The organism is Sphingomonas canadensis (genome assembly GCF_026013525.1).
In the GTDB taxonomy this organism is placed as follows: Bacteria; Pseudomonadota; Alphaproteobacteria; order Sphingomonadales; family Sphingomonadaceae; genus Sphingomonas; species Sphingomonas canadensis.
Genome location: NZ_JAPDRA010000004.1, coordinates 148,812 through 205,090, shown reverse-complemented (window position 1 = coordinate 205,090; position 56,279 = coordinate 148,812). Strand labels below are relative to the sequence as shown.

The 56,279-nt window shown below is 68.4% G+C and carries 51 protein-coding genes and 1 tRNA gene (2 of these 52 cut by a window edge); 30 read left to right on the top strand and 22 right to left on the bottom strand.

Features of this window, described 5'->3' with window-relative positions; translation table 11 throughout:
* Positions 1–1,318 carry the 3' end of a beta strand repeat-containing protein gene (locus tag OM513_RS10645; RefSeq protein WP_264944195.1) on the top strand. The gene continues 2,294 nt to the left of window position 1, outside the view, so the window shows 1,318 of its 3,612 coding nt (coding positions 2,295–3,612); the start codon falls outside the window, past its left edge; it ends in the stop codon at positions 1,316–1,318.
* A 45-nt stretch (positions 1,319–1,363) separates the two neighbouring features.
* Here OM513_RS10645 and rdgB read toward each other — a convergent pair whose 3' ends face one another.
* Both rdgB and rph read right to left on the bottom strand, forming a co-directional pair.
* Positions 1,364–2,005 carry an RdgB/HAM1 family non-canonical purine NTP pyrophosphatase gene (gene rdgB, locus OM513_RS10640; RefSeq protein ID WP_264944194.1) on the bottom strand — a complete coding sequence of 214 codons (642 nt, stop codon included), beginning with the start codon at positions 2,003–2,005 and terminating at the stop codon, positions 1,364–1,366.
* Positions 2,002–2,715 carry a ribonuclease PH gene (gene rph, locus OM513_RS10635; protein WP_264944193.1) on the bottom strand — a complete coding sequence of 238 codons (714 nt, stop codon included), beginning with the start codon at positions 2,713–2,715 and terminating at the stop codon, positions 2,002–2,004. The genes rdgB and rph overlap by 4 nt, the downstream gene beginning before the upstream one ends.
* Before the next feature lie 98 nt (positions 2,716–2,813).
* Between rph and OM513_RS10630 the strand changes: the two genes are divergently transcribed.
* From OM513_RS10630 to OM513_RS10600, 7 genes are all read left to right on the top strand, one after another.
* A complete protein-coding gene (locus OM513_RS10630; protein ID WP_264944392.1) occupies positions 2,814–3,317 on the top strand; it encodes a DUF6438 domain-containing protein in 504 nt (167 codons plus the stop codon).
* A 74-nt stretch (positions 3,318–3,391) separates the two neighbouring features.
* Positions 3,392–4,192, top strand: coding sequence for a glucodextranase DOMON-like domain-containing protein (locus OM513_RS10625; RefSeq protein ID WP_264944192.1), 801 nt, complete (start codon positions 3,392–3,394; stop codon positions 4,190–4,192).
* Between the two features lie 96 nt (positions 4,193–4,288).
* The gene (gene hrcA, locus OM513_RS10620) at positions 4,289–5,332 is read left to right on the top strand and encodes a heat-inducible transcriptional repressor HrcA (RefSeq protein WP_264944190.1); all 1,044 of its coding nucleotides are present in this window, start codon (positions 4,289–4,291) and stop codon (positions 5,330–5,332) included.
* Between the two features lie 14 nt (positions 5,333–5,346).
* Positions 5,347–5,925, top strand: a complete 579-nt coding sequence (gene grpE / locus OM513_RS10615) for a nucleotide exchange factor GrpE (protein WP_264944391.1) — start codon at positions 5,347–5,349, stop codon at positions 5,923–5,925.
* Between the two features lie 142 nt (positions 5,926–6,067).
* Positions 6,068–8,818 (top strand): [protein-PII] uridylyltransferase, encoded by a 2,751-nt coding sequence (locus tag OM513_RS10610; RefSeq protein WP_264944189.1) that lies wholly within the window; start codon positions 6,068–6,070, stop codon positions 8,816–8,818.
* A 73-nt stretch (positions 8,819–8,891) separates the two neighbouring features.
* Positions 8,892–9,275 (top strand): VOC family protein, encoded by a 384-nt coding sequence (locus tag OM513_RS10605; RefSeq protein WP_264944188.1) that lies wholly within the window; start codon positions 8,892–8,894, stop codon positions 9,273–9,275.
* Entirely contained in the window at positions 9,272–9,463 is a 192-nt protein-coding gene (locus tag OM513_RS10600) for a hypothetical protein (RefSeq protein ID WP_264944187.1), read from the top strand. The genes OM513_RS10605 and OM513_RS10600 overlap by 4 nt, the downstream gene beginning before the upstream one ends.
* Before the next feature lie 71 nt (positions 9,464–9,534).
* Here the strand turns inward: OM513_RS10600 and infC are convergent, their stop codons facing one another.
* The 3 genes from infC to thrS form a co-directional block, all read right to left on the bottom strand.
* Positions 9,535–10,071: a translation initiation factor IF-3 gene (gene infC, locus OM513_RS10595; protein WP_264944186.1), complete on the bottom strand. Its 537-nt coding sequence runs from the start codon at positions 10,069–10,071 to the stop codon at positions 9,535–9,537.
* Between the two features lie 208 nt (positions 10,072–10,279).
* Complete coding sequence (locus OM513_RS10590) at positions 10,280–10,468, bottom strand: TM2 domain-containing protein (protein WP_264944185.1); 189 nt, start codon at positions 10,466–10,468, stop codon at positions 10,280–10,282.
* A gap of 200 nt (positions 10,469–10,668) precedes the next feature.
* Positions 10,669–12,660 (bottom strand): threonine--tRNA ligase, encoded by a 1,992-nt coding sequence (gene thrS, locus OM513_RS10585; RefSeq protein WP_264944389.1) that lies wholly within the window; start codon positions 12,658–12,660, stop codon positions 10,669–10,671.
* A 184-nt stretch (positions 12,661–12,844) separates the two neighbouring features.
* Between thrS and OM513_RS10580 the strand changes: the two genes are divergently transcribed.
* Positions 12,845–13,198: a lysozyme inhibitor LprI family protein gene (locus OM513_RS10580; RefSeq protein WP_264944184.1), complete on the top strand. Its 354-nt coding sequence runs from the start codon at positions 12,845–12,847 to the stop codon at positions 13,196–13,198.
* A gap of 16 nt (positions 13,199–13,214) precedes the next feature.
* On the opposite strand, the gene OM513_RS10575 is transcribed toward OM513_RS10580, so the two are convergent.
* Genes OM513_RS10575 through OM513_RS10565 form a run of 3 tightly spaced genes read right to left on the bottom strand, consistent with a single transcriptional unit; the run spans position 13,215 to position 15,319 of the window.
* A complete protein-coding gene (locus OM513_RS10575) occupies positions 13,215–13,913 on the bottom strand; it encodes a prolyl hydroxylase family protein (RefSeq protein WP_264944182.1) in 699 nt (232 codons plus the stop codon).
* 4 nt (positions 13,914–13,917) lie between these two features.
* The gene (locus tag OM513_RS10570) at positions 13,918–14,481 is read right to left on the bottom strand and encodes a hypothetical protein (RefSeq protein ID WP_264944181.1); all 564 of its coding nucleotides are present in this window, start codon (positions 14,479–14,481) and stop codon (positions 13,918–13,920) included.
* Between the two features lie 22 nt (positions 14,482–14,503).
* Positions 14,504–15,319, bottom strand: a complete 816-nt coding sequence (locus tag OM513_RS10565) for an LD-carboxypeptidase (RefSeq protein ID WP_264944179.1) — start codon at positions 15,317–15,319, stop codon at positions 14,504–14,506.
* A gap of 74 nt (positions 15,320–15,393) precedes the next feature.
* On the opposite strand from OM513_RS10565, the gene OM513_RS10560 reads away from it, so the two are divergent.
* Positions 15,394–16,782 (top strand): glutamate ligase domain-containing protein, encoded by a 1,389-nt coding sequence (locus OM513_RS10560; protein WP_264944177.1) that lies wholly within the window; start codon positions 15,394–15,396, stop codon positions 16,780–16,782.
* Between the two features lie 38 nt (positions 16,783–16,820).
* Here the strand turns inward: OM513_RS10560 and OM513_RS10555 are convergent, their stop codons facing one another.
* Positions 16,821–16,991, bottom strand: coding sequence for a hypothetical protein (locus tag OM513_RS10555; RefSeq protein ID WP_264944176.1), 171 nt, complete (start codon positions 16,989–16,991; stop codon positions 16,821–16,823).
* 294 nt (positions 16,992–17,285) lie between these two features.
* On the opposite strand from OM513_RS10555, the gene OM513_RS10550 reads away from it, so the two are divergent.
* From OM513_RS10550 to OM513_RS10535, 4 genes are all read left to right on the top strand, one after another.
* Positions 17,286–17,708, top strand: a complete 423-nt coding sequence (locus tag OM513_RS10550) for a hypothetical protein (protein ID WP_264944175.1) — start codon at positions 17,286–17,288, stop codon at positions 17,706–17,708.
* Positions 17,705–17,914, top strand: a complete 210-nt coding sequence (locus OM513_RS10545; protein WP_264944173.1) for a helix-turn-helix transcriptional regulator — start codon at positions 17,705–17,707, stop codon at positions 17,912–17,914. The genes OM513_RS10550 and OM513_RS10545 overlap by 4 nt, the downstream gene beginning before the upstream one ends.
* Positions 17,911–18,105, top strand: coding sequence for a hypothetical protein (locus OM513_RS10540; protein ID WP_264944172.1), 195 nt, complete (start codon positions 17,911–17,913; stop codon positions 18,103–18,105). The genes OM513_RS10545 and OM513_RS10540 overlap by 4 nt, the downstream gene beginning before the upstream one ends.
* 155 nt (positions 18,106–18,260) lie before the next feature.
* Positions 18,261–18,336 (top strand) — tRNA-Ala (locus OM513_RS10535).
* Positions 18,337–18,445: 109 nt separating this feature from the next.
* Here the strand turns inward: OM513_RS10535 and OM513_RS10530 are convergent.
* From OM513_RS10530 to OM513_RS10520, 3 genes are read right to left on the bottom strand one after another with little or no spacing between them, the layout of a single operon-like run.
* Positions 18,446–19,993 (bottom strand): alpha-L-fucosidase, encoded by a 1,548-nt coding sequence (locus tag OM513_RS10530; protein ID WP_264944170.1) that lies wholly within the window; start codon positions 19,991–19,993, stop codon positions 18,446–18,448.
* A gap of 48 nt (positions 19,994–20,041) precedes the next feature.
* Complete coding sequence (locus OM513_RS10525) at positions 20,042–20,839, bottom strand: LytR/AlgR family response regulator transcription factor (RefSeq protein WP_264944169.1); 798 nt, start codon at positions 20,837–20,839, stop codon at positions 20,042–20,044.
* On the bottom strand, positions 20,823–21,992 hold the full coding sequence (locus OM513_RS10520; protein ID WP_264944168.1) for a sensor histidine kinase: 1,170 nt from the start codon (positions 21,990–21,992) through the stop codon (positions 20,823–20,825). Before OM513_RS10520 ends, OM513_RS10525 begins: the two co-directional genes overlap by 17 nt.
* Positions 21,993–22,364: 372 nt before the next feature.
* On the opposite strand from OM513_RS10520, the gene OM513_RS10515 reads away from it, so the two are divergent.
* The 5 genes from OM513_RS10515 to OM513_RS10495 are packed head-to-tail and all read left to right on the top strand — an operon-like array spanning position 22,365 to position 31,207.
* Positions 22,365–25,364: a TonB-dependent receptor gene (locus tag OM513_RS10515; protein ID WP_264944167.1), complete on the top strand. Its 3,000-nt coding sequence runs from the start codon at positions 22,365–22,367 to the stop codon at positions 25,362–25,364.
* Between the two features lie 57 nt (positions 25,365–25,421).
* Positions 25,422–26,972, top strand: coding sequence for a tryptophan halogenase family protein (locus tag OM513_RS10510; RefSeq protein ID WP_264944166.1), 1,551 nt, complete (start codon positions 25,422–25,424; stop codon positions 26,970–26,972).
* Complete coding sequence (locus OM513_RS10505; RefSeq protein WP_264944165.1) at positions 26,969–28,510, top strand: tryptophan halogenase family protein; 1,542 nt, start codon at positions 26,969–26,971, stop codon at positions 28,508–28,510. Before OM513_RS10510 ends, OM513_RS10505 begins: the two co-directional genes overlap by 4 nt.
* Positions 28,507–29,583: a LacI family DNA-binding transcriptional regulator gene (locus OM513_RS10500; RefSeq protein WP_264944164.1), complete on the top strand. Its 1,077-nt coding sequence runs from the start codon at positions 28,507–28,509 to the stop codon at positions 29,581–29,583. The genes OM513_RS10505 and OM513_RS10500 overlap by 4 nt, the downstream gene beginning before the upstream one ends.
* Before the next feature lie 13 nt (positions 29,584–29,596).
* On the top strand, positions 29,597–31,207 hold the full coding sequence (locus tag OM513_RS10495; RefSeq protein WP_264944163.1) for a GH39 family glycosyl hydrolase: 1,611 nt from the start codon (positions 29,597–29,599) through the stop codon (positions 31,205–31,207).
* A gap of 7 nt (positions 31,208–31,214) precedes the next feature.
* On the opposite strand, the gene OM513_RS10490 is transcribed toward OM513_RS10495, so the two are convergent.
* The 5 genes from OM513_RS10490 to OM513_RS10470 all read right to left on the bottom strand — a co-directional run bounded on the left by OM513_RS10490 (position 31,215) and on the right by OM513_RS10470 (position 39,330).
* Positions 31,215–31,847 carry a 2-dehydro-3-deoxy-6-phosphogalactonate aldolase gene (locus tag OM513_RS10490; protein WP_264944161.1) on the bottom strand — a complete coding sequence of 211 codons (633 nt, stop codon included), beginning with the start codon at positions 31,845–31,847 and terminating at the stop codon, positions 31,215–31,217.
* Positions 31,844–32,707: a 2-dehydro-3-deoxygalactonokinase gene (locus OM513_RS10485; RefSeq protein WP_264944159.1), complete on the bottom strand. Its 864-nt coding sequence runs from the start codon at positions 32,705–32,707 to the stop codon at positions 31,844–31,846. The genes OM513_RS10490 and OM513_RS10485 overlap by 4 nt, the downstream gene beginning before the upstream one ends.
* Positions 32,708–32,864: 157 nt before the next feature.
* Positions 32,865–35,717, bottom strand: a complete 2,853-nt coding sequence (locus OM513_RS10480) for a glycoside hydrolase family 31 protein (protein WP_264944158.1) — start codon at positions 35,715–35,717, stop codon at positions 32,865–32,867.
* A 25-nt stretch (positions 35,718–35,742) separates the two neighbouring features.
* Positions 35,743–37,386, bottom strand: coding sequence for a DUF5597 domain-containing protein (locus tag OM513_RS10475; RefSeq protein ID WP_264944387.1), 1,644 nt, complete (start codon positions 37,384–37,386; stop codon positions 35,743–35,745).
* Positions 37,387–37,653: 267 nt separating this feature from the next.
* Entirely contained in the window at positions 37,654–39,330 is a 1,677-nt protein-coding gene (locus tag OM513_RS10470; RefSeq protein ID WP_264944156.1) for an FAD-dependent oxidoreductase, read from the bottom strand.
* A gap of 190 nt (positions 39,331–39,520) precedes the next feature.
* Here OM513_RS10470 and OM513_RS10465 point away from each other — a divergent pair, with 190 nt between their 5' ends.
* The 8 genes from OM513_RS10465 to OM513_RS10430 all read left to right on the top strand — a co-directional run bounded on the left by OM513_RS10465 (position 39,521) and on the right by OM513_RS10430 (position 49,231).
* Complete coding sequence (locus OM513_RS10465; RefSeq protein ID WP_264944385.1) at positions 39,521–40,837, top strand: dicarboxylate/amino acid:cation symporter; 1,317 nt, start codon at positions 39,521–39,523, stop codon at positions 40,835–40,837.
* Between the two features lie 127 nt (positions 40,838–40,964).
* Positions 40,965–41,687 (top strand): response regulator, encoded by a 723-nt coding sequence (locus OM513_RS10460; RefSeq protein ID WP_264944154.1) that lies wholly within the window; start codon positions 40,965–40,967, stop codon positions 41,685–41,687.
* On the top strand, positions 41,684–43,027 hold the full coding sequence (locus OM513_RS10455; protein ID WP_264944153.1) for an ATP-binding protein: 1,344 nt from the start codon (positions 41,684–41,686) through the stop codon (positions 43,025–43,027). Before OM513_RS10460 ends, OM513_RS10455 begins: the two co-directional genes overlap by 4 nt.
* A 94-nt stretch (positions 43,028–43,121) precedes the next feature.
* The gene (locus OM513_RS10450) at positions 43,122–44,261 is read left to right on the top strand and encodes a Gfo/Idh/MocA family protein (RefSeq protein WP_380916308.1); all 1,140 of its coding nucleotides are present in this window, start codon (positions 43,122–43,124) and stop codon (positions 44,259–44,261) included.
* Positions 44,258–46,525: a glycoside hydrolase family 3 N-terminal domain-containing protein gene (locus tag OM513_RS10445; RefSeq protein WP_264944152.1), complete on the top strand. Its 2,268-nt coding sequence runs from the start codon at positions 44,258–44,260 to the stop codon at positions 46,523–46,525. Before OM513_RS10450 ends, OM513_RS10445 begins: the two co-directional genes overlap by 4 nt.
* Positions 46,522–47,571 (top strand): SMP-30/gluconolactonase/LRE family protein, encoded by a 1,050-nt coding sequence (locus OM513_RS10440; RefSeq protein WP_264944151.1) that lies wholly within the window; start codon positions 46,522–46,524, stop codon positions 47,569–47,571. The genes OM513_RS10445 and OM513_RS10440 overlap by 4 nt, the downstream gene beginning before the upstream one ends.
* 176 nt (positions 47,572–47,747) lie before the next feature.
* The gene (locus OM513_RS10435; protein ID WP_264944149.1) at positions 47,748–48,497 is read left to right on the top strand and encodes an NUDIX hydrolase; all 750 of its coding nucleotides are present in this window, start codon (positions 47,748–47,750) and stop codon (positions 48,495–48,497) included.
* Positions 48,494–49,231, top strand: a complete 738-nt coding sequence (locus tag OM513_RS10430; protein ID WP_264944148.1) for an extensin-like domain-containing protein — start codon at positions 48,494–48,496, stop codon at positions 49,229–49,231. The genes OM513_RS10435 and OM513_RS10430 overlap by 4 nt, the downstream gene beginning before the upstream one ends.
* Before the next feature lie 60 nt (positions 49,232–49,291).
* On the opposite strand, the gene OM513_RS10425 is transcribed toward OM513_RS10430, so the two are convergent.
* Entirely contained in the window at positions 49,292–49,843 is a 552-nt protein-coding gene (locus OM513_RS10425) for a hypothetical protein (protein ID WP_264944147.1), read from the bottom strand.
* A 481-nt stretch (positions 49,844–50,324) separates the two neighbouring features.
* Between OM513_RS10425 and OM513_RS10420 the strand changes: the two genes are divergently transcribed.
* On the top strand, positions 50,325–50,858 hold the full coding sequence (locus OM513_RS10420; RefSeq protein WP_264944145.1) for a CHAP domain-containing protein: 534 nt from the start codon (positions 50,325–50,327) through the stop codon (positions 50,856–50,858).
* Positions 50,859–50,882: 24 nt separating this feature from the next.
* Here the strand turns inward: OM513_RS10420 and msrB are convergent, their stop codons facing one another.
* From msrB to OM513_RS10400, 4 genes are all read right to left on the bottom strand, one after another.
* A complete protein-coding gene (gene msrB / locus OM513_RS10415; protein ID WP_264944383.1) occupies positions 50,883–51,329 on the bottom strand; it encodes a peptide-methionine (R)-S-oxide reductase MsrB in 447 nt (148 codons plus the stop codon).
* 122 nt (positions 51,330–51,451) lie between these two features.
* Positions 51,452–52,687: a cytochrome P450 gene (locus tag OM513_RS10410; RefSeq protein WP_264944143.1), complete on the bottom strand. Its 1,236-nt coding sequence runs from the start codon at positions 52,685–52,687 to the stop codon at positions 51,452–51,454.
* Positions 52,688–52,749: 62 nt separating this feature from the next.
* Entirely contained in the window at positions 52,750–53,976 is a 1,227-nt protein-coding gene (locus OM513_RS10405) for an ABC transporter permease (RefSeq protein WP_264944142.1), read from the bottom strand.
* Complete coding sequence (locus OM513_RS10400) at positions 53,973–54,893, bottom strand: ABC transporter ATP-binding protein (RefSeq protein WP_264944141.1); 921 nt, start codon at positions 54,891–54,893, stop codon at positions 53,973–53,975. The genes OM513_RS10405 and OM513_RS10400 overlap by 4 nt, the downstream gene beginning before the upstream one ends.
* Before the next feature lie 41 nt (positions 54,894–54,934).
* Here OM513_RS10400 and queG point away from each other — a divergent pair, with 41 nt between their 5' ends.
* Both queG and OM513_RS10390 read left to right on the top strand, forming a co-directional pair.
* A complete protein-coding gene (gene queG / locus OM513_RS10395) occupies positions 54,935–56,065 on the top strand; it encodes a tRNA epoxyqueuosine(34) reductase QueG (RefSeq protein ID WP_264944140.1) in 1,131 nt (376 codons plus the stop codon).
* Between the two features lie 16 nt (positions 56,066–56,081).
* Positions 56,082–56,279, top strand: the 5' portion of a protein-coding gene (locus OM513_RS10390; RefSeq protein ID WP_264944139.1) for an energy transducer TonB. The gene runs 174 nt beyond the window's last position; only the first 198 of its 372 coding nucleotides appear in the window; it begins with the start codon at positions 56,082–56,084; its stop codon lies off the right edge, out of view.

The window sequence follows — 56,279 nt, the reverse complement described above, 5'->3', positions numbered from 1 at the left end:
GCTGAACGGCGTGGTGCAGGGCGACGCGGTCGGCACAAGCGGCACCGTCTTCACCTTCGCCGACAAGAATGCCGGCAACGACAAGACGGTGAGCGTCAGCGGCACGACGCTGACCGGGGCGGACGCGGGCAACTATACGCTCACCGTTCCGGCCAGCGTGCTGGCGGATATCCTGAAGAAGGCGCTCAGCGCCAGCTTCACCGCGGAGAACAAGACCTATGACGGCAACACCTCCGCCACCGGTACGGCGACGATCACCGGCGGTGTGGTGCAGGGTGATCAGGTCACGTTGACCGGCGCGACCTTCGCTTTCGCGGACAAGAATGCGGGCACCGGCAAGACGGTGAACCTGGCCGGCGTTACGCTGACCGGCGCGGATGCGGGCAACTACGCGGTTGCGCCGCCGACCACGCTGGTGGCCGACATCTTCAAGAAGGCGCTGAGCGGTACCGTGACCGCCAACAGCAAGATCTACGACGGGACCACCAGCGGCACCGGCACGGTTACGCTGAGCGGGGTCGTGCAGGGCGACAGCGTGGCGGGATCGGCGGTCTTTACCTTCAGTGACAAGAACGCCGGCACGGGCAAGACGGTCACGGTATCGGGTGCGGCGCTGACGGGTGCGGACGCGGGCAACTACACGATCGCGCTGCCCTCCTCGGCGCTTGCGGATATCCTGAAGAAGGCGCTGACCGCGACGGTGACCATCAACGCTCGCGCCTATGACGGGACGACCAGCGCCAGCGGCAGCGTGGCGCTGAACGGTGTGGTGCAGGGCGACCAGGTCGGCACCTCGGGCAGCATCTTCGCCTTCGCCGACAAGAATGCCGGCACTGGCAAGGCGGTTGCGGTATCCGGCACGGTGCTGACGGGGGCGGACGCGGGCAATTATACGCTCAGCGTTCCGGCCAGCGCGCTGGGCAATATCCTGAAGCGGTCGCTGACGGTTTCGACCGGCGAGATCACCAAGGACCAGGGCCAGCCCGATCCGGCGCTTACCTTCACCATCACCAACGGATCGCTGGTTTCGGGTGATGCGTTGTCCGGGGCGCTGGCCCGCGCGCCGGGCGAACTGCCGGGCAATTACGCGATCCTGCTGGGCACGCTGACCGCCGGTTCGAACTATGAGATCTCGATCGGCCAGGGCAGCGTGTTCGTGATCCTCGCGCGGCTTTCGGACAATGCCGGGGAGATCAACTCGCTGAAGGTGGTGACGCTGCCGGCGCAGATCCAGGATATCGGCACCCCCAGCGCCGGCGTGACGATCGACGAGGATGCGCCGTGCGGGGCCGACGAGAACTGCACGGCGGGTAGCTGACCGGAACGGCCGGACGCGCGAGGTTCGCGCGTCCGGCTGCCCGGCTCAGAGCACGGCGGCGACCAGTTGGGCGAAGGCGCGGGCGCGGTGGCTCATCGCGTGCTTCGCCTCGGGGTCCATCTCGCCGAAGCTGATGTCGTGGCCCAGCGGCACGAATAGGGGATCATAGCCGAAGCCGCGGTCGCCGCGCGGCGGCCAGACTAGCGTGCCGTCCACACGGCCTTCGAACCACTCGACATGGCCATCGGGCCAGGCGAGCGCCAGCGCGCAGACGAAATGGGCGTCGCGCGATGCGTCCGGCCCCTTGGCGGCGATGGCGTCCTCAACCCGGCGCATCGCCACGGCGAAGTCCTTGCCCGGCCCGGCCCAGCGCGCCGAATAGATGCCGGGATCGCCGTTCAGCGCATCGACGCACAGCCCCGAATCGTCGGCCAGCGCGGGCAGGCCGGAAAGGTCCGCGGCCTGCAGCGCCTTCAGCTCGGCGTTGGCGACGAAGGTGGTTCCGGTTTCCTCCGGCTCCGGCAGGTCGAGCGCGGCGGCCGAGACAGGCTGGATGCCGTAAGGCCCCAGCAACGCCTCGATCTCGCGCACCTTGCCGGGATTGTGGCTGGCGATCACCAGCCGGCCGGGAGCCAGTTTGCGGATCGCCTGGCGGCCGGGAGCCTCCTCGTCGCCGCTGCCGCTCATTTGACCGCGACCGCCTGCGCCTCGAAGATGCTGGCGCAGCCGATGCGGGCGAGGCGCAGCAGCCGCAGCAGCCCTTCCTCGTCATAGCAGGCGCCCTCCGCCGTGGCCTGCGCCTCGGCGATCTGGCCGTTGGAGAGCAGCACGAAATTGGCGTCGGCGTCGGCAGCGCTGTCCTCGTCATAATCGAGGTCGAGCACCGGCGTGCCCTGATAGATGCCGCAACTGATCGCCGCGACCTGGTGGCGGATCGGGTCCTGCGCGATCAGGCCCTGTTCCATCAGCTTGTTGACGGCGATGCGCAGCGCCACCCAGGCGCCGGAGATGGAGGCGGTGCGGGTGCCGCCATCGGCCTGGATCACGTCGCAATCGAGCGTGATCTGGCGTTCGCCGAGCAGCTTCAGGTCGGTCACCGCGCGCAGCGAACGGCCGATCAGCCGCTGGATTTCCTGCGTGCGGCCGGATTGCTTGCCCTTGGCCGCCTCGCGGCTGCCGCGGGTGTGGGTGGCGCGGGGCAGCATGCCATATTCGGCGGTGACCCAGCCCTCGCCCTTGCCGCGCAGGAACGGGGGCACGCGCTCTTCGACGCTGGCGGTGACGAGCACGCGGGTGTCGCCGAAGCCGATCAGCACGGAGCCTTCGGCATGTTTGGTGAAGTGGGGCTCGATCGTGATCGTGCGCATTTCGTCGGTGGCGCGGCCGGATGGGCGCATTCGGTCAGACTCCTGCAAGGTTGGACCGGGCAGTTAGACCGAGTGAGGCCGCGGCGCCAGCCGCGCGAGACATATGAAGGAGATTCGCGGTGGCGGTGATGCGGTGGATGGCCGGGCTGGGCGCGCTGGCGCTGGCGGGATGCACCCAGCCGGGGGCCGGCCCCAATCCGGGCATGCCGGTGCCGATCGAGGGCGATTCGATCCGCTATGAAACCGGCCCCTGTTTCGGTGCCTGCCCGGTCTATTCGGTGACGGTGCGGCCGGACGGCAGCGGCGTTTTCAACGGCATCCGCTTCACCGCGGTGACGGGCGAGCGCGCCTTCAAGCTGACGCCGGAGCAATATCGCGCGTTCGAGGCGAAGCTGGCGCCCTATCGCCCAGAAAGCGGCGAGCGCCGCTATACGCACGGCGAGCCCGGCTGCGAGATGGCGGCGACCGACATGCCCAGCGCCAGCGTTACCTGGACGCGGATGATCGGCGACAGCCAGCAGCTCTATTATTATTTCGGCTGCGATGTGGCGCGGAACAGCGCGATCGCCCAGGCCGTGGGCGAGGCGCCCGAGCTGCTGCCGATCGAATCGCTGATCGGCAAGCGGCCCTGAGGCCGGCGCTGTTCAGCCGCGCGGCCGCCCGATAGGAACGGGATCGAATCGGTGCATGTAACGGGAGGGTGCGTATGAAGTGGAAGACTGGGCTGGCCGTGGCGGCGGCGATGGCGGCGATCCTGCCGGGCATGGCCGCGGCGCAGACCGCGAGCTTCCGCGATCCGGCGGGCGACGACAAGGGGCCGGGCACCTACACCTATCCCACCGACATGGCGTACAAGCCGGGCAGCTTTGACCTGACGGGCCTGGACGTCTCGCTGATCGGCGAGAAGGTGGAGTTCGCCGCCACGATGCGCTCCACGCTGGAGGATCCGTGGCGGATGGGCGTTGGCTTTTCGGTGCAGATGCTGATGGTCTTCGTCCGCACCGGCACCGGCCGGCACGTGGACGCCCCGCCGGGGCTGAACGTGAAGTTCGCCGCGCCGGGATGGGACAAGGTGATCATCCTTTCCCCGCAGACGCCCGCGCGCGTCCGGGCGGAGGTCGCCGCCAAGGCCGGCCTGCTCGCCTCCGACATCATCGTGCCGGAACGGACCAAGGGCGCGGGCAACCGGATTTCGGCCGCCGTCCCGCGCGCCGCGCTGGGCGGCGGATCGCCGCGCGACTGGTCGTACCAGGTGGTGGTGCTCGGCAATGAGGGCTTTCCTTCGGGCCGCGATCTGCTCACGCGCCGGGTGAACGAATACAACGGGCAGCACCGTTTCGGCGGCGGCACCGATTCGGATTGCGATCCCAATGTGATGGACATCCTGGCCGGGCTGGCGGTCGGCGGGTCGTCGGAGGTCGCGGCGCAGCGCGCGGCGCTGTCCTACGAATGCGAGGTCGACGGCAGCACGCTGAAGATGGCGACGCTGCCGATGCTCCGGCCCTGAGGTTCGTTGGGGGAGCGCGCGGAAGACTGCGCTCCCCGCCCTCTTCGCCCGATGGTTGGTGTTGAGGCGGCGCGCACATCGCCTAAATAGGGGATCGTGACGACCCCGCCGATCCATGAGCTGACAGACCGCGCGCGCGATGTGTTCCGCATCGTCGTCGAATCCTATCTGGATAGCGGCGTGCCGGTGGGATCCCGCACGATCTCGAAGATATCGGGGCTGAACCTGTCGCCCGCGTCGATCCGCAACGTGATGCAGGACCTGGAGGAGCTGGGCCTGCTCGCCGCGCCGCATACCAGCGCCGGACGGATGCCGACCGAAAGCGGGCTCAGGCTGTTCGTCGACGGGATGATGCAGGCCAGCCAGCCCAGCGCCGAGGAGCGCGCCGCGATCGAGGCGCGCGCGGGCGAGAACGGGCCGGTGGAGGAGGCGCTGGCCGCCACCACGGCCGCGCTGTCCGGCCTGTCCGCCTGCGCGGGCCTGGTGCTGGTGCCCAAGCAGGAGCCGGTGCTGCGCCAGTTCGGCTTCGTCCCGCTTTCGTCCGATCGCGCGCTGGCGGTGCTGGTGGGGGCGGACGGATCGGTGGAGAACCGCGTCGTCGGGCTGCCCCCGGGGATGGACCCGGGGGCGTTGCAGCGCGCGGCCAACTATCTCAGCGCCACGCTGGGCGGGCTGACGCTGAGCGAGGCGCGCGCGCGGGTGGAGCGTGACCTTGCCGCCCAGCGCGAGGCGCTGGACGCCGCGGCGCGCGTGCTGGTGGAGCGCGGACTGGCGGTGTGGAGCCAGGATACCGGCCATCGCCCGGTGCTGATCGTGCGCGGCCAGGCGCGGCTGATCGACGCGGCCGCGACGGAGGACCTGGATCGCGTCCGCCAGCTCCTGGACGAGCTGGAGGGCAAGGAGGAGATCGCGCGCCTGCTCGATTCGGCGCGCGAGGGGGAGGCGACGCGGATCTTCATCGGATCGGAGAACAAGCTGTTCGCGCTTTCCGGTTCCTCGGTGATCGCCAAGCCGGTGCGCGCGCTGGACGGGCGCGTGGTGGGCGTGGTGGGCGTGATCGGCCCGACGAGGTTGAACTATGCGCGCGTAGTTCCCATGGTGGATTTCACGGCCGCTACCTTGGCGCGGCTGCTCGCATGAGTATGAAAACGGACATGGCGAAAGATAAGGCGAAGATGGACACCGCAGAAGTCAAGGAAGGGGAAGCCGCCGTGCAGGACGGAACCGCCGGAGCCCCCGATACCGCCCCGGAGCCCGCGGGCGAGGATCGCGCCGCCGCGCTGGAGACAGAGCTGGCCGAGGTTAAGTCGGCGCTGCTCTATTCGCAGGCCGAGATCCAGAACGTGCGCCGCCGGGCCGAGAAGGAAATGGCTGACGCGCGCACCTATGCCGCGACCGCCTTTGCCCGCGACATCCTGTCGGTGGCCGACAATCTGGGTCGCGCGCTGGCGGTGATCCCGGCGGAGCTGCGCGAGAATGAGGCGGTGAAGGGCGTGGTGACCGGCATCGAAGCGACCGTGCGCGAGCTGGACAGCGTGTTCGCGCGCCACGGCATCTCGAAGATCGGCGCGATCGGCGAGGTGCTGGACCCCAACCGCCACCAGGCGATGCTGGAAATTCCCAGCGCCGATGCCGAGCCGGGCACGGTCGTCCAGGAAATCCAGTCGGGCTATATGATCCGCGACCGGCTGCTCCGCCCCGCGCTGGTGGCGGTGGCGAAGAAGCCGGATTGAGGCGGCTCGCCCGGCCCTTTCCCGCTTTCGCGGGAGAGGGTCGGCGCGCATCGCCGCGAATCCGGATCGTCCCCGTGGCGCTGCAACAGGGCGCGGCCACAGAATGGTGGCATCTTGGGGGCGGCTCCCCTATCTGCGCCACATGCCCGCGCGCTTTGATACGCTCCCGAACCGCCGTGCCATCATCGACCGCCGGACCATCGCGGACCGGCTGGCGGAGCTGGAAGGCGATCCGATCGCGCTTCGCCGCCAGGCGACGGTGCTGCTCAAGGAGGCGCTGGAGGCCGGGCGCGCGGAGATCCGGGAACGGCTGATCGCCTTTCCGGCGCGCGGGTTGGAGACGGCGGCGGCGGGCGCGTTCCTTACCGATCAGCTCCTGCGGCTGCTGTGGGATTTCACCGTCAGCCGGCTGCACCGCAACTCCAATCCCTCCACCGCCGAACGGATGGTGCTGATCGCGGTGGGCGGATACGGCCGCGGCGAGATGGCCGCGCATTCGGACATCGACATCGGCTTCCTGACGCCGTGGAAGGTCACCGGCTGGTGCGAGCAGGTGATCGAGACGATCCTCTATTCGCTGTGGGACATGGGGCTGAAGGTCGGCCATTCGTCGCGATCGCTCGACGAGATGGTGCGCGAGGCGAAGAAGGACGTGACGGTGCGCACCGCGCTGCTGGAGGCGCGCTACGTATGGGGCGATACCGCGCTCTATGACGAGGCCGCGCGCCGCTTCGCCGCCGAGGTGCAGGCCGATACCGCCCGCGCCTTCATCTCCGAAAAGCTCGCCGAGCGCGACGGCCGCCACAAGCGCATGGGCGACAGCCGCTATGTCGTCGAGCCGAACGTCAAGGAGGGCAAGGGCGGGCTGCGCGATCTGCACACGCTCTTCTGGATCGGCAAATACGCCTATAACGTCCGCGAGCCCGCGGAACTGGTGGAGGCGGGGCTGCTGACGGCGGAGGAATATCGCCAGTTCCACCGCGCAGAGAATTTCCTGTGGGCGGTGCGATGCCACCTCCATGTGCTGGCGGGCCGCGCCGAGGACCGGCTGACCTTCGATTTCCAGCGCGAGATCGCGGAGCGCATGCGCTACGCCGACCGGCCGGGGAAGTCGAAGGTCGAGCGCTTCATGCACTTCTACTTCCTCCAGGCGAAGATCGTTGGCGACCTGACCGGCGTGTTCCTGGCGCATCTGGACGAGAAGTTCGCCGCGCGGGGCAGCCGGTTCGGGCGGCTGCCGGGCTTCTTCCGCCGCCCGCGCAAGCTGCACGGCTTTACGATGGAGCGCGGCCGCATCACCATCCCCGCGGACGATTTCTTCCGCGAGGACCCGGTGCGGCTGATCGAGCTGTTCCAGCTATCGGACCTGCACGGGCTGGATATCCACCCCACCGCGATGCGCGCCGCCGCGCGCGACGCCAAGCTGGCCGACGAGGTGCGCAACGATCCGCGCGCAAACGCGCTGTTCCTGGACGTGCTGACCAGCCCGCGCGACCCGGAAACGGTGTTGCGCTGGATGAACGAGGCGGGGGTGTTCGGCCGCTTCGTTCCCGATTTCGGCCGCGTCGTCGCGCAGATGCAGTTCGACATGTACCATCATTATACGGTGGACGAGCATTCGATCCGCGCGATCGGCCTGCTGAGCCAGATCGAGAAGGGCGAGCTGAAGGACGATCATCCGCTCGCCACCGGGATCTGCCAGCAGGTGGTGAGCCGGCGCGCGCTTTATGTCGCGGTGCTGCTGCACGATATCGCCAAGGGCCGGGGCGGCGATCATTCGGTGCTGGGAGCGGAGGTGGCCGAGCGGCTGTGCCCGCGGCTGGGGCTGAGCGCGGCGGAGACCGAGCAGGTCGCCTGGCTGGTGCGCTGGCATCTGCTGATGTCGGCCACGGCGTTCAAGCGCGATCTTTCGGATTTCAAGACGATCCTGGATTTCGCCGAGGCCGTGCAGAGCCCGGAGCGGCTGCGCATGCTGCTGGTGCTGACGATCGTCGATATCCGCGCGGTGGGGCCGGGGGTGTGGAATAGCTGGAAGCGCCAGCTTCTCGCCAACCTGTTCGAAGGCGCCGAGGAGGTGCTGCGGCTGGGCCACAAGCAGAAGGGGCGCAGCGAACGCATCGCCGCCAAGCAGGAGGCGCTGGGGCAGCGGCTGGGCTGGGATGCGGCGCGCTTCGATGCGTTCCGCCAGCGCCTGCCCGAAAGCTATTGGATCGCCGAGCCCGACGACGTGCTCGATCGCAACGCGCGGACGGTGGCCGCGGCCGGCGACGCCAAGCTGTCGGTCGAGGCGCAGGTCTATCCCGATCGCGGCGCGACGCTGGTCACCGTCTATGCCTCGGACCATCCGGGGCTGTTCTATCGCATCGCGGGCGCGATCCATGTCGCGGGCGGCAACATCATCGACGCGCGCATCCACACGACGCGCGACGGCATGGCGCTCGACAATTTCCTGATCCAGGACCCGCTGGGCCGCCCCTTCGACGACGAGATGCGGCTCAAGCGGATCAAGGAAGGCATCGCCGACGCGCTGGCCAACCGCGCCAAGCTGTCCGAACGGCTCAAGACGCGGCCGCTGCCGCGCCCGCGCGCCGACGCCTTCACGATCGAGCCGGTGGTGCTGATCGACAACCGGGCGTCGAACCGCTTCACCGTGGTGGAGGTGAACGCGCGCGACCGGCCGGCGTTGCTCTATGGCCTGGCGCACGCGCTGTTCCAGTCGAAGGTGACGATTCATTCGGCGCATGTCGCCACCTATGGCGAGCGCGCGGTCGACACCTTCTACCTGACCGACCTGATCGGCGACAAGATCGAGTCGCAGGCGCGGCTGAAGGCGATCGAAAAGCGGCTGCTGGAAGCGGCGGAGGCCGATGCCTCGCTGGCGCAGGCGGCCTGAACCGCGCCAGATTCCGTGCAGACGCGGACGCAAGCTGTGATAGTTTCGCGCCCGGCTTGAGAGGGAGGATCGGATGCCGGTGCTTGGATTGGGCGGCTTCTTCTGGCGCGCGAAGGATCCGGAGGGGCTGAAGGCCTGGTATCGCGAGCATCTGAACGTCGGCGGGGGCTGCGGCACCGACGAGCGCGGGCAATCGAACGAATGGTTCTGGCACCCGGAGCCCGGCCCGATCGTGTTCGAGCCGTTCAAGGAAACCACCGACTATTTCGCGGCGGACAAGCAGTTCATGCTCAACCTGCGCGTGCGCGACCTGGACAGCCTGCTGGAGCAGCTCAACGCCGCGGGGATCGCGGTGATCACCAAGGACGAATGGGATTCGCCCGAAACCGGCCGCTTCGCGCGGATCCACGATCCGGAAGGCAACGCGATCGAATTGTGGGAGCCCGCCGAATCATGAAGGCGGCATGGGTCGCGATCGGCGCCGTGTTCCTGGCGTTGATCCCGGTGTTCGTCGCGGCAAACGCGAAGCGGCGCGCGGACGGCGCGAAGGGCGGCGGCGGCGGGGCAATCCATTCCGGCGACAGCGGCAACGCCGATTCGTGCGACGCTGGGGGCGGGTACGGCGGCGGCGCGGGCTGCGACTGACCCTGGCCTGGGGCCAGCAATGGACTGACGCTCCCGGCCGGATCGCGGTCACGCGGCCCGGCCGCGGCGCCTTATTTGGGCGCCAGCACCATCAGCATCTGGCGGCCTTCCATGCGCGGGTAGCTTTCGACCTTCGCATCCTCGGCGCAATCCTCCTGCACGCGGCGGAGCAGGTTCATGCCGAGCTGGCCATGGCTCAGCTCGCGACCGCGGAAGCGCAGGGTGACCTTCACCTTGTCGCCTTCGCCGATGAACTTGTGGATCGCCTTCATCTTCACGTCGTAATCGTGATCGTCGATGTTCGGACGCATTTTGATCTCCTTGATCTCCTGCGTCTTCTGCGTCTTGCGCGCGGCGTTGGCCTTTTTCTGGGCCTCGTACTTGAACTTGCCGACATCGAGGAACTTGGCGACGGGCGGGTCCGCGTTGGGGGACACCTCGACCAGATCGAGCCCGGCCTCCTGGGCCTGCTCCATCGCCTCGCGCGTGTACATCACGCCGAGATTCTCGCCATTTTCGTCGATCACCCGAACCTTGGGCGACTGGATGAACTCATTATACCGCGGGCCATTCATCGGCACGGGCGGCGCCATCGGGCGCCGGGACATGGGAGGACGTATAAGACCTGCTCCTGTAGTTGCGGACGTTCTGACTGCACAGATAACGCAGGACGGCGCGCTGCGGTAGCCCGCGGCGCGCCTCCTGCCGAAATTCCCGCGCGGTGTGGCGCGGGCGTAACGGAATATCGGGCCTTATCGTCCCCAGCGCAAGCAGGACGCGGCGAATCTTCGGCGAGAGGCCGTGCGCGGCAACACTTCAGCCATATTTGGCGTGGAACGCCTCGTCGCTCATGAACACATAGGTCAGCGCCTCGATGAATGCGACGAATGCCGGGATGAACGTCCAGCAGAGCAACAGATAGACGATCCCCCAGCCGATCCGGCCGAGGTAGAATTTGTGGATGCCCAGCCCGCCGACGAGCAGGGCGAGCACGATCGCCAGCACCCGGCTCTTCTCGCCGCCCGCGCCCGCCTGGTGCGCGCCGCATCGGGGGGCAGCTCCGCGCCGAGCTGTGGAGCTGCGCCGCGCAACCTACGCAATATTTGCTGCCGGGCGGCGCATAGCCCCGTCCCCCGGCGAAGCTGCCCTGGTTCATCCCCGGCCTCCATACGCGACGTGCGGGGCAGCGTGCCCCGGCCCGCCGGTCAGGTCAAATCCGGCGCCAGCGCCTCGCGCGAGAGGCGGGTCACGGCCTCGTCCAGCGGCAGCACCTCCTGCCCCTGGCTGCCCAGCACCCGCAGTGCGACGGTGCCTTCCTCCGCCTCGCGCTTGCCCACCACCAGCAGGTTGGGGACCTTCGCCACCGAATGCTCGCGCACCTTGTAGTTGATCTTCTCGTTGCGCAGGTCGGTGTCGGCGCGGATGCCCGCGGCCTTCAGCTTCGCGGCGACCTCGCCGGCATAGCCGTCCGCGTCGGACACGATCGTCGCCACCACCGCCTGGGTGGGCGCCAGCCACGCGGGCAGGCGGCCGGCGAAATGCTCGATCAGGATGCCGATGAAGCGTTCGTAGCTGCCGAAGATCGCGCGGTGGAGCATCACCGGGCGGTGGCGCTCACCGTCCTCGCCGATATAGGTGGCGTCCAGCCGCTCGGGCAGCACGCGGTCCGACTGGATCGTGCCCACCTGCCAGGTGCGGCCGATCGCGTCGGTCAGGTGCCATTCCAGCTTGGGCGCATAGAAGGCGCCTTCGCCCGGCAGCTCCTCCCAGCCATATTCGGGGGTGTTCAGCCCGGCGGCGGCCACCGCGTCGCGCAGCTCCGCCTCGGCCTTGTCCCACATATCGTCGCTGCCGAAGCGCTTGTCGGGGCGCAGCGCCAGCTTGATCGCATAGGTGAAGCCGAAATCGCGGTAGATGCGGTCGGCCAGCTTGCAGAAGGCCTGCACCTCTTCGACGATCTGGTCCTCGCGGCAGAAGATGTGCGCGTCGTCCTGGGTGAACTGGCGCACGCGCATCAGGCCGTGGAGCGCGCCGTGCGGCTCGTTGCGGTGGCAGCAGCCGTTCTCGTAGATGCGCAGCGGCAGATCGCGGTAGCTCTTGATGCCCTGCTTGAAGATCAGCACATGCGCCGGGCAGTTCATCGGCTTCAGCGCCATCCACTCGGCGTTGTCGGAAACCAGCGGTCCCTCATCCTCGGTATTGGGGATCTCGTCGGGGATGACGAACATGTTCTCGCGATACTTGCCCCAATGGCCGCTCTGCTCCCACTGGCGGGCGTCCATCACCTGGGGCGTCTTGACCTCGCGATAGCCGGCGTCGTCGATCGCGCGGCGCATATAGGCCTCCAGCGCGCGCCAGATCAGATAGCCCTTGGGGTGCCAGAAGACGCTGCCGTGCGCCTCCGCCTGCAGGTGGAACAGGTCCATGTCCTGGCCCAGCCGCCGGTGATCGCGCTTGGCGGCTTCCTCCAGCCGCGTCAGATGCTCGTCGAGCTGCTTCTTGTTGAGCCAGCCGGTGCCGTAGATGCGGCTGAGCTGCGGATTGTTCTGGTCGCCGCGCCAATAGGCGCCGGAGACGCGCGTGAGCTTGAACGCATCCGGGCTCACCTTGCCGGTGGAGGCCAGGTGGGGGCCGCGGCACATATCGAGCCAGGCGTCGTCGCCGGTGCCGGCGCGATAGACGGTCAGTTCCTCGCCGCCGGGCAGTTCGGCGGCCCATTCGGCCTTGAAGGTCTCGCCCTGGGCGTTCCAGCGCGCGATCAGGTCCTCGCGGCTCCACACCTCGCGCACCAGCGGCAGATCGGCGCGGATGATGCGGCGCATCTCCTCCTCGATCACCGGCAGGTCCTCTTCGGTGAAGGGGCGGTCCCGCGGCGCGAAGTCGTAGTAGAAACCGTCGTCGGTCGCGGGGCCGAAGGTGATCTGCGTTCCCGGGAACAGCCGCTGCACAGCTTCGGCCAGGATGTGCGCATAATCGTGGCGGACGAGCTCCAGCGCGTCCTTCTCGTCCTTCGCCGTCACCAGCGCCAGGCTGGCGTCGCCGTCGAACGGGCGGGCGATGTCGCGCAGCTCGCCATCGACGCGCGCGGCCAGCGCGGCCTTCGCCAGCCCCGGGCCGATCGCCGCGGCGATGTCCGCCGGGGTAGTCCCCGGAGCTACCTCGCGGACGGAACCGTCGGGCAGCGTTATGCGGAACATCTCGGACACGGGGGGATCTTTCTTTGCTGGAAGGAGCGCGGCTTATGCCGTCGCGGGCGCGATATAGGCAAGAATGCCGCCGAGGGCCATGGGGGCTGTACACCCGTCCAGGTGACGCGGCGGCCGATGCGCGTTAGCTCTGCCGCCATGGGGCCAAGAACGCCCCGATCTGCGGAGAGAGACCATGGTGCGGACCGTCCTGACCAGCCTGACCCTTGCCGCCGCGGCATGTTTCGCGTTGCCCGCCAGCGCCGCCAGCTTCGATTGCGCCAAGGCCAGCGCACCCGACGAAAAGGTGATCTGCAAGACGCTGTCGCTGAACGACAAGGACGTGAAGATGGCCGTGCTGTTCGGCCTGGTGAAGTCGGTGCTGCCGATGGGCGGCCGCGGCGAGGAGCAGGACATGCAGATGGCCTGGCTGAAGGAGCGCCGCGCATGCGGCGCCAACGCGGCGTGCATCGGCAAGGCCTATGACCGGCGCATCGCCCATCTCCAGTCGGTGATCGACGAGCGCGTGATCTCCAACGGGCCGTTCTGAGCCCGCCCCGGGGCGGTCAGTTGCGGTAGTGCTGCGCCGCGCCGGGCGTCCAGGTCCGCTCGCGGAACCATTTGGTGAGGACGTACTTCACCCCGGCTTCCACCGGCAGCCCGGCGTGGTGCGAACGGGGGTTGGGGTGCCCCGCGCGATCCAGATTGTCCCAGGCCAGCAGCACCCCCGCGCGCGGCCGGAACGCCAGCGGTATCGCGGGGAAATGGGTGAAGCCCCCGGCCTCCGGCTCGTTGAGGAACAGCATCGCGGTCCAGCTCCGCTGGCCGCCCTCCGCCGCCACCGCCTCCGAATAGGGCTGGCCGGCGGCGAAATAGTCGTTGTGCTCGCGGAACTGCTGGCCGGGGTGATAGCGCTGGCCCTGCACCGTCTCGCTGCACGCCGGATCGAGGCCGAGCAGCGCCGCCAGCCGCGCGTCCACCGCCGCCACCAGCGGATGCGCCGCGGGCAGGCGGCAGGTGTGGCTGGTGCGCATCCCGCCGTCGCCGCCGGCGCGGAACACGCCGGATGGGCGCGCGTCGGCGTCGATCAGAGCGATCAGCGCGGCCCGCTCCTCCGGGGGCAGCACATCGCGGATCGCGAAGACGTCGAACCCCTCGGCGGGCACCCGGGCCGCGCGCGAATCGCTCTCCAGCCGGGCGCGCACGCGGGCGCCCGTGGCGGCCAGCGCGGCGGGGTCCGATCCCGGCAGGTCCGGCAGCCGCATGGGATCAGAGGAAGGCCACGATCAGGTATCGCAGGCTGAGCGCCGCCAGCAGCAGCGCGTTCCACAGCCGCCCGCGCACCAGGATCGCCGCCGCGAACAGCGCGACGAAGAAGCCGATCTGCCACCCCACGCCGGGAACCGAATAAAGCCGCGCAAGCTGGGGCACCCACGCCCAATAGGCGAGCTGGAGCAGCAGCAGCACGAACAGCGGCACCATCACCGGCAGCTTGATGCGATCGAAATGCGCGTCGAGATCGTCGATCCCGTCAAGGTCGCCGGGGAAGACGAGGTGTGCGGCCAGATAATAGGCGCCGGCGAAGAACAGCGATCCGATCAGCGTGGCCGAACTGACCGTCAGCACCTCGCGCGCGGCCCAGGCCGATCCCCAGAAGGAAATCAGGTCCAGCAGCACGAACAGCCCCAGCAGCGGGGTCAGCCAGCCGATGCGCAGCGCCGATCCCGGCCGGATGCGCCGTTCCACCACCCGCGCCAGCCCGCCCAGCACCTCGACCAGGCTGAAGCCCAGCAGCAGCCCGAACAGGGTGAAGACGAATTCGAACGCGCTCATCCCGGCCTCATACGCTTCCGCCTCAGGCGACGCCGAAGGGTACCACCATGTTCTCCGTCACATGCCCCACCTGGGCGCGGCCCAGATAGGGCACGCCCATCTCGCGGCACCAGCGCGACACGATCGCCTCCGGCTCTTCGGCGAAGGGCGGCTCGTTGGGCTGGATATCGGTGACATGGCCCAGGCGGATGCCGGCGATGCCCTTCAACTGGGTGGCATGGGCGAGCTGGAACATCATCCGGTCGATCCGGTAGAGCGGTTCCGACACCTCCTCGATGATCAGCACGTGATCGGCCAGGTCGGGCAGCCAGGGCGTGCCGATCAGCGCGGTGAGGATCGCCAGGTTGAACGCGGCTGCGGGGCGGCCGTCCAGCCCGGGCTCCAGCGCGCTGCGATCCTTGCGGACCAGCCAGTTGAGCGCGCGCGCCACCTCAGGCCCAGGATCGTTGGTGCCCAGGTTGACCGGCATCGATCCATGCACCGGATGGCCGATCCGCCGGGCATAGAGCGCGCCGAGCAGGAACCCCATGTCGGAAAAGCCCATATAGGTCTTGCGCGACGCCGCCGGGCCGAGGCGCGGGATCGCGCTGGCCAGGATGCGGTTCGATCCATATCCGCCGCGCGCGAACCAGATCGCGTCGATCGCGGGATCGTTCGCCACCTCCAGGAAGGCCGCGGCGCGCGCGTCGTCCGGGCCGGCGAAATGGCCCGAGGTGAGGTAGCATTGCGGGTGGAAGACGATCTCCACCTCCGGATACCAGAGCGCGACATAGGCGGAAACGCGCGCTGCCACGGTTTCGCTGATCGCCTTGGCAGGTGCCACCACTCCGATGCGCATGCTGTCTCCCCGGTCCCAGGCGGGGATCAGGAGGCGCTTGCCCCACCCGCCGATTCCGCCGATAGCGCGCCGCGATGGATCACCGCAAACCTTACTTCTTCGTCGGCATCGGCGGATCGGGAATGATGCCGCTGGCGATGATCCTGGCGGGGCAGGGCGCCGTGGTGGCGGGATCGGACCGCAGCCTGGACCAGGCCACGCTGCCCGCCAAGTTCGATTGGCTGCGCAGGCGCGGCATCGCGTTGTTCCCGCAGGACGGCAGCGGCGTGGCATCGCCGGAGCAGATCGTCGTCGCCTCGGCTGCGGTGGAGGCGAGCGTGCCCGACATGGTCCGCGCGGCCGAGCTGGGCAATCCGCGGATGAGCCGTGCCGAGCTGCTCGCCGGGCTGTTCAACGCGGCGCCGCTCTCGGTTGGCGTCGCGGGCACCAGCGGAAAGTCCACCGTCACCGGCATGACCGGCTGGATTCTCCACGCCGCCGGGATGGACCCCACGGTGATGAACGGCGCGGTGATGAAGAATTTCGCCACGCCCGATGCGCCCTTCGCCAGCGCGCTGGTGGGCGGCGGTCACGCCTTCGTCAGCGAGGTGGACGAGAGCGACGGATCGATCGAACTCTATTCGCCGTCGGTGGCAGTGCTGAACAACGTCAGCCTCGACCATAAGTCGATGGAGGAGCTGCGCGTGCTGTTCGGCGATTTCGTCGCCAAGGCACGGATCGCGGTGATCAACGCGGCCGACGCCGAAGCGGCAGCGCTGATCGGGCGCGCGCGCGAGGCGATCACTTTCGCGGTGGAGCAGCCGGCCGATTTCGTCGCCGAAAACCTGGCGCCCGAGCCTTTCGCCATCGCGTTCGACCTGGTTCATGCCGGCGTGCGCGATCGCATCCGGCTGGCCGTGCCCGGCCGGCACAATGTCGCCAACGCGCTCGCCGCCATCGCGGCGGCCATCGCCGCGGGCGTGCCGCGCGCCACCGTGATCGCCGCGATCCAGGGCTTCTCCGGCCTCAAGCGCCGGTTCGAGCTGGTGGGGGAGGGCGGCGGCGTCGCGGTGATCGACGATTTCGGGCACAATCCGGAGAAGATCGCCGCGACGGTGGATACGCTGCACGAATTCCCCGGCCGCCTGCTGCTGATGTTCCAGCCGCACGGCTTCGGCCCGTTGAAGGTGATGCGGCGCGAACTGGTGGCGATGTTCGTGCAGCGGCTGGCGGACGGCGATCTGCTGGTGATGCCCGATCCGGTCTATCACGGCGGGACGGTGAACCGCGAGGTGAGCAGCGCCGACATCATCGCCGATATCGCCGCGGCGGGCGGCAATGCACTCCACATCGCCGATCGCGCGGAGGCGGCGGCGCACCTGGTTTCGGTGGCGCGGCCGGGCGACCGCATCGTGCTGATGGGCGCGCGCGACGACACGCTGAGCCACCTGGCGGCGGACATGGCGGCGAAGCTGAGGGGCTGAAGCGGCCGGGGCTTGTACCGGCGCCGCCGGGAAGCGGCCTAGGACTGCCCCGCGGCGTCCTCGTCCAGCCGCCATTCGGAAAATCCGCGCACCATCTGCTTGCCGCATCCCGCGCAGACCGAATGATGACGGCTGCCTACCTGCCACAGGCGCTTGCGATCACGGCGATGGAATCCCAGAAGACAGGCCAGTCTCCACAAGAGGTTCATGCCGATTCTCCCTTACGACCTGCCCTATCTATACAAATTATCTTGCAAGGCAACGCTGCTAATATTCGAGAGAATCTGGAGAATATTCCGGGATAAACCTGATCTGTTCGGACAACGTCCCTTAGAATTATGCTGCAGTGCGACATGAACTAAGCGAATTCGCTGCCATGTTCTCGAGCCCGGTTCGCCGACCGCCGGCGCATGAAAAGGTAACGCGACGAAATGTAACGCACGCTTGACATCGCGCGCCCGAATACGTAAAGCTCACTTTACTGAATAGCAAAGGAGCTTGATATGAGGTCTGCCACTCCCGCCGCGCGGCGTTACCTGCGCCGCTTCTTTCCCGTGATGCTCGCCTATTGCGGCGCGCTGTTCTTCTCCACCTGGGCGATCCGGGCATGGGAGCCGCAGGGCGCGACGCTGGTGGCGCTCGCCGTCCTGCCCGCGCTGCCGATCCTGGGGGTGCTGCTGGTGATCGGCCTCTATATCCATGAGGAGGCCGACGAGTATCTGCGCCGGCGCGCCGTATCGGGCATGATGGTGGGGCTGGGGACGATGCTGTCCTTCTTCACCGTCTGGGGTTTCCTGGAGGATGCCGGCGTGGTCGGGCATATCCCGGCCTATTGGACCTTCGTGGTCTGGTGCGTCGGCTGGGGCGTGGCGGAGATCGCGCAATCGCTGCGCGACCGGCGCGAGCTGGCCGGGGGCGGGCGGTGAAGAACCGGCTGCGCGTGCTGCGCGCCGAGCGCGCCTGGAGCCAGCAGGACCTGGCCGAACGGCTGGGCGTATCCCGCCAGAGCGTCAACGCCATCGAGACCGGCCGCTATGATCCGTCGCTGCCGCTGGCATTCAGGATCGCCGACGTTTTCGGGCTGAAGATCGAGGATGTCTTCGCCAACCCTTCCAGGGAGGACGCACAATGATCCGCATCCTGCTCGTCGCGCTCGCCTTCGCGGCGGTTGCGGGCCAGCTCGGCGGCGTCACCGGCGGCGGGACGACCGTGCGCATCGATGCCGCAGCCGCCCAGGCGCTGGCCCGCGGCGCGCCGGTGGTGCTGGTGCCGGTGCCGGTGCCGGTGCGGTCTCAGCCCGCCGCCCGGCTGTTCGACCGGTGACCGCCGGCGCGGCGGAAGACCGTCGAAATCACCCGCGAATTCAGGCCGTTCCCGGCGGGCCGAGAAGGAATGGCATTCCCCTGCGCAAGCAGGTTGCATCGGCGGATATGTCCCGCTAAGGGGAGCGCCTTCCGGGCCAGCCCGGGAATGGTGGCGGGGCCGTAGCTCAGATGGGAGAGCGCTGCAATCGCACTGCAGAGGTCAGGGGTTCGATTCCCCTCGGCTCCACCAGTCACCCGAAAAAGCGTTGAATATCACCCCCTTGGGGGGCTCCGAATCCATCCCGCATGGTTCATCGGCGCCCCGGCTTTGGCGGGTTCATTGCGCTGGAATTTGCTGCTCAGGCGAAGTCGATCCGGAATGCGCTGGCGTGGCGCGCCGGGGTGGCCGGGGGCAGGTCTATCACCAGCGCCTGTCCGGTGTGGCGAAACGCCAGCCCGGCGCGGCTGCCCAGCAGGCGCACGCGGCGCACCCTGCGCTTCTCGTGCGGATTGCCCAGCGCCAGCGCGCCGATCGCGACCTTTCCTTCGGGTACGCCCAGCGTCAGGGCATAGAGCGTGTCCCCCCTAGTCGTGAAGCGGATGTCGCGGGCGGTATATTCCGCCTTCTCCTGGAACATTCCCGCCGCCGCCTCGGTCGGCCCCTCGCCGAAGATCTTCCACGGTCGGGTGCCGTGGATCGCCTCGCCGTTGATCTTCATCCAGGCGGCCAGCTCGCTCAGCAGCAACTGCGATTGCGGGGGCAGGTCTCCCTCGGGATATTGGACGATGTTGAGCAGCATGTTGCCGTTCTTGCTGACGATGTCGGCAAGCATGGTGACCACCTGATCGGCCGTCTTGTACCCGTAGTTGTCGTTGTAGAACCAGTCCGCGTTGGATGTGCAGGTCTGCCAGGGAAGCGGGTTGATGCCCTTGAGCACGCCCCGCTCGACATCCTGCACCGCCCATTCGCGGTGGAATTCACCAGCGCCCCAATCCTTGTTGGTGAACACCGCATCGACGGCGCCGTCGCGCATGCTGGCGTTGTACAGATGCGCCACCAGCGCGCGGCCTACCTGCCCGAACGGGAGCCCCCCGTCCGAATAGAGCAGGTCGGGCTGGTAGGAATCGACCAGATCGCGGATGCGGGCATGCCACCGCGCGTGGAACGCGGGGTTGGTGGAATACCAGCTTGCCGGCGTGTTGACGTAGGGCTCATCGAAATTGCCGTGGTACAGGTCATGGAACTTCGGGTCCGCGCCGTCGTAGCGAAGGCCCAGCTTCGGCCAGAACTGGTCGTAGAGATGGCTCGGATGCCACCAGGTGTAGCTGGCCCCCAGATGCTCCGACACGCCGAAGCGCAGGCCGCGCCGCTTCGCCGCCGCCTTCCACAGCCCGACGATGTCGCGTCTAGGCCCCATCTTCGCCGCGTTCCAGCGATGATGCTTCGAATCCCACAGGTCGAAATTGTCGTGGTGGACACCCATTGAGACGAAATACTTCGCCCCGGCCCGGGCAAAGCTGTCCATCAGCGCCTCGGGGTCGAACTTCTCGGCCTTCCACAGCGGGATGATGTCCTTGTAGCCGAACTCGGAAGGGTGGCCGTAGGTACGGACATGGTGATCATAGTGCGGATGCCCGGGGACATACATGAACCGGGCGTACCAATCGCCCTGTCGCGGAACCGCCTGCGGCCCCCAGTGCGACCAGATGCCCAGCTTCGCGTCGCGGAACCATTCGGGCGTTCGATAGGATTTTAGCGATTCGACCGAGGAATCGAACGGCCCCTTCGCGATCGGCAGGTCCTGCAGGAACGAAGCATCGTCCCGCTTTCGCGCGCTGGCCGGGGCCGCCGCAATTCCCAGGCCTGCGGCGAGCGGCCCCAGAAGCATGTCACGCCTGTCCAGCATTCGTTTACTCCCCCAATATCTGTTATCAGCCGCCCGGCCGCCCTGCGATCACAGGGGCTGGCCCAGCACAGCTTCCACCGTGTCGCGGTACGTCCGGCTCATCGGCAGCCGCTTGCCGCAGTGGAGTATGACGTCGAACTCGCCATGCGACCGGCGCTCCAGGAGCGCGATCGACTTCACGTTCACGATGCTCGTGCGATGAATCCGGACAAAGCGGAACGGGTCGAGCCTGCTCGCCACCGCGGTCAGGCCGGCCCGGTAGAGGAATTCCTCGCCCTTGGCGTGGATGGAGACATATACGCCGGCGGCCTCCACCCAGTCGATGTCGTCGGTCATCAACAGCCGGGTCGTGTCGCGGGACTTGATCGCGATCCATTCCCAGATCCCGCCCGGCGTCGATCGTTTCTCTATCAGCTTGAGCAGCTCGGGGCCGATCGTGCTGCCGCCCTCCTCCCCGCGCGAGCGCAGGTCCGCCAGCCGCTCCTTCACCCGGCACATCATCTGTTCGTATCGGCGATCGCTGAACGGCTTCAGCAGATAATCCACCGCGTCCCTTTCGAACGCATGGATCGCGAACCGGTCATAGGCGGTGACGAACACCGTCAGCGGCATCTTGCCGCCCATCGCATCGGCCACGCCCAGGCCGTCGAGCCCCGGCATCTGCACGTCGAGGAACACGATGTCCGGCGCGGCTTCGCGAATCTTCGTGAGCGCGTCCACGCCGTTTTCGGCGAGCACCACCTTGCCGATGGACCGGTCTCTGGCGAGCAGGTCGGCGATCCGGCGGCGCGCGGGCGCCTCGTCGTCGGCCACCAGCGCGCAGATCGGTTCAGTGCGCGTTGCCATCTGCCCCTCCCTCCCTTTCGTGCAGGGGGATCCGGATCGTCACCTCGGTCCCGCCGCGTTTCCGGCGGGCGATCGAGAAGAAATCCCCGCCCGCCATGCCATACATCATGCTCAGCCGCTCGCGCGTTACGCGGAGGCCGACCCCGGCGCAGGTTTCCATCCGCCATCGCCGGGGCAGGCCGACGCCGTCGTCCGCTATGGTGATCCGCAACGCGCCTTCCTCCAACCGTGCGCACACGGCCACGGCGCCGCCGGACATGCGCCTTTCCAGCCCATGCCGGACGGCGTTCTCGACGAGCGGCTGCAGCAGCATCGAAGGCACCAGCGCGGAATGGGTGGCGGGATCTGCCTCTATGCCGATCCGGATGCGCTCTCCGAACCGCAGCTTCTGGATCGCGACATAATGGTCCAGCAGGGCCAGTTCCTGCGCCAGCGTTATCTCTGTGTGGTCCTGGCAATCGAGCGATCTGCGCAGCAAAGCCCCCAGGTCCTCGATCATCTCGCGCGCGAGTTCCGGATGCGCGGCCAGCTCGGACGATATGGCGTTGAGCGTATTGAACAAAAAATGTGGCTCAAGCTGCAGCCGCAGGGCGTTGAGGCGGAGTTCGGCGACGCGCTTTTCAGCGCGTTCCAGCTCGAACTGGCTGTTGATGAAGCGGCGGTGGAACTTGAACGCCTGGAGCACGGCGATGATGCCGCAGTAGGTGACCCATCCGCCGATGTAGAAATAGACGACGAACTCGACGTTGATCAGCGGATTCCACCAGATGTACGGGATCGGGTACAGGATCAGCCCGGCAAGATAGGTGTGGGCGATGCTGAACGGCACGCTCAGCAGCAGGTGCGAAGCCACCAGCCGCGATATCCTGGGGTCCGCCGCGGTCACGATCTGGTCCATCTTCAGGATCGCCGGCGTCAACAGCGCCCAGGCCCAGGATTCGACCAGCTTCGCCAGGAACTCGTTGCCGCGGATGCCGTCCACCATGTCGGGCACCGCTTGGAACAGCCCGATGACCGTCCATGCCGCGAGGATCGTCAGCGCGGCTCGCAGCCTGCGCCCGCCGCTCCACGACATCGGCCGGGCGCCGAAATCGCTCCCCGCCGCACGCAAATCCGCTGACACCGGTGTCGCCGGGCCGGGGAAATTGTTCATGGCCGCAGCGTCCGGGCCGGGACCGGAAAGCGGCTCCGAACGCCGTCTCTCGCGTGAAAATCAGACAATTGGCGGACCTCCGATTTCGAGAAATGTTACGAAACGGATCATGCGTTTGCAGAACGGTACTATAGGTTCCGAACCGGTAGTAGCCGGAAACAATACTCCGTAAAACCAAGCTCTTAAGCGCCCATCTCCGACAGCATTTAGTGGACTCGTCAACAACTTTGTGGCCTCTTCCAAGGCCAGACAACGTTGCCATAAATTTATCGGCCGCACGACGCAATCGCGGGCGTGCGGCTACATACAGGAGGGGGTAGCCAAATGGCGGGAATCCGAATCAGAGCTATGCGTGAAGGCGGGCGAAGGGGCGTGCGCGCGGGCGCATCGTTCCTGGCAATCGCGGCGATGGGGCTGTCCGCGGCGGCATGGGCGCAGGACGCGCCGCAGCAGGGCGTCGAGGCGGCGCCGGACGGCGAGGGCGAAACGATCGTCGTCACCGGCCGCCGTGCCGCGCTTGAGGCCGCCGACGCGCGCAAGCAGAAGAGCGAGAGCATCATCAACTCCGTCGTGGCGGACGAGGCGGGCAAGCTCCCCGACAACTCCATCACCGAGGTGCTCCAGCGCGTTTCGGGCGTCAGCATCGTGCGCTTCGCCGCGCTCAACGATCCGGACCATTATTCGGTCGAGGGGTCGGGCATCCAGGTCCGCGGCCTGAGCGGGGTCGCGTCGCGCCTGAACGGCCGCGAGATCTTCAGCGCCAACGGCGGCCGGGGCCTGATCTGGGGCGACGTTACGCCCGAACTGATGCAGGCGGTGGACGTCTACAAGTCGGCGACGGCCGATCTGATCGAGGGCGGCACCGGCGGGCAGGTGGACCTGCGCACCAAGCTGCCGTTCGATTTCTCGTCGGGCCTGCATTTCGCCGCCAGCGGCGAAGTGAGCTACGGCGACCTCGCCAAGGGCAAGGACTATGCCTTCTCCGGGCTGGTGGCCGGGCGCTGGGATACCGGTATCGGCGATATCGGCGTGCTGGTGGACCTGGCGCATAGCCGATTGACGTCGTTGTCAAATTTCTTCCGGGCGGAGCCCTATTTTGCCAGGCGGCTGCCGGGCGAAACATCGGACGTGTTCATCCCGGGCGGCTTCGATTTCGGTGACGAGGAGTTCAAGCGCGATCGCACGGGCATTTATGCCGCGCTGCAATGGGCGCCGAGCCAGGACCTGGAACTGACGGGCATCTTCTTCCAGTCGCGCTACAAGAACACCAACCAGTCGCATTTCTCGATGGTGGCGCAGCAGGATCTGGCGGTTTCGCGCGCGGGCAGCCAGTTCGACGCGAACGGGGGCCTGCTCTCCACCAGCGCGATGTTCATGCGCGATCCGAACACCTTCGTTGCTACCGGCGGCGGCATCAGCAGCGGCGGCGGAACCGAGGGGACGCGATCCAAATCGCTGACACGCGATCTTTCGGGCGAATTCGCCTGGCAGCCGGGGCAGGGGCCGTTCAGGCTCTCCGGCTCGTACCAGCATGTGCTGTCCACCTCGAAGCTGGATCGCCTCGCGATCTTCCGCGACGTGGCCTATCCTTCCTCGTTCGGGCTGGATCTGTCGGGTGATTTCCCGGTGGTCAGCCTAGCGCCGGGGGCCGCGGGCCAGTTCACCGATCCGGCGAACTATTTCTGGGCGGCGGCCATGCCGCACAACGAAGACAATCGCGGCACGATGAATTCCGCGGATCTCGACGCGGAATATACGTTCGACGACAGCTTCTTCCGATCGGTCAAGATCGGCGGGCGCTGGTCGGATCGCAAGGAACGCGACTACAACAACGGCTATACCTGGACCGCGCTGGGCCGCGGCTGGACCGGCGTTCCGACGCCTTATTCGCCGCAGTTGACCTTTGCCAACGCGGCGGCAGGCGATGTCGATGCCTATGCGTTCGACAATTTCTTCCACGGCCAGATCGCCGTTCCCGCGCAGATGCTGTGGCCGACGATCGATCTGGTCCGCAACGTCGACGTCGATGATCTGCACCGCGCGCCGCCCACCAATTTCTGCGGGCCGGCGGACTGGGGCAACGCCACCTATTTCAACTGCTCCTCGGCGGGCGCCCTGCCGTCCAGCACCTATGGCAACCCGCGGTCGCGGACGAACGAGTTCATCAACGCGGATCTGGGCACGTGGCGGACACAGACCTGGGCCGCCTATGCCCAGGTTCGCTTCGGCCGCGATTATGAGCCGGGCGCGATGGGATTCTCCGGCAATGTCGGCGCGCGCGTGGTGCGCGTGAAGAACGAATCGCAGGGCTTCATCGTCCAGAACGCCTTCACCTATATCCGCAACGGTACGCAGGTGGATCTGGCGGGCCGGGTTGATCCGCGCGGCGGCACGGCGACGTTCACGCGCTTCCTGCCTGCGGTCAATCTCCAGCTTCAGCCGGCGGAGGACGTGAAGCTGCGCTTTGCCTACAACGTCACGATGGACCTGCCGACCTTCAACGCGACGCGGGGCGGCGGATCGACCGGCGTGGCCACCACGGCCAACCCCGTCGCGGGTCAGCCGGGCATCTTCACCAACTTCACGGCCACCACCGGCAATCCGTTCCTGAAGCCGGCGATGTCCACCAACCTGGATCTTTCGCTGGAATGGTATGCCAAGCCGGGCACGCTGTTCCACCTCAATGCCTTCTACAAGCACATCAAGGACTTGCCGATCTATGCGCTGACCCAGCGCGATATCACCGTCTATTATTCCAACGGCACGACCGAGACGGCCAGCGCCTCGGCCTCGGACGTCGCGTCCGCGACGTCGCCGGCCAAGGTCAAGGGCATCGAGATCGGCGGGCGCGCGTTCCTCGACATGCTGCCCGGCGTGCTTGGCGGTTTCGGCGTGGAGGCCAACTACACCTATATCGACAGCAAGAACCCCGGGGACCTCTATCGCGACATCTTCGGCACGATCCGCAACGATGCCCCGCTCCAGGGCCTTTCCACCAACAACTACAACGTCGCGCTGCTTTATGAGCGTGGCAAGCTCTCGGCGCGCGTGGCCTATTCTTGGCGGTCGAAATATCTCCAGTCGACCAACTCGAACGGGACGACGCCGACCTACACCTATGTGTCGGCGCCGGGCGCGGCCGGGCAAAGCATCCAGATCGCGTTGCCGGTCTATGGCGATGCCTATGGCCAGGTGGATGCGGGCGTGACCTTCAAGGCGACCGACTTCCTGTCGTTCTCGCTTCAGGGCACCAACCTGCTCAACGCCACCCAGCGCACGCTGATGGGCGGATACAAGAATGGCGCCATCTACACCCGAAGCTGGTTCCAGAGCGACAGGCGGGTAAGCTTCGGGGCGAACCTGGCCTTTTGATGCGGGACCGGGCGGCCGCGGGCATTTTCCCGCGCCGCCCGGCTTCGTGGAGACGAGATGCCGAAGCGTGTTCTGATCGTTGGAGGGGGTACCGCGGGCTGGCTGACGGCCGGATATCTGGCCCGCATGCTCGGCGCGGACCGGCCGGGCGGGGCGGCGATTACCCTGGTCGAATCGCGCGACATCGGCATTCTGGGCGTGGGAGAGGGCACCTTCCCCACGATCCGCCGGACGCTGGCGCGGATCGGGATCGGCGAGGCCGATCTGGTCCGGCGTTGCGGCGCGACGTTCAAGCAGGGTGCCAGGTTCGTCCACTGGCGCCACGCTCCCGGACAGGGCGCGCGCGACCATTATCTCCATGCCTTCCAGCAGGCGGAGACGAACGGGCCGGAACTGCTGCCCTATTGGCTGATGGGCATGGCGGGCGACATGCCCTGGGACGAGGCAAGCACGCCCCAGAAGCGCGCCGTGGACACGCATCGCGCGCCAAAGCTGCCCTCGCATCCCGATTATGTCGGCCCGCTCAACTATGCCTTTCACTTCGATGCGGCGGCGCTCGCGGATCTGTTGCGCGATCAGGGCATCGCGAACGGCGTCACCCATATCGTCGATACCGTGCGCGAGGTGCGGCTGGGCGAGGATGGCGCGATTTCGGCGGTGGTGCTGGCCGGGGGCGGCGCGATCGACGCCGACCTGTATATCGACTGCACCGGTTTTCGCGCCGAGCTTATCGGCCGGGCGCTGGGGCGGCCCTGGAAGCCGGTCGGCGATACGCTGTTCTGCGATTCCGCAATCGCGATCCCGGTGTCCTATCCCCGCCCGGACGATCCGATCGCATCATGCACCATTTCCACCGCCCAGAGCGCCGGATGGATCTGGGACATCGGCCTCGATGCGCGCCGGGGCACGGGCTATGTCTATTCGTCCGGCCATATCGGCGCTGAGGAGGCCGAGCGTGCGCTGCGTGCCTACGCCGGTCCGGGCGCGGCCGGGGCGGAGGCGCGGCGCTTCCGGTTCACCGCCGGCTATCGCGAGGTGAGCTGGCACAAGAACTGCGTCGCCGTGGGGCTTTCGAGCGGCTTCTTCGAACCGCTGGAGGCGACCGGGATCGTCTTTTCGGAGGTGGCGGCGGGGCTGATCGCCAACCTGTTCCCCTGGGCGGGCGATTTCGAGACCTCCGCACGGCAGTTCAACCGCAATATGCGCCGCCGCTACGAGCGGACGCTGGATTTCCTGAAGATGCACTATTGCCTCACCAGCCGCACCGACAGCGCCTTCTGGAGGGACAATGTCGCGCCCGCTTCGGTGCCGGACAGCCTTAAGGAACTGCTCGACCGCTGGCGCTTCCGCCCGCCCAACGAGCTGGACGTCGATGCCAATGTCGACATCTTTCCCGAGGCGAGCTGGCAATATGTGCTCTACGGCATGGGCTGGCACACCGATCTTTCGGCCAAGCGGGCGGTGTTCCGCTATCAGGACGAGGCGCGGCAGGCTTTCGCCCGGGTGCGGGCGCAGGCGGCCCATGCGGAAAGCAACCTGCCGTCCAACCGCGAACTCGTCCGCTTCGCCCAGCGCGCCCGGTTCGGCATGGGAGCCAACGCGGCATGATCGCGCGTGCGCCCGGCGAGCCCGTATCCCGTATCGTGATCCTGGGCGGCGGCTCCGCCGGCTGGATGGCAGCGGCGGCGCTATCCCGCCTCGTGAGCGCGGGGGCCAGCGTTACGCTGGTCGAATCTGACGCGATCGGCACCGTCGGCGTGGGCGAGGCGACGATACCGCCGCTCCTGGATTTCAACGCCGCGCTCGGCATCGACGAGCATGAATTCGTCGCCGCGACCCAGGGCAGCTTCAAGCTGGGGATCGAGTTCGTAGACTGGGGCAGGCTGGGCGATCGCTACATCCACCCGTTCGGCAAATACGGGCCATCGACCCACGGCATCAACTTCCACCAGCTCTGGCTGCGCCAGCACCTGCTGGGGACCGCCGAAACCGATCCGGGCCGGATCGACGACTATGCCATCGCGATCGCCGCGGCGGTGCGGGGGCGGTTTTCCAGGCCCTCCGGCAATCCGAAGGCGGTTCTGTCGAGCCTGGGTTATGCCTATCATTTCGATGCGGGGCTCTATGCCCGTTTCCTGCGCGGCTATGCCGAAAGACACGGCGTCGTGCGGATCGAGGGCAAGGTCGGCCGGGTCGAGCAGGCGCCCGAAGATGGCTTTCTCACCGCCCTGGTGCTTGAGGACGGGCGCCGCGTCGAGGGGGATTTCTTCGTCGATTGCAGCGGGTTTCGCGCGGTCCTGCTGGGCGAGGCGCTGGGCGTCCCTTATCGAAGCTGGAAACATTGGCTGCCGTGCGACAGCGCCGTCGCGGTGCCGACGGAGGGCGCGGGGCCGCCGCTGCCCTACACCCGATCGACGGCCGGAGCCGCCGGGTGGCGCTGGCGCATCCCGCTGCAGCATCGCGTGGGCAACGGCCATGTCTATTCGAGCGATCACATCAGCGACGCGGCGGCGCAGCAGGCGCTGATCGAAGGGCTCGATGCGCGGCCCATCGCCGATCCCCGCGTGCTGCGCTTCACCGCCGGGCGGCGGGAGAAGCTGTGGGAAAAGAACTGCGTCGCGATCGGCCTTGCCGGCGGCTTCATCGAACCGCTGGAATCGACCAGCATCCACCTGATCCAGTCGGGCATCTTCCGGCTGCTGGGCCTGTTCCCCGACCGGGGCTTCAGCCCGGCCGAGACCGGCGAATATAATGATTGGCTGATCGAGGAATATGAGCACATCCGCGATTTCATCATCCTGCACTATCATGCCACCACGCGCGACGATTCCGATTTCTGGAACCACTGCCGCAGCATGAAGCTTCCGGACAGCCTGGCCGCGCGGCTGGAGCTGTGGCGCGGCAAGGGGCGCCTCCTCCCCAGGCACAACCTGCTGTTCAAGGAAGAGAGCTGGCTGGCGGTGCTGCTCGGGCAGAATATCGTGCCGGCCGCATCCGATCCGCTGGCGGCCATGCTGCCGGTGGACGAGACGGCGCGCTTCCTGGCGCACATGCGCGACATGGTGGCGCGAACTGCGGAGGCGATGCCCAGGCACGAGGACTATATCGCGCAGCATTGCCCCGCCGCACCGGCCGTGTTCCAATGAAGAAGGAGCCGGCGCCCGGCAGCCGGCGCGCGACGCTGAAGGATGTCGCCGAACGCGCCGGCGTCTCGATGATGACGGTCTCCCGGATTCTCAACGGCACATCCCAGGGCCGCCCCGAAACCCGGGCCGCGGTGGAACGCGCCGCGCGCGAACTCGATTACCATCCCAATATCGCGGCGAAGGCGCTGGTGCTGACGCAGAAGATCCACCGGATCGCCCTTCTGTTCGACAGGCCCAACGCGGCGGCGATGGGCGAGATCATGGCGGCGATATATGCCGAAGCCGGGCCGCCGGACGTCAGGCTGATCGCAATGCGCATCTGCCGCGATGATGATCCGCGGGCGGCCTTGCGCATGCTGAGAAGGCGGCATGTGGACGGCGTGATCCTGCCGCCGCCGCTGTGCGAGGATGCGCGCCTCCGGATCGTGCTGGGCGATGGCGGTATCCGCATTGCCGGCATCGGCTGCGGTGACGGCGACACCGGCTTCTCCAGCATCGGTATCGACGATACGCGCGCCGCTTTTGAGCTGACCAGCTATCTGCTGCGGCTCGGGCATCGCCGTATCGGCTTCCTGTCCGGCCACGCGCGCCATCGTTCGGCGGCGCGGCGGCGCTTCGGCTTCGAAAGCGCGCTCAACGGCTTCGGCATCCAGCCCGATCCCGCGCTGCAATGGGAAGGCGACGGCAGCTTCGCGACCGCGATGCGGATCGCCGGACAGGCGCTGTCCGCCGATCCGCCGCCTACGGCGATCCTGGCGTCGGACGACGATCTTGCCGCGGCGGCGCTCCAGTCTGCGCGCGAGCGGGGGATCGCGGTTCCCCGCTCGCTGTCGGTCTGCGGCTTCGATGACGGCGAGGTGGCCCGGACGCTGTTCCCCGAGCTGACCCGGATCGACCAATGGATGGGCGAAATGGCCGGATGGGGCCTTCGCCAGCTTGCCGGGGAACTGGCGGCCGTCGCACGGGGCGAGGTTCCGGCGGTGCGCCGCGCGACGCTCGATTACCGCATTCTCTTCGGCGGCACCGATGCCCCGCCGGTTTCCGCGGGCCAGCCGTTCCGGATGGTTTCATGACAAGGGGTGAACGATGACGCATTCCCGGGTCCGTGCCTTGGTGCGGCGCGTGCTGGCGGCGGCGATGGCGGCGGTGCTGGTTGCGATCGGGGCGATGTCGCCGGCGGCAGGCGCCGAACCCGCGCGCGGCATTTCCGTGGATCTGCGCAAGGCGGGCGGGCCGCTCGATCGCGCGTTCAACTTCTCGGTCGGCGCGGACTATCCCGGCACGCTGATCCGTCCGGAAAGCCTGGCGCAGCTCCGCATGGCGGTGGACGAGCTGGGCTTTCGCTACATCCGCTTCCACGCGATCTTCCATGACGTGCTGGGCACGGTGAAGCGGGTGGACGGCAAGACCGTCTATGATTGGACGCGGATCGACCAGCTCTACGACGCGCTGCTCGCGGCCGGGATCAAGCCCTTCGTGGAGCTGGGCTTCACGCCCGATGCGATGAAGACCTCGAACCAGACCATCTTCTACTGGAAGGGCAACACCTCTCACCCCGATCCCGCGCAGTGGGTCGCACTCGTCGACGCCTTCGTCCGTCATCTGCGCGCCCGTTACGGGGTGGATGAGGTGCGAAGCTGGTATTTCGAGGTGTGGAACGAACCCAATCTCGACGGTTTCTGGGAGCGCGCCGATCAGGGTGCCTATCTTGCGCTCTATGAAGCCAGCGCACGCACGATCAAGGCGATCGATCCCATGCTGCGCGTCGGCGGCCCGGCGACCGCGGGCGCCGCCTGGGTGCCCGAGCTGCTTGCCTATGCCGCCCGGCGCGGCATTCCGGTCGATTTCATCGCCACGCACACCTATGGCGTCGACGGCGGCTTTCTCGACGAGAAGGGACAGGACGACAACAGGCTCTCGACCGATCCGGACGCGGTGACGCGCGACGTGCGGCGGGTGCGTCAGCAGATCGACGCAGCGGGCAAGCCGGGGCTGCCCCTGTTCTTCACCGAATGGAGCGCGAGCTACAATCCGCGCGATCCGGTACACGACAGCTATGTCAGCGCCGCCTATATCCTCAGCAGGCTGCGTGCCGCGCGCGAATATACGCAGGGCATGAGCTATTGGACCTATAGCGATCTCTTCGAAGAGGCCGGTCCGCCGCCGACGCCGTTCCATGGCGGATTCGGGCTGATCAACCGCGAAGGGATCCGCAAGCCGGCGTTCTTCGCATATAAATATCTCAACCAGCTCCGCGGCCGCGAGGTGCCGACCGGCGACGGACAGGCGATCGCGGCGACGGAGGAAGGGCGCACCTCCGTCCTCGTGTGGAACTGGCGGCAGCCGGAACAGCATGTCAGCAACCGGCCGTTCTTCACGCGGGCGCTGCCGGCCGCGGACGACGGCGCCATCGCGCTTCGCTTCGCCGGGCTTGCCCCCGGGCGCTACCGGGTCACCGTCCGGCGGACAGGCTATAAGGCCAATGACGCGCACACCCGCTATCTGGAGATGGGCTCGCCCGCGGCGCTTTCGCCCGAACAACTGGACGAGTTGCAGCGGCTGACCCGCGACCTGCCCGAGCAGGATATCGCCATCCGGGTGGGGCGGGATGGCGCCTATGTGCTGCGGGTGCCGGTGCGCAGCAACGATGTAATGCTGGTGCTGGTCGAGCCCTGGCGGCGGCGCGGGGGCCGGTAGCGCCGCGTCAGCGCGCGCCCAGCGCGGTGACGAAGGCCGCGGCCCGGGTGGCGCAGTCGGCCGGGGAGCGGCCGGGCGCGTAGAGCGCGGTGCCCACGCCGAAACCCGAAGCCCCGGCCGCGCGCCACGGCGCCATCCCTTCCGGCGTGATCCCGCCAACGGCCAGCACGCGCATCCCGGGGGGCAGCACGGCACGGATCGCCTTCAACACCCCGGGGCTGGCGCCTTCGGCCGGGAACAGCTTGAGCGCGGTCGCGCCGGCGGCGATCGCGGCGAACGCCTCGCTGGGCGTGAAGAAGCCGGGAATGGAGGCGAGGCCCAGGCTTGCACTGGCGGCGATCACCGCCGGATCGGTGTTGGGCGAAACGATCATCCGTCCCCCCGCCGCCGCGACCGCACCTACCTGGGCCGTGTCGAGCACCGTGCCCGCGCCGACGAGGGCGTGGCCCTCCAGCGCACGGGCAAGGCGGGCGATGCTCTCCAGCGGATCGGGCGAGTTGAGCGGCACCTCTACCAGCGTGATCCCCGCCGCCGCGATCGCATCTCCCACCGCGACCGCCTCATCGGGGGCGATCCCGCGCAGGATCGCCACCAGCGGGCAGCGCGCGAAGGCGGCATCGAATGCGGCAACATGGGTCATGCTATCTCCGTGGCGAGCGCGGCGGCCCCCGATATGAACGCGGTCCGGCTGTCGAGCAGTATCGCGCGGGCGCCCTGGGCCTCGATCGCTGCGGCGTATAGCCCGCCCAGCGGCGAGTCCGTGAGGATATGGACGGCGTCCGCCCGGCTTTCCGCCAGCCGCGCGGCGACCTCTGCGCCGATCAACAGGCCGGAGGCATGGGAGGCGGCGTCCGCATCGTCGCGAAGGCCGAGCAGCCCCGACGCGCGGATGCCGAACAGCGATGCGGCCAGATCGCGCCGCCGCCCCTCCGCCTCGCCTTCCAGGAACGCCGCGCCCGCCACGGCGGGTGCGCCGAGCTGGGCCGCCAGCAAGCCGTGCGAGCGGATCAGCGCGAACAGCTCGCCGGTCATGGCGGTGGTGAAACCGGCGATGCGGCCCGCCTCCATCCGTGCCCATTTGGAGTGGGTTCCGGGCTGGCAGAGCAGCGCATCGGGAGGCGCCATCCCGGCGATGGCGGCGCCAAGCAGTTGCAACTCCTCGCCCCGCATCACGTCGCGCGCGGTGGCGACACCGGGGACGATCACCGTGCGCGCGTCGATCCAGGTAAGCGCGGCGGCCAGCGCGGGGATGCCGGCCGGGGCCGGGGCATAGGGCGCGGTGCGCCAGCCGATGCTGGATCCCACCATCCCCGCGAGCAGCATCGGCAGGTCGCCCAGCCGCGCACGCAGCCCGGCCGCCTCCGCGGCGAAATCGGTGACCGCGGCGGCGCCGCGATCATCGCTCGCGCTGTCCGTCACCCGGCCCGCCTCTATCCGGAAGCAGCGGCGGTTGGTGGTGCCCCAGTCGACGGCTAGGAAGGGTCCGGCGAAGCGCATCATCCTCCTGCGATCCCCGGCGGAAGCTGCCGGGACGGACGTGGTATAGAGGGTTGTCGCGCCCCGCCGAAACCCGGGAAGGGGCGCTGGTCTGCGGCTGGCCGGCGGGTCCGCTGCCTCACCGCCGGCCAGCCGCTCCCGCGGCCGCAGGTTCCCCCTGTTACGGCCGGCGGATCACGATCTCCTCGCCCTGATAGTCAAAGCGCAGCGCGGCGTTCTCCGTGAAATCGGGCGCCTGCGCCGTGTCGGGCGTGTGGAACCGGACGGAGATGGATCGCCGCGCCGCCATGCCGGGGAAGCTGCCCTGGCGTGCGCCGATGGTCAGCGTGCCCGCCTTCTCGTCCCAGCGCACCGGCACGCGGGCGAACGCGCCGCTTTTGTATCCGGGGCTGAGGCCGTCGTCCTCGTAGAGCGCGAATCCTCCGTCCGCGCCGGTGAAGACATGGAGGACGATCGCGCCGCCAGGCTGCTCGCCGGTCCACTGGACCTCCGGCCCGCTGGGCACGATCGATCCGGCACGCACGAACAGCGGCATGCGTTCGCGCGGGGCCTCCGCGGTGACGGTGGTACCGCCCTTGAACCAGGCGCCGGTCGCGAAATCATACCAGCCGGTGCCGGCGGGCAGATAGACTTGGCGGCTGCGCGCCTTGTAGGCGGTCACCGGCGCGACCAGGAAGGCGGGGCCGAGCAGATATTGGTCGTCGATGTTCCAGGTCTTGCGATCGGCGGCGAAGTCCATAGCCAGGCCGCGCATCATCGTGCCGTCGCGGTGCCAGGTGTCGGCGGCGATCGCATAGATATAGGGCAACAGGCGATAGCGCAGGCGATTATAGCCCACCATCGCATCGTACATCGCCTTGTCGTCGCCCGCGATCTCATAAACCTCGCGGCGCGGGAACTCGCCGTGGCTGCGGAACAGCGGGGTGAAAGCGCCGAACTGATACCAGCGCAGGTTCAGCTCGCGCCATTCGTCGAGATGGGCGGGGTCCTGCTGCGAATACCGGTCTTCCACCGCGAAGCCGCCGATGTCGTGCGTCCAGTTGGGAATGCCCGACATCGACAGGTTCACCCCGGCCGATATCTGGTCGCGCAGATCGTCCCAGCGCGCGGCGACGTCGCCGGACCACAGCGCCGAACTGGTCCGCTGGATGCCCGCATAGCCCGACCGGGTGAGGATGAACGGCCGCTGCTCCGGCTGCGCTTTGCGCAGGTTGCCGGCGAACCCGTCCGCATGGACGAGCGGATAGCTGTTGAAGATCGCGGCGCCCGGCCCGCCCTCGGCGGACTTCATCTGATAGGCACGTTCCTCGATCGAGAGGTTCGAATGCCAGTCCGGCTCGACCGAATCGAGCCACCAGGCGTCGAAATCCTTGGATACCAGCGTGTCCTTCACCTGATCGAAGAACAGCGCGCGCGCGCCGGGCGCATAGGGATCGTAGAAGCTATTGTAATAGCCCGGCCCCACCCAATCCTTCTGCTTCGCCTCAAGCGGGCGGCGGTAGAGCCAGCCCTTGGCGTCCAGTTCCTTGGCGTGATCGGTGGTGGGATAGAATTTCGCCCAGACCGAGATCATGATCCGCGCGTTCTGCGCATGCACGGCGTCCACCATCCCCTTCGGATCGGGGAAGCGCGCGGGATCGAAGCAATGGCAGCCCCAGCTATCCTCGGGCCAGTAGAACCAGTCCTGGACGATATTGTCGAACGGGATGCGCCGCTTGCGATACTCGCTGACGACCGAGAGGAGCTGTTCCTGCGTCTCGTAGCGCTGGCGGCTCTGCCAGAAGCCATAGGCCCAGAGCGGCAGCATCTCCGCCTTGCCGGTAAGGCCGCGATAGCCGGCGATCACGCCGTCCATGTCCGCCCCGGCGACGAAATAATAGTCGATCGCGCGCGCCGCTTCGGACGACATCCACAGCGAATGCCGGTCCGCAGCGGGCATCGGATCATTGTGGTAGAGCGCGATATAGCCCGCGTTGGGCTCCCATTCGACGCGGATGTCCACGGGCTTGCCGGCCTTCATGGGCAGATCGAAGTTGTGGAACCAGGGGTTCCAGTTCTGGCGCCAGCGGCTAAGCACCTCCTTGCCGTCGGCGAAGACCTTCACATAGCTGGAGGAATAGAGGCGGAAGCGGTGGACGCCGCTCTTGTCCGGCGTAACGGAGCCTGTCCACACCACATGCTGCTTGCCCACCACGACGCCCGCGGTGTTCTGGCCAGTGTTGGGATCGGGCCGGGTCTGCGCCTTGGCCTCCGCGGGCCACTTCGCCTGATCGCGGATGAACTGATAGTTGATCGTGGGTTCCTGCTGGGTGACCACCAGCTTGTCGCCCAGATAATATTCGGCCTTCCACCCGGGCTTGCCGCCGCTCGCCACCTTCAGCTTCTCGCCCGCCAGCGCATAGGGGACCGGATTGCCGAAGCGGGTGATGCCGTTGTTGTCCCACAACAGCCCATAGTTGCGCGTGGAGACAAGGAAGGGGACGGCGATGTCCATGTTGTGCTGGGCCAGCTCAACGTCTTCGCCATTATAGTTCATCTGGCGGTTCTGGTGCTGGCCCAGGCCGAAAAAACCCTCGTCGGTGCCGGGATTGAACTTCTGCTGGATCGCGAGGAAGCCCTGACCCTCGATCGCACGCGGGCGGAAGCCGGGCGCGCCCTCGGTGCCCAGCACTTCGCGCCCCGCCGCATCGAAGAAGCGGACGCCCCCGTCGGCCAGCCGGATCTCGGCGCGCGCGCGGGGCAGCGTGAGCGTCACAACGCCCTTGGCCTCGCTGATCGCCGGATCGCCGTGGGGCTGGGCGGTGACCATCAGGCTGGGCGGCAGATCGATCGTGTCGCCCGGGACGGCGGTGACGCGGAAGGCCGCGTCGCCATAGGCCAGGACGCGCACGCGCTTGGCCGGCCCCGCCGCGGGCGTGACCGTGACGCCATGGCCAATGCGCTCATAGCTCTGCGCGGCGGCCGGACATGCCGTGGTGGCGGTAATCGCAAGCGCGATCAGCAGGTGTCTCACCCAGTCTCTCCCTTTTCGTTGCGCTTCAGCGATAGCTTCCCATCGTCACGCGCAGCAGCACGGGCTGTGCGGTGAAGTTGAAGCCGTAATCGGTCTGATCCCCGTTCCAGCGGCGCACGGGCACCCAGCGCCCGTCCTTGAAGCTGCCCTCCTCGGCGGCGAGGATCTGGCCGCTCTCGCCCGCGGCCGGACGGGCCAGCGACAGGCGGACGCGGACGTGCGTTCCGCTGATCAGAAAGGTGTCCGGGCCGATCTGGGCGGCGACCATGCCGCCCGCGGGCGTGCCGGCCAGCGGGTGCGGATCGGTCTTGAGCCAAGTCCAGTCCGGCTCGCCCATCTGCCACTGGCCATAGGCCGCGCTGATCTGCCAGCGGCCCATCACCGTCGATTGATCGGGCGCCCCCTTGGCGGTGCCCCAGGTGGGGTTCTCGAACGCGACCCGCGCCCAATCGCGCGCGATCGGCCGCAGCATGGCATAGGGGGCGGCGAAGGCGCGCATCGTGTCGGCGTCCAGCGCCTTGGCGCCCAGCGGATAGTTGAAATAGCCGGTGTCATCCATGCCGAACGGCGCGAAGCCGATCGCAGCTCGGCCAAGGGCGGGCCACAGGAAACGGGCATATTCGGCGGCGTTGCCGATCTCGGGCACCATCAGCGCGTTGTCGGCCCGCGCGTAATGATCGAGGAAGGCGATCACGGCGCGCGGATCGCGGTTGTAGATGTCGGGCGCCAGTAGATCGATATTCGGCGCCGCCGCCTTCCACACCGCGATAACGTTCCAGTTCGGCCCGCCGGAAGGCCCCACCTCGCCGGTTTCGTCGCTGAACGCATTGCCCAGCGCGGCGTTGACGTACATCGGCAGCGGCTTTTCCGCCTTGCCCGCGGCGGCCACCGCATCGACGTATCGCGCCAGGTGCCAGGTCTGGAAGAACTGCTCTGCGCGCGGGCCGAACAGTTCGGTCCAGGTGCCGGGACGTTTGCCCAGGGCGTGGACCAGCTCCGCGGGAACGGGGCCGCGGAACAGCCGGTCCGCCTCCGGCGAATGATCGCGCATCAGTTCATAGCTTCCCGCCTCATTCTCCGGCTGGACCATGATCACGCGATGATCCCGATCGATCGCCGCGATATGGCGCATCAGTGCCGTGAACGCCTTCTTGTCCGCCTCCAGCGTGTTGCGGCCATGGGGGCTGAGCGCATAATGGGCCGAGCCGTCCGGCCTGCGCATGCGGGGGAAGCGGCGTCCGTCGCGCTTCACCCATTCGGGCGCATATTTGGCGGCGGTGTTCTTCCAGGTGGCGAACCACAGGATCACAAGGCGCATGTCCCGCTCGCGCGCCTGTGCGATCAGCGCGTCGACGAAGCTGAAGTCGAACCGGCCCTCCTCGGGCTCGATCTGTTCCCAGGCGACGGGCATCTCCAGGGTGTTGGCATGGAGCGCGGCGAGCACCGGCCAGACGCCGGGGAGCTGCGAGGGATAGTTGCTGGAGTTGTTGGCCTGGGCGCCGAGCATCAGAAAGGGCGCGCCATCGACGAACAGGGCGTGCCGGCCCTGTTTTGAAACCAGGCGGGGAAGCTCCGGCGCAGGCTGGGCGACGGCGGAGAGGGCCAGGGCAGGTATCACGGCGGCCGCGAGCGCGGCGGCGCGGCCCAGCCGACGGAAAAGGCGATGCATCACGGCTGGCTGGTTCCCTCTCCCGTTTTTGATTCGCCAGCGCCCCGCCGGTCCGCTCGGCGAGGACTTTATGACATCGTTGTCACTCCTTGGCTAGCGCCTAATGCACGGGCGGCGGCAGGTGGCGTATCGTGCCAGCCGGGGGTGCGGCCGCCGGTATCACGGTCAGTCGCGGCGTTCTTCGATCATGGCGCGATACGGCCGGACCCAGGCGCCCCGATCTGCCCCGGGGCTTCAAGGCTATCGATCCCGGCTTCGCGGCCGCTTTCAGGCGGGTGCGGGCGCGGCTGGTGCCGGCTCCTCGCCGGGGATGTGGAGCAGCGCGCCCTGGCCGGAAAGCAGTTGCTGGAGCGCCGCGATATCGACTTCCCGGGGAGTGGTGCCTTCGCGGACCGCGATCGCCGCGGCGGCGCCGGCTGCCTCGCCCATCGTCATACAGGTCGCCTGATCGCGCACCGCGCCCAGCGCGGCGAAGGTCGTCGATACGCAGCGCCCCGCGACCAGCAGCCCCTCCAGCCCGCGCGGCAGCAGGATGCGGTAGGGGATGTCGTAAGGCCGTTGCAGCGCCGCATCGACGCCATCGCCCCACAGCCCGGTGACGGCGTGCAGGCCGGGGCCGCGCGGACCGCCCTTGGCGATCACGTCGTGGAAGCGCCGCCCCTCCATCACGTCATGCTCGGTCAGCACATAATCGCCCAGGATGCGCCGCCCCTCGCGAGTACCGCCGGTGGGCGTTTCCATGACGATATAGGCTTGCTCGAACCCCGGGATGCGTTCGCGCAGGAAATTCAGATAGACCCGGTTGAGCTTGCGCCGGTAGATCAGCGATCTGCTTACGGCCTCTTCGTCGGTATGGTCGTACCATACCTCATAGACCCCCGACATCATCTGGCCGTCGCGCATCTTGCCATGGCGGAAGATGCCGATGTTGCCGAAACGGGGCGGGGGATAGACCGGCTCGGCCGCGCCATAGAGCAGCGGCACCTTGCCCGCCTTGATATAATCCACCCATTCGCGGTCGATCCCGGCGGGAAGCGGCACATATTTGCCGTCGATCCGCGGTGCGCTGGACTTGCCCGGGATCGGGCCGCCGCCGCCTGAGGACAAGTGCAGGCGCGGGATGCCGCCTGCGGCGCGGATGCGGTCCACCTCGTCCCAGTCGGTCTGATTGGCCACGGGCTCGCGCGATCGGGTCTCGCCGTCGAGCGTCTTATAGGTGTTGGGCGCACGGCCGGCGCCCATCAGTTCCGAACGCTCGCGCTCCAGCTCGGCGCGCTCCTCCTCGGTCATCAGCGGCTGGGCGCGGAGCCAGGCGATCAGCCGGTCCACGTCGATCCCACCGATCTGCATGTCCATCGATCCGCCGTGGTGGCGCCCGTCCTCGTCGCGGCCGTGGTGGAAGGGGGCGCCCGCGCGCGCGGCGATGTCGCCATCGGCCGAGGCGTCGATCACGACATCGGCCAGAACGACCTGGCCGCCCGACTTGTTGGCGATGGCGACGCCCTTGACCCGCCCGTCCTCGACCAGCGTGTCGAACACCACGGTGTTGAACAGAAGCTGGACCCCGGCTTCCTCCATCATCTCGTCGAGCAGGCTGGTCATCATCACCGAATCGGTGGGATGGCGCGCGATCGGCGGGCCTTCGGGTGCCGCGTCGATCGCCTGGGCACGATGCAGGATTTCCAGCGGAATGCCCTTGGCCACCTCGGTCCCGACGCCGCGCTCGATGATATAGCCGTTGATGCCGATGCCGCCGATCCCGCCGCCGGTCATCATCCCGCCCAGATAGGCGGCGCGCTCGATCAGCATCACATCGGCGCCGTTGCGGGCCGCGCTGAGCGCCGCGGCGCAGCCGGCGGGGCCGCCACCGACCACCACGACATCCTTCTTCCGCGCCAGCTTCAGCGCGGCTTCGAACCCGTCCGGTGACCCCTTTACCGCCATCGGTCCCTCTCCATCGGCATAGCGTGATTGCGCCGGAGGTTAGCGCGGCTTCTGTATAAGTGATAGAGTGTAATATACTTCGAGGGGCTTTGCGGCGGCAATGGCGCGTGGATGACAGCCGGGGCGGCGGCGCTATAACCTGCACCCGGCTGGAGACCGGGGGAGAGAGCGGGTGGCATTCGCGCATGGAATGGAAGGGCAGGCGCCGGCGCGGCGGCGGACCTTCGGCCAGCTTTATTTCTGGGTGCTCGCCGCGATCGCCGCGGGCGTCCTGACCGGTATCTTCCTGCCCGATCTGGGCAAGTCGCTCGAACCGCTGGGCACCGGCTTCATCAAGCTGGTGAAGATGATCATCGGGCCGGTGATCTTCCTGACGATCGTCACCGGAATCGCCGGGATGCGCGAGCTGAGCGCGGTGGGGCGCGTGGCGGGCAAGGCCTTCGCCTATTTCCTGTTCTTCTCCACGCTGGCGCTGGTGGTGGGGCTGGTGATCGGCAACCTGGTTCAGCCGGGCGCGGGGATGCACGTGAACCCCGCCACGCTCGATGCCAGCAAGATCCACGGCTATGAAGAAAAGGCGCACGCGCAGACCATCTCCGGCTTCGTGCTCGACATCATCCCGGTGACGCTGGTTTCGGCGCTGACCGGCGGATCGATCCTGCAGGTGCTGTTCGTCGCGATCCTGTTCGGCATCACGCTGGCGATGGTTGGGGAGCCCGCGCGGCCGGTGACCGACCTGCTGGAGCGGCTGGGGCTGGTGGTGTTCCGGCTGGTGGGCGTGCTGATGCTGGCGGCGCCGGTGGGCGCGTTCGGCGCGATGGCGTTCGTGGTGGGGAGCCAGGGGGCGAAATCGCTGATCAGCCTGGGCGCGCTGGTGGCGACATTCTACCTCACCTCGCTCGTCTTCGTGCTGGTGGTGCTGGGCACGGTGGCGCGGCTGGCGGGATTCTCGATCCTGCGGCTTATCCGCTATCTGAAGGCGGAGCTGCTGCTGGTGCTGGGCACCTCCTCGTCCGAAAGCGCGCTGCCTGCGCTGATGGACAAGATGGAGCGCGCCGGGTGCGCGCGGCCGGTGGTGGGGCTGGTGGTGCCGACCGGCTATTCGTTCAACCTGGATGGCACGAACATCTACATGACGCTCGCCGCGCTGTTCATCGCGCAGGCGACGGGGACGCCCCTGAGCCTGGAGCAGCAGGTGTCGCTGCTGCTGGTGGCGATGCTGACGTCGAAGGGGGCGGCCGGCGTGACCGGCGCGGGCTTCGTGACGCTGGCGGCGACGCTGTCGGTCGTGCCCTCGCTGCCGGTGGCGGGAATGGCGCTGATCCTGGGCGTCGACCGGTTCATGAGCGAATGCCGCAGCCTGACCAACTTCATCGGCAACGCGGTGGCGACGGTGGTGGTGGCGCGATGGGAAGGCGCGCTGGACCGCGACGCCCTGGATCGCGCGCTGCGCGCGGCGCCCGATCCGGGGCCGGCGCGCATGGGATTGGAGGCGGATCCTGACTAGCCTGGCCAAGCTTTCGATCCGTTCCGCGGCCGGGGCCGTGCGGCGCGTTTTTCCGATCCGCCTGCGTCCGGACACGACTGGACGGATCAGACAAACGCGGAACACATTTGCGCGTAATGCCGGACATATGAACCGTGAGTCCGTATCCGCAGATCCCGCCGCCACGCTGTTGGTGGTCGACGACGATCGCGACATCCGCCACCTGCTCGCCAACAGCCTTGGCGCGCGGGGTTACCGCGTCGAAACCGCCGCCAGCGCGCGCGACATGGACCAGATACTGGCGCGAACGCCCGTGGACCTGGTGATCCTGGACGTGATGATGCCGGGCGAGGACGGGCTTTCGGCCTGCCGCCGGATCGCGCGTCCGGGCGGGCCGGAGATCATCTTCCTGAGCGCGCTGGGCGAGGAGCATGACCGCGTGCTGGGGCTGGAGGTTGGCGGCAGCCACTATCTGCCCAAGCCGTGCAGCCCGCGCGAGATACTGGCGACGGTGCGCGCCGCGCTGCGCCGCCGCGACGTCGCCGCGCCCGCCGAGGCGAGCGAGTTCACCTTCGACGGCTGGCGCATCGACCTGGGCAGCCATGAGCTGTTCGATCCCGAAGGCGTGCTGGTGGGGCTGACCGACGGCGAGTTCGCGGTGCTGCGCGTGTTCATCGAACGGCCGCGCCGCGTGCTGACCCGCGAAGCGCTGCTCGCCGCCGCGCGCGGACCCAATTCCGACGCCTATGACCGGGCGATCGACGTGCAGGTCAGCCGCCTGCGCCGCAAGCTGCGGTCTGGCGGCGACGAGATCATCCGCACCGTCCGCAACGAAGGCTATCTGTTCGTGCCGCGGGTCGTGCGCGCGTGAAGCAGGCGGGGGCGCAGGGACCGGCGACTCCGCTGTTCCTGCGCATCTTCCTGCTGATGCTGGCCTGTGTGGCCGTGGTGCAGACGCTCAACCTGGCGCTGCTGGTCGCGGTCCAGCCGCCGCCGCCGCGGCTCTACCTGGTCGGCGATATCGCCCGCGCGCTGGAGGAAGGGCGAGACGCGACCGGCGAGCTGCGCTTCACCGGGCGCGAGAAGACCGATCCGAGCATCTGGGCGCCGCGCGCAGACCGTATCCGTCCGGCGCTGGCGATGGTGCTGGGCGTGCCCGAGGATCGCGTCGAGTTCGGCTTCGCCAGCCCGCCGTTCCCGCAGCGCGCGCCGGCCTATGACAGGCGTGCGCTGCCGCCGCCCGCCATTCCGCGCGACCTGATCTCGGCGCGCAACTATCTGGTGCTCGACGACTTCGTCGCCTCGCTGCGGCGTGATGACGGCACCTGGGTCACGGTGCGGCCGGCGCGGCATGCGTTCGAGCTGTGGCGCTGGTTCGGGCTGCTGTGGCTGTTGTTCACCGCGATCGCGGTGGTGCCGTTCGCCTGGTGGCTCGCGCGGCGGCTGGCCAAGCCGATCGGGGCATTCGCCGCGGCGGCGGAGCGGCTGGGCCGCGACCCCCGCGCCGCGCCGCTGGAAGTCTCCGGTCCGCCCGAGATCGCCGACGCGGCGGTGGCGTTCAACCAGATGCAGGCGCGGCTCAACCGCTATGTCGACGATCGCGCGATGGTGGTGGGGGCGATCGCGCATGACCTGCGCACCCCGCTGATGCGGCTGGAGCTGCGGCTGGAGGGCGCGCCGGCAAAGCTCCGCAAGGCGTGCGAGGCCGACATCCATGACATGGAATCGATGATCGCCGCCGCGCTCGCCTATGTGCGCGACACCAGCCAGGCGGTGGGCCGCCGCCCGCTGGACCTGCGCACGCTGATCGAAAGCGTCACCGACGATTATGCCGATCGCGGCGCCGAGGTCAGCTTCGCGCCGGGCGGGCCGCTGGTGATCGACGGCAATTCCGCCGGGCTGAAGGCGATGCTGAGCAACCTGGTGGGCAACGCGCTAAAATATGCCGGCAGCGCCGAGGTGAAGCTGAGCAGCGGCGCCGGGCAGGCCGTGATCGAGGTGTGCGATCACGGGCCGGGCATTCCGCCCGACGAGCTGGACCGGATGTTCGAACCCTTCTTCCGCGGCGAGCGATCGCGCAGCCGCGATACCGGCGGCTTTGGGCTGGGGCTTGCCAGCGCCCGGGCAGTGGCGCGGGGGCATGGCGGCGACGTGACGCTGGAGAACCGGCCGCAGGGCGGGCTGCGCGCGGTGGTGACGCTGCCCGCCTGATCCATGGGCGTGGCCGGCTGACGCTTGGCGTCCGCGCCCGCAGGTGATAGCGCTAACAGATCGGGCACGGCCGCCGAAGGGCCGGAAGGAGAGGATGGCGATGGATTGGAACCGGATGAGCCGGCGCGGCGTGCTGACGGGTGCCGGCGCGGGAATCGTGGCGGGATCGACGCTTTCGCAGACAGCGCTGTCGGAGCCGCGCGCGCGGCCGGACGGGCGCAAGCTGGGCTATGCCGTCGTCGGACTGGGCAGCTATGCCACGCGCCAGATCATGCCGCGGATCGCCCAGTGCGAGCATGCGAAGCTGGTGGCGCTGGTGAGCGGAACCCCGGCCAAGCTGGAACAATATGGCGCCGAATACGGCATCCCGAAGACGCATCGCTACAGCTATGCCGATTACGACCGGATCAGGGACAATCCGGACATCGACCTGGTCTATGTCGTGTTGCCGGTGTTCCTGCACGCCGAATATACGATCCGCGCCTTCCAGGCGGGCAAGCATGTGCTGTGCGAAAAGCCGATGGCGATGAATTCGGCCGAATGCGAGGCGATGATCGCCGCCGGGCGCAAGGCGAAGCGCAAGCTGATGATCGGCTATCGCTGCCATTTCGAGCAGTACAACCTGCACGTCCGCAAGTTGATCGCGGAGGGCGCGATCGGCAAGCTGACGGCGATCAGCGCCGAAAGCGGCTTCTATGCCCAGCCCGGCCAGTGGCGGCTGGAGAAGGACAAGGCGGGCGGCGGATCGCTGTTCGACATCGGCATCTACAGCATCCAGGCCGCGCGCTACCTGGCGGGCGAGGAGCCCGAATGGGTGAGCGCGGTGGAATCGACCGACCGCAGCGACCCGCGCTTCGCCACGGTGGAGGATCGCGTCGCCTTCTCGTTCCGCTTCCCGTCGGGCGTGGTAGCCAATTGCCTGTCGAGCTACAGTTCCGGCCACAATCATTATCGCGCCACCGGGCGGGACGGCTATCTCGATATGGAACCGGCCACCGCCTATGAGGGCAACCGGCTGTTCAAGGGCCGCGCCTATGCCGGATCGGAGGCGGTGGTGCTGCCGCCGCCCGCCAAGCTGCAATGGGTGGGGCAGATGGACCACCTGGCCGAATGCGCGATGCGCGGCGCCGAGCCGATCGTGGGGGGCGAGGAGGGGCTGCGCGACATCCGGCTGATCGAGGCGATCCTGCAATCCGCGCGCGAGGGGCGGGCGATCCGCACGGCCGGGGCGTGAGGCTGGACCGCAGGCGCGCGCTGGCCGCCGCCGCGCTGCTCGCCGCGTCGGTGCGCGTGCCTGTGCTGGCCGCCGCCCCGGGGCAGGAGCGGCACGCGGCGCGCATCCGTGGCCTGATCGCGCGGATGACGCTGGCCGAGAAGCTGGGGCAGATGACGCAGATCCCCGGCGGGCGGCAGAAGGCGCTGAACTCGCGGCTGGACGCGGCGATGCTGGATCGCGTGCGGCGCGGCGAGGTGGGATCGTTCCTCCATGTCGCGGGCGCGGCGGCGCTGAAGGATCTGCAGCGGGTGGCGGTGGAGGAGTCGCGGCTCGGCATCCCGTTGCTCTTCGCGATGGACGTGATCCACGGATACCGCACGATCCTGCCGGTGCCGCTGGCGCTGGCGGCGAGCTGGGACCCGGCGGTGGCGGAGGCGGCGGCGCGGCTGGCGGCGGAGGAGGCCTGGGCGGCCGGGCTGCACTGGACCTTCGCGCCGATGGTGGACATCGCCCGCGACGCGCGCTGGGGCCGCGTGGTGGAGGGCGCGGGCGAGGACCCCTATCTGGGTTCGCGCATGGCCGAGGCGCAGGTGCGCGGTTTCCAGGGGCCGGACCTTGGCTCCGGCCGCCGCATGCTGGCCTGCGCCAAGCATTTCGCCGGCTATGGCGCGGCGGCGGGCGGGCGCGACTATGACAGCGCGGACCTGTCGGACCGCACGCTGAACGAGGTCTATCTGCCGCCCTTCCACGCGGCGATGCAGGCGGGCGCAGGCAGCTTCATGACCGCGTTCAACGACATCGCCGGGGTGCCCATGACCGCGCATGCCGGGCTGCTGCGCGGCCAGTTGCGCCGGGACTGGGGCTATCGGGGGCTGGTCGTCAGCGACTGGAACGCGATCAACGAGCTGATCGCCCATGGCGTGGCCGAAACGCCCGCCCTGGCCGCTGCGCTGGCGCTGCGCGCGGGGGTGGACATGGACATGGCGAGCAACGCCTATGCCACGCATCTGGCCGCGGCGGTGGCGGCCGAGCCCGATCTGCTGCCGCTGGTGGACGAGGCGGCGGGGCGCGTTCTGGCGGCCAAGGCGGCGCTGGGGCTGTTCGACGATCCCTATGGCTTCGGCGATCCGGCGCGCGAGGGCGGGCCGACGCCCGCCAGCCGCGCCATCGCGCGCGACCTGGCCCGCCGCTCGATCGTCCTGCTGCGCAACGACGGCGGGTTGCTGCCGATCGCGAAGGGGCGGCGGATCGCGCTGATCGGCGCGCTGGCGGACGATGCCTCGTCCACGCTGGGATCGTGGCGCGCGCGCGGGCAGGCCGGCGACGCGGTGACGCTGCGCCAGGCGCTGGAGGCATCGGGCGCGAGCGTGGAATATCAGCGCGGCGTGGGGACGCGGCCGGAGGGGCTGGAGGGCATCGCCCCGGCGGTGGCCGCGGCGAACCGCGCCGATCTCGTCCTGCTCGTGATCGGCGAGGATTACGACCTGACCGGCGAGGCGCGCAGCCAGGCGGATATCGGCCTGCCCGATCCCCAGACCGCGCTGGCGGACGCAATCCGCGAGACCGGCAAGCCGGTGGCGGTGGTGCTGATGAACGGACGGCCGCTGGCGCTGGAAGCCGCGCTGGCGGGCTTCCCGGCGGTGCTGGAGACCTGGTTCCTGGGGGTGGAAAGCGGCCCCGCGATCGTCGATGTGCTGACCGGCGCGGTATCGCCGGGGGGCAGGCTGCCTGTATCGATGCCGCGCCATGGCGGCCAGGCGCCGCTGACCTATGCCCATGCCGCCACCGGCCGCCCGGCCAACCCGGATCTGGCGGTGGACAGCGCGCGCTACCGCGACGTGGCGATCGGGCCGCTGTTCCCGTTCGGCCATGGGCTGGGCTACACCCGCTTCGACTATGCCGGGCTGGCGATCGAGCAGGCGGGCGGCGCGATCCGGATCGCGGCATCGGTGACCAACGCGGGCGCGGCGGCGGGGGACGAGGTGGTCCAGCTCTATCTGCGCGATCCGGTGGCGAGCGTGGCCCGGCCGGTGAAGGAACTGCGCGGCTTCGCCCGCGTGACGCTGAAGCCCGGCGAGACGCGGCGCGTGACCTTCACCATCTCGCCCGATCAGATGGCGATCTGGCACGCGGGGAAATGGCTGGTCGAGCCGGGGACCATCGAGGTGATGCTGGGCGCCTCGTCCGACGATATCCGGCTGCGCGGCAGCTTTGCGATCGCGAAGCGCGGCGAGGGCCGTTTTCCCGCCGCGGCAATCGCGGCCAAGGTACAGATCGCATGACAGGGAGGGGAGAGACGATGGCGGACGGATTCTCGCGCCGCGCGGTGATCGCGGCGATGGCGGCGGCGCCCTTCGCACCCGGGCTGGCGCGCGCGGCCGGCGGCGCGGCGGCGGTGGGATCGATCACGCGGCTGAATCCCGGCTTCGACGCGGTGGCGGACGTGGCGTCGCCGGTCCTGGTGCTGGGCAGCGGCTATCGCTGGGCCGAAGGGCCGGTGTGGGTGAAAAAGGGCCGCTATCTGCTGTTCAACGATGTGCCCGCCAACACCTGTTACCAATGGCGCAAGGGCAAGGGCGTGACGAAGTTCCTGGAGCCCTCCGGCCTGGCCGGGCCGGTTCCGCCGGAAATCCGCGAGGCGGGCGCCAACGGCATGGCGATCGACGCGCAGGGCATGGTGGTGATGGCCGACAGCGGCACCCGCGCGATCGCCCGCATGGACCCGAAGTCGAAGAAGAAGACCATCCTGGCCGATCGTTTCGAGGGCGCGCGGTTCAATAGCTGCAACGATGTGGCGATCCACCGCAACGGCACCATCTATTTCACTGATCCGCCCTATGGCCTGCGCGACGGCGACGAATCGACGCTGAAGGAGACCGGCTTCAACGGCGTCTACCGGATCGATCGCGAAGGCCGGGTGAACCTGATCGATCGCGACCTGAAGCGCCCCAACGGCGTGGCGGTATCGCCCGATCAGCAGACGCTCTATGTCGCCATGTCGGACGAGGCGCGGCCGCAGATCCTGGCCTATCCGCTCGATATCGAGGGCGGGGTTTCCGGCTATCCCAGGGTCTTCGCCGATTTCTCGGAAGAGCTGGCGAAGAAGATGCCGGGCCTGCCCGACGGGCTGAAGGTCGATACCGCGGGCCGCGTCTACGCCACCGGGCCGGGCGGCGTGCATGTGCTGTCGCCCGAGGGAAAGCGGCTGGGGCTGATCGCCACCGGCAAGGCGATCGCGAACTGCGCGTTCGGCGAGGACGGGCGGACGCTGTTCCTGACCTCCAGCGACATGCTGGCGGCGGTGCGGCTGAAGGCTTCGGGCTGGTAACGGCGCGCCGCACGGGTTGCGCGCCCCGCCGCCGCGCCTAGAGTATGCCCGCTTTTGGTGGAATCGGCACCAGCCCGCTCCCCCACCCGGCCACCCAACGCCAGTCTATTCCATGGGTGGCCGGGTGGGGGAGCGGGCTGGTGCCGCCTGAACAGGACAGACTCCAGACCATCGTCATGGCCGAAGAACCCGAGGCGATTCCCGCCGCCACGCTGATCGTGATGCGCCCCGCGCCCGCGGGGCCGCCCGAGCTGCTGATGGTCGAGCGCGCGGCGGCGATGCGCTTCGCCGGCGGGATGCTGGTGTTTCCCGGCGGGCGGGTGGACCCCGGCGATCATGCGCTCGCGACGCTCCATTCGCATGCGCCCGAGGAGGGCGCCGCGCGCATCGCCGCGATCCGCGAGACGCTGGAGGAGGCGGGCATCGCGGTGGGCCTCGATCCCGGCGGCGCGGAGCTGCTGGCGTTGCGCGAGGCGTTGCACGCGGGCGAGCCGATGGGCGAGCTGCTCGCGGTGGCGGGCGGCGCGATCGATCCCGATGCGCTGGTGCCCTTCGCGCGCTGGCTGCCCCATGGCCTGCGCCACCGGGTGTTCGACACGCGCTTCTACCTGGCCCGCGCGCCGGAAGGGGCGGAGGCGGTGGTGGACGGCAACGAGAATGTCCGCGCCTTCTGGGCCAGCGCGCGCGACGTGCTGGCGATGGCCGATGCCGGTGAGGCTGGCGTGATCTTCCCCACCCGCCGCAACCTGGAGCGGCTGGCGCGCTTCGCAAGCTTCGAGGAGGCGGTAGCGGACGCGATCGCCCATCCGGTGCGCGCCGTGACGCCATGGATCGAGCAGCGCGGGGATGGGCGCTATCTCTGCATCCCGGACGACCTGGGCTATCCCGTCACCGCGGAGGCGCTGGACACGGCGGTACGGGGATGAGGATGGCGCGGCGCGCGGTGCTGTGGGCCGTGGCGGCGCTAGCGCTGTTGCTGCTCGCCTTCGCGGCCTATGCCCTGCTGCGCAACCGGCCCGAGGACCTGCCGTGGACCGCGCTGGACCTGAACCGGCCGGTGGGACTGTTCACCGCGCGAAAGATCGCCGGGCTGGGCGATGATCCCGCGCGCTGCCGGGCACTGCTGGAAAGGGCGGGCGTGCGTTTCGATGCGATGGCGCCGGTGGAGGGCGCGCAGCCCCTATGCGGCTATGCCGATGGCGTGCGCTTCGCGGGAGGCGGCACGCGATCGATCGACTATCTGCCCGGCGCGGTGACGGTCGCCTGCCCCGTGGCGGCCGCGCTGGCGCTGTGGGAATGGCATGTCGTCCAGCCGGCGGCGCAGCGGCATTTCGGCGTGCGGGTGAGCGCGATCGAGCATTTCGGCAGCTATTCGTGCCGCCGCATCGCGGGCGGGGGCGGTGAGGGCTGGAGCCAGCATGCCACCGCCGACGCGATCGATATCCGCGCCTTCCGCCTGGCCGACGCGCGGCGGATCGCGGTGAAACAGGAGTGGAAGGGCGGGGACGGCGCGCGCGAGGCGTTTCTGCGCGAGGTGCGCGACGGCGCGTGCGGGGTGTTCGGCACGGTGCTCTCGCCCGACTATAATGCGGCGCACGCCGATCATTTTCATTTCGATACGGCCGCCGCGGGGAGGTTCGGCTGGCGGGCGTGCCGTTAAGGCGGCGCGCGGGCCGCTACCCTCCCCGCCGGTACGGGGAGGGTCTTTGAGCAGGTCCGCTCAGTGCGAGAGCGAGGCGCCGTCCACCTTCTCCACCCACTGGGGGTAGAAGGCCGGCTGGCGGTTCGACCAGCCCGATGCGGTGGCCGCGGCTTCGCTGATCGACTGGAGCAGCTTGCGGCGCAGATCCGGGTGCAGGTTGGGCAGCGCCGCGGCCGAGCAGAAGGCCGAAGGGAGCCATGGCCGCACCTCGGCGCCGATCAGCCGCTCGTACAGGAAGCGATAGGCCGAGAAGCTGGTGAGCCGGCCCTGGCCCAGATCGAAGGCGGTGACCGAGATCAGCGGCGCCATGAACGGCTCCACTGCGTCAAGGCCGCTGTCGTCCGGCACGAGCGCGCGGATTTCGGGGAGGCGTTCGTAGATACGGGCCTGGGCGCGGATGCTGGCGGCCTCGACCACGTCGCGCGACCAGCGCGAAAGCGCGTCGTCGCGCTCCAGTCCGATGTCGAGCGAGCGGCGGACATAGCGCTGCGTCGCGGCGGCAAATCCAGCGAATTCCTTCATCTCGGCCAGCGTCATCGCACCTTCGGCCGGTTTCATTCTCGCGCCCATTGTATCAACTCCCCACCGGTAAACTTCACTCCTCCTGATCCGATCATGCGCGCGAATGGTTAACGCACACCTTAACCGGATCGTCGTGCCCCGTTCACAAATGAGCACGATAGGCTTTTGCGTTGCAACATGGATGCGACGAACCGATTCCGGCTGCACGAAAAGCCGCGGACTGATGCGCTTGGGCAACAACCCTGTCAGTTACGGCATCTTCCGGTACGGGTTCGTCACGAGGCGGATGTTGCGCTGCAAGATGGCTCCGCGAGGACCCGGCGCGCACCGCCCGTGACGATTCGCGGCAGTGCGGCACGGCGAATCGAACGGTTCCGGCCCTTCATCCCCCGCGAGCAACGGTTCATCCCATATCGCCGGAGCGAGGCTAGGAATTGTTAACCGGGGACGGCAAGGAACAGCCTCACCAACGCAATCGCATCGGGGGGCTCCCGTGACGTTCCGTTCTCTTGCAGCGCGTTTTGCGCTGATGGCCGCGCTTTGCCTTGCGACCGTGCTTCCGGCACAGGCGCGCTCCGGCGTTCTCCAGTGCGTGCCCTATGCCCGGGCGGTTTCGGGCGTCGAGATCTACGGCAACGCCCACACCTGGTGGAACCAGGCCGCCGGCAAATATGCCCGCGGTGCCGAGCCCCGCGTCGGCGCGGTGATGTCGTTCCGCGCGATCGCCAGCATGCCGCTGGGCCATGTCGCGATGGTTTCCAAGATCGTCAGCGATCGTGAGGTGCTGCTGCGCCACGCCAACTGGTCGCGCCCCGGCGGGATCGAGATCGACGTGCGCGCGGTGGACGTGTCGCCTGCGGGCGACTGGAGTCAGGTGCGCGTATGGTACGGCCCGATCGGCGGGCTGGGCCGCACCGCCTATCCGCTCAACGGCTTCATCTATCCGGACGGCGACAATGGCGCGGATAGCTGGCAGGGCCAGATCGCCGGCGGCAAGCGCCAGGTCGTCGCCTCGCTCGAGCTCGACCTCAGCGACCTGGTTCCCGAGAAGCTCGACCTCTGATTTTTCGCGCGCCTCCGGCCCTGCCTAGGCGGGCCGGAACGTGAGCGCCACGCCGTTCATGCAATAGCGCTTGCCGGTGGGCTGCGGTCCATCGTCGAACACATGGCCCAGGTGGCCGCCGCAGCGGCGGCACAGCACCTCGGTCCGCCGCATCCCCAGGCTGCCGTCGGTCCGCGTGACCACCGCGTTGGCCAGCGGCTGCCAGAAGCTGGGCCAGCCGGTGCCGCTGTCGAACTTCGTCCGCGAGGAATAGAGCGGCAGCGCGCAGCCAGCGCACAGGAAGGTGCCGGCGCGATGCTCCTTGTTGAGCGGGCTGGTGTAGGGCCGTTCGGTCCCCGCCTGACGCAGCACGCGATAGGCCTCGGGCGAAAGGCGGCTGCGCCATTCCGCATCGGTCAGCTTGAAGGCGAAGGTCTGCGCGGCCTGGCTCTCGCCCGCCGAGCAGCCGATGGTGACCGTCAGCGCGCCCATCGCGCCCAGATTCAGGATGCCGCGTCGATCGTAGCGCATGCCGCCATTATGCTCCCATGGTGCGGGCCGGAAAAGGCCTGCGCCATGGGTTCGCACGGGCGATGCCGCCGGTTACGGCGCGATCAGTAGCGGCTCAGTTCCGCCGGCATCTTGCGATAGCCGTGGACGAAGCAGGCGGCGACGCGATCGGGCTCGCGCAGCACGTTCACGCGCAGGCGGCGCTTGGCCATCTCCTCCATCAGCACGCTGATCTGCAGCTCGGCCAGCCGCGCGCCCACGCAACGGTGGATGCCGTGGCCGAAGGCCAGGTGGCGCCGCGCATTCTCACGCTCGATGATGATCTTGTCCGCGTCGGGGAACACGCTCTCGTCGCGATTGGCGGAGAGATACCAGAGCGCCAGCTTGTCGCCCGCCTTGATCTCCTGGCCCTCCAGGATCGTGTCCTCGGTCGCGGTGCGGCGCATGTGCGCCAGCGGCGTCTGCCAGCGGATGATCTCCTGCACGGCATTGGGGATCAGCCCGGGATCAGCCTCCAGCTTGGCGCGCTGGTCCGGGAACTGCTCCAGCCCCCAGGCAAAGGCGCTCATCGAGTTGCGGGTGGTGTCGTTCCCGCCAACGATCAGCAGGATCAGGTTCCCCAGGAACTCCATGTCGTCCATCTCGGACATGGCGTCCGAATGGATCATCATGGAGATCAGGTCGGGCGTCGGATCCTTGCCGACCTTCGACTTCCACAGGTTGGTGAAATAGGCGGCGCACTGGAACAGGATCTGGCGCCGTTCCTCCTTGCGCTCGGGATTGTGCGCGATCTCGATATCGCCCGCCCAGTCGGACCAATAGGTCAGCAGGCGGCGGTCCTCCCAGGGGAAGTCGAACAGGATCGCCAGCATCTGGGTGGTCAGCTCGATCGATACGCGGTCGACCCAGTCGAACTCCTCGCCCACCGGCAGCGAATCGAGGATTTCGGTGGTGCGGCGGCGGATGTCGCCGGTCATGCGCACCATCTCGCTGGGGGTGAAGGCGGGGGCGATGGTGCGCCGCTGGCCGGTGTGCTTGGGCCGGTCCATCGCGATGAACATCGGCATCTTGATGTCGCCTTCCTGCAGGTCGGCGATCACGATCCCGCCCATTTCGGACGAGAAGATCTCCGGCAGCGATTCGGCATGGACGATCGGCTTGTAGGTGGAGACCGACCAATAGGGGCCGAACGCGCTGTTCTCGCAGCGATAGACCGGGGCGTTGGCGCGCAGCCAGCGGAACGGCTCCTGCCACGTGTCGTCGCGGTACAGTTCGGGACGGGTCACGTCATAGGGATCGGCGGCGCTGTTCGCGGCCGGCTGGGGGGCAAGCGTTGCCATCGGCGGTCTCTCCTTTTGCGCGCAGGAGAACCGCAACTGACATGAATGTCAATAGCGCGCGGTCATCGCCCCCGCAGCCGTATCCGCGGGCTGCCGGACTTGAGCACGCCGCGGCGGAACACGCGCGCGCCGATGGTCACGGTGATGCCCACCCACAGCGCCTGCCAGATCAGCGCGGCGACATGCGGCCATATCTCCGGCGAATTGGCCGCCCGCGCCGCCATCGCGGAGGGCGAGCTGAACGGGAACACCTGCGCCGCGATCGCCACCCAACTGTTCGGCGCGATCGCGCCATAGGAGGCGAAGCCCAGCATCACGACCTGGATGATCGTGATCGGCAGCGACAGCATCTGGATCTCGCGCTGGGTGGAAGCGAGCGCGCCCACGCCCAGGAACACCGCGCTCAACAGCATATAGGCCATGGTGAAATAGGCGACGAACAGCAGCGGGAACAGCGGATATCCCACCGCCGCCCCCAGCTCCGAAAAGGCGGAGACATAGTTGGCCGGCAGCAGTTTCGGCAGGTTGCCCAGCAGCGTGCCCCAGAAGGCGACGAACAGCACCGCCGTTCCGAACGCGCCCAGCAGCTTGCCGAAGAACACGCTTTCCAGCGGCACCGCGGCGGCCAGCACCTCGATCACCTTGTTCGATCGCTCCTCCGCCATCGCCCCAACCGCCTGGCCGGACAGCATCAGCGTCAGGAAGAAGATGCCCAGCACCGCGACATAGGCAAGCTGGCTGCGCCCGCTGACCGAGGATTGGCCGCGCGAAACCTCGGCGATTTCGGCCTGGCTCAATTGCTGGGTGCCGCCCGAACGCTCGACGCGCAGCACCTGTTCGGCCAGCTCGGCCAGATAGTTCGCCTCGCGATAGTCGCGCGGGCCGCGCAGGATGCGGGGCCGCTCGAGCGGGCCGTGGAGCACCGCGGTCAGATCATATTCGGTCGAATCGAACATCGCGCGCGCCTGGGCCGCGACATCGTTGGCGGGCGCCTCGATCACCAGTTCGGGCAGCGCGTTGTCGCCGCGGGAGGGAAACAGCTTGCGCAACTGGCTGTCGATCGCGGTGATCTCCGCCGCGCGCGATGAGGATGCGATCACCACCATCCGCTCGCGGGCGTCGGTGCTTTCCGCCGCGCCGCGCGCGCCCATCCCGCCGACCAGCGCGAAGACGATCATGAAGACCGGGGCCAGCAGGAACAGCAGGAAGGTGGGCGTGAACACCGTGGCCGCGAAATCGCGGCGGGCGATCGTGAATGCCTGGCGCATCCCGCGCAGGAAGACCTTCATTCCACCGTCTCCGCGGCACCCGCCTCTGCCACGATCCGCACAAAGGCGTCGTGCAGCCCCGGCCGCTCGATCGAAAGGCCCGATATGCCGTGCCCCGCGTCGATCAGCCGCACCAGCAGCGCCTCTATCCCTTCCTCGGGCACGGTGAAGCTCCAGCTTCCGTCGATCTGCTCCGCATCGGGCGGCAGCAGTGCGGCCAGTTCCGGGCCGCCGCGATGGGGGGTGTAATGCGCCTTGAACGGCAGTTTCGCGCGCGCGTCCGCCACGGTGCCCTCAAACCGCACCTTGCCGCCCGCGATGATCGACAGCCGGTCGCACAGCCGCTCGGCATGCGCCATGACATGGGTGGAGAAGAGGATCGTGGCGCCGCGATCGCGCTCCGCCAGGATCAGCTTTTCCAGCCGCTCCTGGTTGACCGGATCGAGCCCGGAGAAGGGCTCGTCGAGAACCAGCAGATCGGGATGATGCACCGCCGATCCCAGGAGCTGGACAAGCTGGGCCATGCCCTTGGAAAGCTTGCGGATCTTGTCGTCGGCGGCGTGGCCCAGCCCGGCCGCCTCCATCAGCGTGCGGGCGCGGCGGCGCCCCTCGCTCCAGCGCAGTCCGCGCAGCGCCCCCATGAAGGCGATCGCATCCTTCGCGCGCATGCCGGGATAGAGGCCGCGCTCCTCGGGCAGGTAACCGACCTGGTCGCTCGCCTCGCGCGGGCGCGGGTGGCCCAGCAGCATCCGCTCGCCCGCATCGGGCTCGATGATGCCCAGCAGCATGCGCAGCGTAGTGGTCTTGCCCGCCCCATTGGGACCGAGCACGCCATAGATGAGGCCCCGCGGGACGGCGATGTCGACTCCGTCCACCACGCGGCGGCCGCCGAAGTCCTTCACCAGTCCGGTGGCGCTGACCGCCAGCTCTTCGCTCAAACAGGGTCCCTCCCGTTGCGTCCCCGTGGTAGCGGGCGCTTATGGCGCAAGACAAGCCATTGGAGGCCCAAATAAAGGCCAAAGCCGCCGAATTGGGTTTCGCCGCTTGCGGAATCGCGCGTGCCGATGCCGCGCCGCTGGCCGGGGAACGGCTGCGCGCCTGGCTGGACGCGGGCATGCACGGCAGCATGCTGTGGATGGAGGAGCGCGCCGCGCAGCGCGCCAGCCCCGCCGGATTGTGGCCGGAGGTGCGATCGGTGATCGCGCTGGGGATGAGCTATGCCCCCGCCGCCGATCCGCTGGCGCTGGCCGGGGAGGGCGGGCGCGGGCGCATCTCGGCCTATGCCCAGGGCGCGGATTATCATGACGTGGTCAAAAAGGCGCTGAAGGCGCTGGGCCGCTGGCTGGCCGATGCGGCGCCCGCGCCGCTCAAGGTGTTCGTAGATACCGCGCCGGTGATGGAAAAGCCGCTGGCGGAGGCGGCGGGCCTCGGCTGGCAGGGTAAGCACACCAACCTGGTCAGCCGCACGCACGGAAGCTGGCTGTTCCTGGGCGCGGTCTACACCACGCTCGATCTGGCGCCGGACGCGGCGGGGGCGGATAGCTGCGGAAGCTGCACGGCATGCCAGGCGGCGTGCCCGACCGATGCCTTTCCCGCGCCTTTCCGCCTAGATGCGCGGCGGTGCATCTCGTACCTGACGATCGAGCATAAGGGACCGGTCCCGGCGGAGTTCCGCGGGGCGATCGGCAACCGCATCTATGGCTGCGACGATTGCCTGGCGGTGTGCCCGTGGAACAAGTTCGCGGCGGCGGCACAGGCCAACCGGGCCTTCGCGCCGCGCGCCGAGCTGGCCGCGCCGGAGCTGGCGGACCTGCTCGCGCTCGACGATGCCGCGTTCCGGCAGGTGTTCTCCGGATCGCCGATCAAGCGGATCGGGCGCGACCGGATGGTGCGCAACTGCCTGATCGCCGCAGGCAACAGCGGGGCCGCGGCGCTGGCCGGGCCGGTGGCGGCGCTGCTCGGCGATCCGGCGCCGGAGGTGCGGGGCGCGGCCGTATGGGCGCTCGCCCGGCTCGATCCCGCGCGCTGGGCGGCGGAGCGCGCGGCGCGGCTGGCGGGGGAGGGCGATGCTTGCGTGCGCGGGGAATGGCAGGCAGGATCGCCGGACTGATCCTGGGAGGCGCGCGATGAGACGGTTACCGGTCCCGCTGACGCTGTTCCTTGCCCTTGCCATGCCCGCGGCGGCGCAGGAGGCGCCCGCGCCCGCGGCGCCGACGCCTATCAAGGCGGGCGAATGGCTGAAGGGATATGAAGGCTATTTCCTTCCGTTCACGGGGATGCACCGGCCAAAGAAGCGCGTCGTCGCGTTCAGCCTTGCCGTGGAC

What these genes read in the sequence shown, in the direction of transcription:
- rdgB (WP_264944194.1), bottom strand. Translation starts at nt 2,005, where the DNA reads ATGAGCGGCAGCGGCGACGAGGAGGCTCCCGGCCGCCAGGCGATCCGC.
- rph (WP_264944193.1), bottom strand. Translation starts at nt 2,715, where the DNA reads ATGCGCCCATCCGGCCGCGCCACCGACGAAATGCGCACGATCACGATC.
- OM513_RS10630 (WP_264944392.1), top strand. Translation starts at nt 2,814, where the DNA reads ATGCGGTGGATGGCCGGGCTGGGCGCGCTGGCGCTGGCGGGATGCACC.
- OM513_RS10625 (WP_264944192.1), top strand. Translation starts at nt 3,392, where the DNA reads ATGAAGTGGAAGACTGGGCTGGCCGTGGCGGCGGCGATGGCGGCGATC.
- grpE (WP_264944391.1), top strand. Translation starts at nt 5,347, where the DNA reads ATGGCGAAAGATAAGGCGAAGATGGACACCGCAGAAGTCAAGGAAGGG.
- OM513_RS10610 (WP_264944189.1), top strand. Translation starts at nt 6,068, where the DNA reads ATGCCCGCGCGCTTTGATACGCTCCCGAACCGCCGTGCCATCATCGAC.
- OM513_RS10605 (WP_264944188.1), top strand. Translation starts at nt 8,892, where the DNA reads ATGCCGGTGCTTGGATTGGGCGGCTTCTTCTGGCGCGCGAAGGATCCG.
- OM513_RS10600 (WP_264944187.1), top strand. Translation starts at nt 9,272, where the DNA reads ATGAAGGCGGCATGGGTCGCGATCGGCGCCGTGTTCCTGGCGTTGATC.
- infC (WP_264944186.1), bottom strand. Translation starts at nt 10,071, where the DNA reads ATGTCCCGGCGCCCGATGGCGCCGCCCGTGCCGATGAATGGCCCGCGG.
- thrS (WP_264944389.1), bottom strand. Translation starts at nt 12,660, where the DNA reads ATGTTCCGCATAACGCTGCCCGACGGTTCCGTCCGCGAGGTAGCTCCG.
- OM513_RS10580 (WP_264944184.1), top strand. Translation starts at nt 12,845, where the DNA reads ATGGTGCGGACCGTCCTGACCAGCCTGACCCTTGCCGCCGCGGCATGT.
- OM513_RS10575 (WP_264944182.1), bottom strand. Translation starts at nt 13,913, where the DNA reads ATGCGGCTGCCGGACCTGCCGGGATCGGACCCCGCCGCGCTGGCCGCC.
- OM513_RS10570 (WP_264944181.1), bottom strand. Translation starts at nt 14,481, where the DNA reads ATGAGCGCGTTCGAATTCGTCTTCACCCTGTTCGGGCTGCTGCTGGGC.
- OM513_RS10565 (WP_264944179.1), bottom strand. Translation starts at nt 15,319, where the DNA reads ATGCGCATCGGAGTGGTGGCACCTGCCAAGGCGATCAGCGAAACCGTG.
- OM513_RS10560 (WP_264944177.1), top strand. Translation starts at nt 15,394, where the DNA reads ATGGATCACCGCAAACCTTACTTCTTCGTCGGCATCGGCGGATCGGGA.
- OM513_RS10555 (WP_264944176.1), bottom strand. Translation starts at nt 16,991, where the DNA reads ATGAACCTCTTGTGGAGACTGGCCTGTCTTCTGGGATTCCATCGCCGT.
- OM513_RS10550 (WP_264944175.1), top strand. Translation starts at nt 17,286, where the DNA reads ATGAGGTCTGCCACTCCCGCCGCGCGGCGTTACCTGCGCCGCTTCTTT.
- OM513_RS10540 (WP_264944172.1), top strand. Translation starts at nt 17,911, where the DNA reads ATGATCCGCATCCTGCTCGTCGCGCTCGCCTTCGCGGCGGTTGCGGGC.
- OM513_RS10530 (WP_264944170.1), bottom strand. Translation starts at nt 19,993, where the DNA reads ATGCTGGACAGGCGTGACATGCTTCTGGGGCCGCTCGCCGCAGGCCTG.
- OM513_RS10525 (WP_264944169.1), bottom strand. Translation starts at nt 20,839, where the DNA reads ATGGCAACGCGCACTGAACCGATCTGCGCGCTGGTGGCCGACGACGAG.
- OM513_RS10520 (WP_264944168.1), bottom strand. Translation starts at nt 21,992, where the DNA reads ATGAACAATTTCCCCGGCCCGGCGACACCGGTGTCAGCGGATTTGCGT.
- OM513_RS10510 (WP_264944166.1), top strand. Translation starts at nt 25,422, where the DNA reads ATGCCGAAGCGTGTTCTGATCGTTGGAGGGGGTACCGCGGGCTGGCTG.
- OM513_RS10505 (WP_264944165.1), top strand. Translation starts at nt 26,969, where the DNA reads ATGATCGCGCGTGCGCCCGGCGAGCCCGTATCCCGTATCGTGATCCTG.
- OM513_RS10500 (WP_264944164.1), top strand. Translation starts at nt 28,507, where the DNA reads ATGAAGAAGGAGCCGGCGCCCGGCAGCCGGCGCGCGACGCTGAAGGAT.
- OM513_RS10495 (WP_264944163.1), top strand. Translation starts at nt 29,597, where the DNA reads ATGACGCATTCCCGGGTCCGTGCCTTGGTGCGGCGCGTGCTGGCGGCG.
- OM513_RS10490 (WP_264944161.1), bottom strand. Translation starts at nt 31,847, where the DNA reads ATGACCCATGTTGCCGCATTCGATGCCGCCTTCGCGCGCTGCCCGCTG.
- OM513_RS10485 (WP_264944159.1), bottom strand. Translation starts at nt 32,707, where the DNA reads ATGATGCGCTTCGCCGGACCCTTCCTAGCCGTCGACTGGGGCACCACC.
- OM513_RS10475 (WP_264944387.1), bottom strand. Translation starts at nt 37,386, where the DNA reads ATGCATCGCCTTTTCCGTCGGCTGGGCCGCGCCGCCGCGCTCGCGGCC.
- OM513_RS10470 (WP_264944156.1), bottom strand. Translation starts at nt 39,330, where the DNA reads ATGGCGGTAAAGGGGTCACCGGACGGGTTCGAAGCCGCGCTGAAGCTG.
- OM513_RS10465 (WP_264944385.1), top strand. Translation starts at nt 39,521, where the DNA reads ATGGAAGGGCAGGCGCCGGCGCGGCGGCGGACCTTCGGCCAGCTTTAT.
- OM513_RS10460 (WP_264944154.1), top strand. Translation starts at nt 40,965, where the DNA reads ATGAACCGTGAGTCCGTATCCGCAGATCCCGCCGCCACGCTGTTGGTG.
- OM513_RS10450 (WP_380916308.1), top strand. Translation starts at nt 43,122, where the DNA reads ATGGCGATGGATTGGAACCGGATGAGCCGGCGCGGCGTGCTGACGGGT.
- OM513_RS10440 (WP_264944151.1), top strand. Translation starts at nt 46,522, where the DNA reads ATGACAGGGAGGGGAGAGACGATGGCGGACGGATTCTCGCGCCGCGCG.
- OM513_RS10435 (WP_264944149.1), top strand. Translation starts at nt 47,748, where the DNA reads ATGGCCGAAGAACCCGAGGCGATTCCCGCCGCCACGCTGATCGTGATG.
- OM513_RS10430 (WP_264944148.1), top strand. Translation starts at nt 48,494, where the DNA reads ATGAGGATGGCGCGGCGCGCGGTGCTGTGGGCCGTGGCGGCGCTAGCG.
- OM513_RS10425 (WP_264944147.1), bottom strand. Translation starts at nt 49,843, where the DNA reads ATGGGCGCGAGAATGAAACCGGCCGAAGGTGCGATGACGCTGGCCGAG.
- OM513_RS10420 (WP_264944145.1), top strand. Translation starts at nt 50,325, where the DNA reads ATGGCCGCGCTTTGCCTTGCGACCGTGCTTCCGGCACAGGCGCGCTCC.
- msrB (WP_264944383.1), bottom strand. Translation starts at nt 51,329, where the DNA reads ATGGGCGCGCTGACGGTCACCATCGGCTGCTCGGCGGGCGAGAGCCAG.
- OM513_RS10410 (WP_264944143.1), bottom strand. Translation starts at nt 52,687, where the DNA reads ATGGCAACGCTTGCCCCCCAGCCGGCCGCGAACAGCGCCGCCGATCCC.
- OM513_RS10405 (WP_264944142.1), bottom strand. Translation starts at nt 53,976, where the DNA reads ATGAAGGTCTTCCTGCGCGGGATGCGCCAGGCATTCACGATCGCCCGC.
- queG (WP_264944140.1), top strand. Translation starts at nt 54,935, where the DNA reads ATGGCGCAAGACAAGCCATTGGAGGCCCAAATAAAGGCCAAAGCCGCC.